The 42938-nt window shown below is 61.5% G+C and carries 38 protein-coding genes, 1 tRNA gene and 1 pseudogene (1 of these 40 only partly in view); 25 read left to right on the plus strand and 15 right to left on the minus strand.

Features of this window, described 5'->3' with window-relative positions:
• Both NKJ40_RS14340 and NKJ40_RS14345 read left to right on the plus strand, forming a co-directional pair.
• Positions 1-1016, plus strand: the 3' portion of a protein-coding gene (locus tag NKJ40_RS14340) for an FAD/NAD(P)-binding protein (RefSeq protein ID WP_352466576.1). The gene continues 331 nt to the left of window position 1, outside the view; the window shows 1016 of its 1347 coding nt (coding positions 332-1347); the start codon falls outside the window, past its left edge; its stop codon occupies positions 1014-1016.
• Positions 1017-1251: 235 nt separating this feature from the next.
• The gene (locus NKJ40_RS14345; RefSeq protein ID WP_352466577.1) at positions 1252-1605 is read left to right on the plus strand and encodes a winged helix-turn-helix transcriptional regulator; all 354 of its coding nucleotides are present in this window, start codon (positions 1252-1254) and stop codon (positions 1603-1605) included.
• 115 nt (positions 1606-1720) lie between these two features.
• Here NKJ40_RS14345 and NKJ40_RS14350 read toward each other — a convergent pair whose 3' ends face one another.
• Complete coding sequence (locus NKJ40_RS14350) at positions 1721-2368, minus strand: cysteine hydrolase family protein (RefSeq protein ID WP_352466578.1); 648 nt, start codon at positions 2366-2368, stop codon at positions 1721-1723.
• Positions 2365-2694, minus strand: a complete 330-nt coding sequence (locus tag NKJ40_RS14355; protein WP_352466579.1) for a hypothetical protein — start codon at positions 2692-2694, stop codon at positions 2365-2367. Before NKJ40_RS14355 ends, NKJ40_RS14350 begins: the two co-directional genes overlap by 4 nt.
• A 124-nt stretch (positions 2695-2818) precedes the next feature.
• Between NKJ40_RS14355 and NKJ40_RS14360 the strand changes: the two genes are divergently transcribed.
• The 3 genes from NKJ40_RS14360 (at position 2819) to NKJ40_RS14370 (ending at position 6012) form a co-directional block, all read left to right on the plus strand.
• Entirely contained in the window at positions 2819-3217 is a 399-nt protein-coding gene (locus NKJ40_RS14360) for a RidA family protein (protein WP_352466580.1), read from the plus strand.
• A 192-nt stretch (positions 3218-3409) separates the two neighbouring features.
• Positions 3410-4834: a pyridoxal-phosphate dependent enzyme gene (locus tag NKJ40_RS14365; RefSeq protein WP_352466581.1), complete on the plus strand. Its 1425-nt coding sequence runs from the start codon at positions 3410-3412 to the stop codon at positions 4832-4834.
• Positions 4831-6012, plus strand: coding sequence for a cystathionine gamma-synthase (locus NKJ40_RS14370; RefSeq protein ID WP_352466582.1), 1182 nt, complete (start codon positions 4831-4833; stop codon positions 6010-6012). The genes NKJ40_RS14365 and NKJ40_RS14370 overlap by 4 nt, the downstream gene beginning before the upstream one ends.
• A gap of 44 nt (positions 6013-6056) precedes the next feature.
• Here NKJ40_RS14370 and NKJ40_RS14375 read toward each other — a convergent pair whose 3' ends face one another.
• Entirely contained in the window at positions 6057-9338 is a 3282-nt protein-coding gene (locus tag NKJ40_RS14375; RefSeq protein WP_352466583.1) for an NACHT domain-containing protein, read from the minus strand.
• Positions 9339-10110: 772 nt separating this feature from the next.
• Between NKJ40_RS14375 and NKJ40_RS14380 the strand changes: the two genes are divergently transcribed.
• The 5 genes from NKJ40_RS14380 (at position 10111) to NKJ40_RS14400 (ending at position 16473) form a co-directional block, all read left to right on the plus strand.
• Positions 10111-11088 (plus strand): GlxA family transcriptional regulator, encoded by a 978-nt coding sequence (locus NKJ40_RS14380; protein ID WP_352466584.1) that lies wholly within the window; start codon positions 10111-10113, stop codon positions 11086-11088.
• Positions 11089-11376: 288 nt separating this feature from the next.
• The gene (locus NKJ40_RS14385) at positions 11377-12681 is read left to right on the plus strand and encodes a M24 family metallopeptidase (protein WP_352466585.1); all 1305 of its coding nucleotides are present in this window, start codon (positions 11377-11379) and stop codon (positions 12679-12681) included.
• A 307-nt stretch (positions 12682-12988) separates the two neighbouring features.
• Positions 12989-13666, plus strand: coding sequence for an isochorismatase family protein (locus tag NKJ40_RS14390; RefSeq protein WP_352466586.1), 678 nt, complete (start codon positions 12989-12991; stop codon positions 13664-13666).
• Positions 13667-13676: 10 nt separating this feature from the next.
• Positions 13677-14684, plus strand: a complete 1008-nt coding sequence (locus NKJ40_RS14395) for an alpha/beta hydrolase (protein WP_352466587.1) — start codon at positions 13677-13679, stop codon at positions 14682-14684.
• A gap of 148 nt (positions 14685-14832) precedes the next feature.
• On the plus strand, positions 14833-16473 hold the full coding sequence (locus NKJ40_RS14400; RefSeq protein ID WP_352466588.1) for an ABC transporter substrate-binding protein: 1641 nt from the start codon (positions 14833-14835) through the stop codon (positions 16471-16473).
• A 173-nt stretch (positions 16474-16646) separates the two neighbouring features.
• On the opposite strand, the gene NKJ40_RS14405 is transcribed toward NKJ40_RS14400, so the two are convergent.
• Positions 16647-18134 carry a pyridoxal phosphate-dependent decarboxylase family protein gene (locus tag NKJ40_RS14405; RefSeq protein ID WP_352466589.1) on the minus strand — a complete coding sequence of 496 codons (1488 nt, stop codon included), beginning with the start codon at positions 18132-18134 and terminating at the stop codon, positions 16647-16649.
• Positions 18135-18159: 25 nt separating this feature from the next.
• On the minus strand, positions 18160-19245 hold the full coding sequence (locus NKJ40_RS14410) for a PLP-dependent cysteine synthase family protein (RefSeq protein WP_352466590.1): 1086 nt from the start codon (positions 19243-19245) through the stop codon (positions 18160-18162).
• Positions 19246-19492: 247 nt separating this feature from the next.
• On the opposite strand from NKJ40_RS14410, the gene NKJ40_RS14415 reads away from it, so the two are divergent.
• The 13 genes and pseudogenes from NKJ40_RS14415 to NKJ40_RS14475 all read left to right on the plus strand — a co-directional run.
• Positions 19493-21493 (plus strand): transcriptional regulator, encoded by a 2001-nt coding sequence (locus tag NKJ40_RS14415; protein WP_352466613.1) that lies wholly within the window; start codon positions 19493-19495, stop codon positions 21491-21493.
• Between the two features lie 934 nt (positions 21494-22427).
• The gene (locus NKJ40_RS14420) at positions 22428-22673 is read left to right on the plus strand and encodes a YMGG-like glycine zipper-containing protein (protein WP_292658193.1); all 246 of its coding nucleotides are present in this window, start codon (positions 22428-22430) and stop codon (positions 22671-22673) included.
• 23 nt (positions 22674-22696) lie between these two features.
• A complete protein-coding gene (locus tag NKJ40_RS14425; protein WP_352466591.1) occupies positions 22697-23044 on the plus strand; it encodes an EF-hand domain-containing protein in 348 nt (115 codons plus the stop codon).
• A gap of 51 nt (positions 23045-23095) precedes the next feature.
• On the plus strand, positions 23096-23506 hold the full coding sequence (locus NKJ40_RS14430) for a hypothetical protein (RefSeq protein ID WP_352466592.1): 411 nt from the start codon (positions 23096-23098) through the stop codon (positions 23504-23506).
• Between the two features lie 37 nt (positions 23507-23543).
• Positions 23544-23978: a hypothetical protein gene (locus NKJ40_RS14435; protein WP_352466593.1), complete on the plus strand. Its 435-nt coding sequence runs from the start codon at positions 23544-23546 to the stop codon at positions 23976-23978.
• Between the two features lie 61 nt (positions 23979-24039).
• Positions 24040-24558, plus strand: coding sequence for a hypothetical protein (locus NKJ40_RS14440; RefSeq protein ID WP_352466594.1), 519 nt, complete (start codon positions 24040-24042; stop codon positions 24556-24558).
• Between the two features lie 212 nt (positions 24559-24770).
• Positions 24771-25748 carry a PDZ domain-containing protein gene (locus tag NKJ40_RS14445; RefSeq protein ID WP_352466595.1) on the plus strand — a complete coding sequence of 326 codons (978 nt, stop codon included), beginning with the start codon at positions 24771-24773 and terminating at the stop codon, positions 25746-25748.
• A 39-nt stretch (positions 25749-25787) separates the two neighbouring features.
• Complete coding sequence (locus tag NKJ40_RS14450) at positions 25788-28097, plus strand: lysozyme inhibitor LprI family protein (RefSeq protein ID WP_352466596.1); 2310 nt, start codon at positions 25788-25790, stop codon at positions 28095-28097.
• 17 nt (positions 28098-28114) lie between these two features.
• Entirely contained in the window at positions 28115-28531 is a 417-nt protein-coding gene (locus NKJ40_RS14455) for a lysozyme inhibitor LprI family protein (protein WP_352466597.1), read from the plus strand.
• Positions 28532-28546: 15 nt separating this feature from the next.
• Complete coding sequence (locus NKJ40_RS14460) at positions 28547-29401, plus strand: RICIN domain-containing protein (RefSeq protein WP_352466598.1); 855 nt, start codon at positions 28547-28549, stop codon at positions 29399-29401.
• Entirely contained in the window at positions 29347-30429 is a 1083-nt protein-coding gene (locus NKJ40_RS14465) for a M60 family metallopeptidase (protein ID WP_352466599.1), read from the plus strand. The genes NKJ40_RS14460 and NKJ40_RS14465 overlap by 55 nt, the downstream gene beginning before the upstream one ends.
• 93 nt (positions 30430-30522) lie before the next feature.
• Positions 30523-31023: a hypothetical protein gene (locus tag NKJ40_RS14470; protein ID WP_352466600.1), complete on the plus strand. Its 501-nt coding sequence runs from the start codon at positions 30523-30525 to the stop codon at positions 31021-31023.
• A 128-nt stretch (positions 31024-31151) separates the two neighbouring features.
• Positions 31152-31454: pseudogene (locus NKJ40_RS14475) on the plus strand (DUF4087 domain-containing protein); the annotation flags it as partial.
• Between the two features lie 160 nt (positions 31455-31614).
• On the opposite strand, the gene NKJ40_RS14480 reads toward NKJ40_RS14475, so the two are convergent.
• From NKJ40_RS14480 to NKJ40_RS14520, 9 genes are all read right to left on the minus strand, one after another.
• A tRNA-Leu gene (locus tag NKJ40_RS14480) sits at positions 31615-31699 on the minus strand.
• Between the two features lie 73 nt (positions 31700-31772).
• Positions 31773-32393 (minus strand): 2,3-bisphosphoglycerate-dependent phosphoglycerate mutase, encoded by a 621-nt coding sequence (locus NKJ40_RS14485; RefSeq protein ID WP_352466601.1) that lies wholly within the window; start codon positions 32391-32393, stop codon positions 31773-31775.
• Positions 32394-32434: 41 nt separating this feature from the next.
• Positions 32435-33268 (minus strand): 4-hydroxy-tetrahydrodipicolinate reductase, encoded by an 834-nt coding sequence (gene dapB, locus NKJ40_RS14490; RefSeq protein ID WP_352466602.1) that lies wholly within the window; start codon positions 33266-33268, stop codon positions 32435-32437.
• Positions 33265-35124: an ABC transporter ATP-binding protein gene (locus tag NKJ40_RS14495; RefSeq protein ID WP_352466603.1), complete on the minus strand. Its 1860-nt coding sequence runs from the start codon at positions 35122-35124 to the stop codon at positions 33265-33267. Before NKJ40_RS14495 ends, dapB begins: the two co-directional genes overlap by 4 nt.
• A gap of 119 nt (positions 35125-35243) precedes the next feature.
• Positions 35244-36269, minus strand: a complete 1026-nt coding sequence (locus NKJ40_RS14500; protein ID WP_352466604.1) for a glucokinase — start codon at positions 36267-36269, stop codon at positions 35244-35246.
• Between the two features lie 120 nt (positions 36270-36389).
• Positions 36390-37484, minus strand: coding sequence for a penicillin-insensitive murein endopeptidase (gene mepA / locus NKJ40_RS14505; protein ID WP_352466605.1), 1095 nt, complete (start codon positions 37482-37484; stop codon positions 36390-36392).
• A gap of 56 nt (positions 37485-37540) precedes the next feature.
• Positions 37541-38446 carry an SDR family oxidoreductase gene (locus NKJ40_RS14510; RefSeq protein WP_352466606.1) on the minus strand — a complete coding sequence of 302 codons (906 nt, stop codon included), beginning with the start codon at positions 38444-38446 and terminating at the stop codon, positions 37541-37543.
• Positions 38443-39603 (minus strand): tRNA epoxyqueuosine(34) reductase QueG, encoded by a 1161-nt coding sequence (gene queG, locus NKJ40_RS14515; protein WP_352466607.1) that lies wholly within the window; start codon positions 39601-39603, stop codon positions 38443-38445. Before queG ends, NKJ40_RS14510 begins: the two co-directional genes overlap by 4 nt.
• Positions 39584-40276: a glutathione S-transferase family protein gene (locus NKJ40_RS14520; RefSeq protein ID WP_023678968.1), complete on the minus strand. Its 693-nt coding sequence runs from the start codon at positions 40274-40276 to the stop codon at positions 39584-39586. The genes queG and NKJ40_RS14520 overlap by 20 nt, the downstream gene beginning before the upstream one ends.
• A gap of 160 nt (positions 40277-40436) precedes the next feature.
• Between NKJ40_RS14520 and NKJ40_RS14525 the strand changes: the two genes are divergently transcribed.
• Both NKJ40_RS14525 and NKJ40_RS14530 read left to right on the plus strand, forming a co-directional pair.
• Positions 40437-41243, plus strand: coding sequence for an undecaprenyl-diphosphate phosphatase (locus tag NKJ40_RS14525; RefSeq protein ID WP_352466608.1), 807 nt, complete (start codon positions 40437-40439; stop codon positions 41241-41243).
• A 93-nt stretch (positions 41244-41336) separates the two neighbouring features.
• On the plus strand, positions 41337-42587 hold the full coding sequence (locus NKJ40_RS14530) for a flavin-containing monooxygenase (RefSeq protein WP_352466609.1): 1251 nt from the start codon (positions 41337-41339) through the stop codon (positions 42585-42587).
• Positions 42588-42645: 58 nt separating this feature from the next.
• Here the strand turns inward: NKJ40_RS14530 and NKJ40_RS14535 are convergent, their stop codons facing one another.
• Positions 42646-42930, minus strand: a complete 285-nt coding sequence (locus NKJ40_RS14535) for a PDDEXK family nuclease (RefSeq protein ID WP_352466614.1) — start codon at positions 42928-42930, stop codon at positions 42646-42648.
• Positions 42931-42938: the final 8 nt, after the last annotated feature.

The following is a 42938-nucleotide window of genomic DNA, read 5'->3' on the forward strand; positions in this document are numbered from 1 at the left end:
AGATCGAGGCGCGCGAACAGCAAACCGGGCGCCTGCGCCTGATCCGCGAGGAGAGCCTGTCGATCTCGCCGACCGCGTCAGGCGTCGAAGTGGCGCTGGCCAACGGCACCAGCGTGGTTGCGCACCTTGCCGTGCTGGCGACAGGCCATGACGAGGAGCCGGGCGCCGGTCAGGGCCGCGCGATCAGGATGGGCTCGGAGGCCGACACCGAGCTCGACCCCGAAGCCCCAGTCCTGGTGCTGGGCACCGGCTTGAGCATGGTCGATGCCTTCCTGTCGCTCGAGCAGCGCGGTCATCGCGGCGCGATCGTCGCGGTGTCGCGGCGCGGCCTGCTGCCTTCGCCGCATCGCAAGGGCAATCCGATCAAGCTTGACGTCGCCGACATTCCGCTCGGCACCCAGCTTTCCTATTTCGTCGGCTGGTTCCGCGACCTGATCCGGGAAAACCAGAAGGCCGGCATCGACTGGCGCGACGTGGTCGACGGTCTGAGACCCTTCAACCAGAAGATCTGGCAGAACTGGCCGTCCTCGGCCAAGCGCCGCTTCGTCGAACACACCAAGGCGTGGTGGGACATCCACCGCCATCGCATGGCGCCTGAAGTCTACGCCCGCGTTGCCGAGGCGGTGCAAGCGGGCCGCATCCGCCTTGTCGCCGGGCGCGTCGTTGACATCGCCGCCGGCGACGGCTTCAGCGTCCAGGTCCAGTCGCGTCACACGCAGCAGCTCGAAAGGTTCGACGTCGTGCGCATCTATGATTGCACAGGCATCGCCAGGGACATCTCGACCACCTCGAACAGCGTGGTACGGTCGCTGGTCGACCGTGGGCTGGCAAGGCCGGATCCGCTGCGCCTCGGCCTCGACGTGACCGCGAATTGCGAGGTCATCGCCGGCGACGGCACTGTATCGGCCAAGATCCTCGCCGTCGGACCGCTGACGCGCGGCACATTCTTCGAGATCGACGCCATTCCGGATATTCGCGTGCAGTGTGCGCGGCTGAGCAAGCGATTGCTCGGATGAGGATCTAGTTGTCTTGACGCAATTCCGGATGCAACACCGCCGCCGTTGGGTGAAAAGACCTCGACCGCATAACCGCGTTTCGGCTGTTTCGCGTTGACCGGATTGGCGTCGCGTACGCTCATCTTCGTTCTCCTCCATGGATTTTGTAGGCGGCCTGGAAGCGAGCCGCGACCCTGGCCAGATGACCGGGCAAATTCTGCTTCCGTCGCCACCGTGCCTTGCCTACGATGGGCGCATGACGCAACGCGGAAGACTCTACGGCTGCCCGGTCGAGTTCGCGCTCGACGCGCTCGGCGGCAAATGGAAGACGGTGATCCTGGCGCGCATCAAGGAACAGCCGATGCGCTATTCCGAATTGCGCCGGCTGATCCCTTCGCTCTCGGACAAGATGCTGACGCAGCGCCTGGCCGAGCTTGTCGAGATCGGCTTCGTCACGCTCGAGACGTCGCCCGACCGCAAGGGGCGCTACGCCTTGACCAGACGCGGCGGTGATCTCGCCGCTGCGCTCCAGGCACTCTATGAATGGGGCAGCGTGCATGGCCGCGCCGAGGGTGTGCGTTTTCGCACCGATAGCGCAGCCACCACCTAGATCAATTCCGGGAAAGCGCGGAGCGGTTTTCTGTCCGCAATTGCGTGACGACAAAACTATGGAGCGGTTCGGCGTTTCCGTGAAAGGGTGGATCGCTCTAGCAAGCCGATTGCCCTCAACTCGCACCGGCAAGCACGCTGCAGAAGCTTGCGACATCGGTGACAACGGCTTCGCCGAGGAAGTGTAGCGTCGCCATGGAGCGATCGCGCGCTTCGCGGTTGCCGAAGCCACAGGCGTCCTCGATTACCATGGCGACAAAGCCATTGTCGGTCGCCTGGCGAACGGTCGGCTCGATGCCGATCTCCATGGCGATGCCAGCGAGCGCTATCGTGCGCACGCCGCAATCGCGCAAGGCAAAGCCGAGCGCGGTGGAATCAAAGGCCGACATCGTGAGCTTGTCGAACACCGCCTCGTCATCGCGGGGTTCCAGCTCGGGCACGATCCTCGTCGCTTCGGCGTCGCGCGGGAACCACGGCTCGACCGTGTCGGGGCTGTCGCGCCGCTGCCAGGCCATGGCGGTGCGCAGCTGCGTCGCGCCCATCCACTTTCGCGGCAGCGCCAGATGGCGCGTGAACGCCACCCGCATTCCGGCCACGCGCGCCGCTTCCAGCACCGTGCCGGTGCGCTCGATGATGGTCGCGGCGCCGGCCACCTGGCGGCAGATGCCGACCTGCATGTCGTAGACCACCAGCGCCGTGCGGCGCGGATCGCACCACTCAGCCATGCTGGCCGGGATTTCGATCCCGTCGCTCGACCGGATCATGCCGCATTCCGGTCCCATGGCTTGGCGATATCGACGGTCGGGTCGAACAGGAATTCCAGCGGCAAGGGCGCGTCGAAGGCGATGAAGTGCCATTCCAGCAGCCCGGCCTTGGACAGCGGGAAGTCCTCGGTGTAGCGCCGCGCTTCCGCGACGCTGTCGAGCTCGAAGACGATGATGACGCCGCCAATATCGGCGCGCGCATAATTCTCGCGCACGATCCCCGCCTTCCAGAGCCGCCAGACATTCGAAACTTCGTCGCGCAGATAAGGCCGCAGGTCGTCGAGCGTGACGCCGGGCCTGAAATTGTCATAGGCAAGAATCTTCATCGGCCGTTTCCTTGCATTGCTGTTCGCCCAACGCCGGGTAGCATGGCGGAATCGGCGGCTGCAACGAACGAGATGGTGCGTTGAAACGGCCGCAGGGTATTTTTTGCTGAGGAGGAAAAGGGCGGTGACCATCGAAAGACTGAACCCCGAGGGCATGCACAGCAATCCGGCCTATTCGCAAGGCGTGTCGTTGCCGGCATCCGCGCGAATCGTGCTGGTCGGCGGCCAGAATGGCGTCGACGCGCAAGGCCGGATCGTCGCCAGGGACGATCTCGCTGCGCAGACCGCTCAGGCGCTCTCCAACCTGGCAAAGGTGCTCGAAGCCGGTGGGGCAAAGCCGGAACACCTCGTCAGCCTCTCGGTCTATGTCGCCGGCGACCAGGACATAGGGCCGGCCTTCGGCGCCTGGATGGCCTTCTGGGCAAACCGTGGCGCGCCGCCGATCATCAAGGTGCTGCGCGTCGCCGGCCTCGGCAATCCGGATTTTCTGATCGAGATCGAAGCCCAGGCGGCGATCGCCTGAACCCTAAGCAGGTTCTGCAAATCTTTTGCCCTGCCTGGACGCTCCGCGCGGCGAAGCTTTCGCGAAATTCCATTCCCCTGCTGGCGGCCGGATTGGCACGATCTATCTTCTTTCCAACTGCAAACGGCTGGAAAAGACGGTAGGTTGCCGTCTTCCAGGGCGGTTGCTCATTCTGGCAACGGAGCATCTGACATGAGCAAGCACAAGATCGTGGCACCGGACGATGCATCGTCCCGCCTGCGCCCGCCCTATGCCTCGGTTCTCGACCTGATCGGGCAGACGCCGGTCGTCGAGCTGACCAAATTCGACATCGGCAAGTGTCGGCTGTTCATCAAACTCGAAAGCCAGAATCCCGGCGGCTCGATCAAGGACCGCATCGCGCTGTCGATGATTGCCGCCGCCGAAAAACAAGGCAAACTGAAACGCGGCGGGACGATCGTCGAGGCGACCGCCGGCAATACCGGTCTTGGTCTCGCCCAGGTCGGCATCCCCAAGGGCTACCGCATCATCCTGGTCGTGCCCGACAAGATGTCGCGCGAAAAAATCCAGCATCTGCGGGCGCTCGGCGCCGAAGTGCGCATGACGCGTTCCGACGTCGGCAAGGGACATGCCGAATATTATCAGGACATGGCCGAAAAGATCGCCGCCGAGCTGCCCGGCGCCTTCTACGCCAACCAGTTTGCCAACCCGGCCAATCCGCTGGCCCACGAAACCACGACCGGGCCGGAAATCTTTCAGCAGCTCGGAGGCGATGTCGATGCGGTGGTCGTCGGCGTCGGCTCCGGCGGGACGCTGACCGGGCTTGGCCGCTACTTTGCGAAAGTCTCGCCGAAGACCGAGATGATTTTGGCCGATCCGGTCGGCTCGGTGCTGGCACCGTTGATCAAGACCGGCAAGATGGTAGAGGCCGGAAGCTGGACCGTTGAAGGCATCGGCGAGGATTTCGTGCCGCCCAATGCCGATCTGTCGCTGGTGAGGAAGGCCTATTCCATCCCCGACAAGCAGAGCATGCTTGCGGTGCGCGACCTGCTTTCGAAGGAAGGCATTCTCGCCGGCTCGTCGTCCGGTACGCTGCTTTCGGCAGCGCTTCGCTATTGCCGCGAGCAGACCGTGCCGAAGCGCGTCGTTACCTTCGTCTGCGACAGCGGCAACAAGTATCTGTCGAAAGTCTTCGACGATTTCTGGCTGGTCGAGCAGGGCCTGGCCGAGCAGGAGCAGCATGGCGATCTGCGCGACCTGGTTATGCGCACGCTCCGCACCGGCGATGTCGTGTCCGTAGGCCCCGGCGAAAGCCTGCTCAACGCCTATGGCCGCATGCGCCGCTCGGATGTCTCGCAACTGCCGGTGCTGGACGAGGGCAAGCTCGTCGGCATCATCGATGAAAGCGATATCCTGGCCAAGGTCGAAGGCCCCTATGACAGCCGCTGGGACCGCTTCAAAGCCCCGGTCAGTACGGCCATGACCTCTACCCTGCACACGCTGCAGGCCAGCCAGACGCTGGACACGCTGCTGCCGGTGTTCGACCGCAACGAGGTCGCCATCATCTTCGATGGCGACGAGTTCATTGGCCTGATAACCCGCATAGACCTGATCAACCATCTGAGGCGCGCCCGATGACCGTCAAAGCCACCGCATCGGGCAGGAACCGCCTCGCCTTCTCGACGCGCACCATCCATGGCGGCCAGAGCCACGACCCGACGACCGGCGCGGTGATGGTGCCGATCTATGCCACCTCGACCTACGGCCAGCAGAGCCCCGGCGTGCACAAGGGTTTTGAATATGCCCGCAGCCAGAACCCGACCCGCTTCGCCTTCGAGCGCGCGGTGGCCGATCTCGAAAGCGGCACCAATGCGTTTGCCTTCGCTTCCGGTCTGGCGGCGATCGCCACCATCTTCGAACTGCTCGATTCAGGCGCGCATATCGTCGCCACCGACGACATCTATGGCGGCACGTTCCGATTGCTGGAGCGGGTGCGCAAGCGCTCGGCCAATTTGCAGGTCGACTTCGTCGACTTCACCGATCTTGCTGCGGTCGAGGCGGCGATCCGCCCGGAGACCAAGCTGCTCTGGGTCGAGACGCCGACCAATCCGCTGCTGCGCGTCGTCGATCTCGAAGGCGTCGCCGCACTGGCCAGACGCAAGGGCGTGATGTCGGTGGCCGACAACACTTTTTGCAGCCCCTATCTGCAGCGGCCGCTGGAGCTCGGCATCGATATCGTTGTTCACTCGACGACGAAATACCTCAACGGCCATTCCGACATGGTCGGCGGCGTCGCCGTGGTCGGCGACAATAAGGATCTCACTGAGCGGCTAAAATTTCTGCAGAACGCCATCGGCGCCATTTCCGGGCCGTTCGACAGTTTCCTGGCGCTGCGCGGCCTGAAGACGCTGGCGCTCAGGATGGAGCGTCATTCGTCGAACGGCCAGAAGATCGCGCACTGGCTGGAAAGCCGCCCCGACATACGTCGTGTCATCTATCCCGGCCTGCCCAGCCACCCGCAGCACGCCATCGCCAGGCGGCAGATGCACGCTTTCGGCGGTATGATCACGGTCGAGCTCGACCGCGACCTCGCCGGCACCAAACGCTTCCTCGAACACACGCAACTGTTCACGCTGGCCGAAAGCCTCGGCGGCGTCGAAAGCCTGATCGAGCACCCGGCACTGATGACGCACGGCTCGATCCCGGCGAAAAAACGCGCCGAGATCGGCATTTCCGATTCGCTGGTGCGCTTGTCGGCCGGGATCGAGGATGGCGACGATCTGATTGCGGATCTGGATCAGGCGCTGGCCAGTTGAGGGGGGCGATGCTCCGACGGACCGTCCTTTAGACGGTCTCGCCGTCAAAACCAATGATCGTGAACTGAAATTTCTCCCACCTTTTGCACCCGCCCCCCTGCGTCGGAGGCGAGCGCATCTTGGGCGGCTCGCACAAGAAATTTCGGGAAATCGGGAGCTTGCTCACAAATTTTCTTAGCGACGTCTAGAGGAATCCTGTTAGGATCGAGCTCCGGCGCAGAAATATTCCGCCCGCATCTGTTGTTTTTAAGAATACATATGTATCTTTCCCAAAGGGACGCGTCGCGAATTAGCATTTGGATGGCGGTCCTTCCAACGAATAAACAAATCGCTTCGTCATCACCAGTATATTCAAAAAAATATCTTTCAAATACCGCACTGGCATATCTGTCGCCACCTCTATGCCCCAGGACCATCTTTAGCCTGTCGCCAGCAGTAGGTGGTGGCATGTCCAACACGTTATCACGACTTTGGTTTGCCCAAGCTGTTTCGACGAAGGCCTCGCATACCGAAGACCACTCCTGCGTTGTAAAAGAATCCATCAACCTTGATGCATCATCAACTAGCGAAAGGATAGTCTTTGGGGACGCCCAAACAGCCAATGTCAGTGCCGCCAGTTGGCGAGAGAGCCGGGTAGTGACGCTCCCCAGTTGCTCGCGCCACCACTTCGTGTTTCGAGATCGCAGCCGGGCAAACCGAAGGTTATCCACGATCTGAAGTGTGTCATCCCAGCCTCGGCTCGACCAAGCGCCTGGTTCTTGCTTGGACTTTACCCCTGCCGAAATGATAGCGATTCTATAAAGTGCCCAGCTTGGGCCGGTAGCGTTGTGGAGCGCCCCGACCAGACTCCTCCAAGGGTCTAAAGACGTTTTCCAGGAGGAGGTTTCTGCCTCGAGTAATTCAAGCGCCGTCGTCACAAAATCTGAGAGCGTTAAAATCTCCGGATCACTAGAAGTCTCGCGAGTCACCGTAAGTGAGCCAAAAATGTATCTATTTATAACGTGGCGCGCTGTTCCAACCGATTCTGTAGATATGAGGGCCCGATAGAATAGTCCGGAAATAACAAGACCGAACAGCTCCAGAGTTGTCACGCTCTCGTTGCCGCGGCCAATATGGATAAAGGCGACACGAGACAAAAGCTCCTTGGTTGCTCCCCGAAATAGTAGTTTGTTCTCGCTAATTACGTCATAGCGTCGAGCGGCGACCAGAACAGGCAATATATCATCGAGATGTCGTGTGGATAGCTCAATTATCTTCGAACTGGGAAGCGTGTCGATGATCCCAAGTCGTCTACCGTCTTCTAACCAACCTGCTCCCTCAGAAGGCCTTGGTTCCTCCGCTAACCACCTAGTCGTACGGCCGATAATCTCCGTATTTGATCGGACGATCCTTAGGAGGGATGCCCGGTCTTCTGTGCCCATATTACCATCAAGGGCGGCATATGCCTTTATGACTAACTCGGATCTCCCGCATCGTTCGGGCAACGCGACTTCGGATGTGGAGGTTCGACCGCTTGCCGACAGCAATATCTTCAAGCCGGGGTAGCGAAAGATGCCGTCTACTACGCGCGCAACCAAAAGTGGTTGCTGGCTAAAAACCCAATCGCCAAGGAGCATCAGAGCGAGAGTGCGGGGATGAGCTAAATATCTGTAAGCCGGCTCACCGCTCAATTGGTCCAAACTGTCGACAAGTGACGACAATTCCCCCCTGCTGAAGCAGCCACAGTAGAACCGGGCCACATTCAGCCAGTAGAAATTTCGTGATAAAGCATCAAACCTTTCTGGCTTTGTTCCACGGCGCTCATCGCCGGGCGGCGAGTATGGGGCAGTTTCGTAGAGATGGCGAGCTGCAAAATATTCTCTTAGCGGTTGGACCTCAAACTCGAAAGTACCTTCAACTCGGGCCACCAACGCGACCACTCGCTCAACCATGCCAGTGAAAAGCTCTTGCACCAAACCAACGTCGTGCCCTTCGGTTGAGAGGTATTCTCCTAAGATTCGTTTTAGTTCCGGCTCAGATATGCTGCCTCCGCTAACCCCCTCCTCTGCAGATGTATGCAACACCCACGCAAGGTAACGGTGAATATCCACGAGCAAGTCGCGATGCTCACGTACGACCCGACTCTTCTCAGACTCCCGATTGAAGAAAAGTTCCATGTAGTTGTCATACAAAGCTGTGCGCTTGTCAGGCAGGGATAGACCTCGTGTATGAATAAGTGCCAACAAGATTGTCAGTTGCATGGGATTCCTCGACAGGTCCCGCATGTGCGGCTGCTCAAGCTTCTCCTTCAGTAGAGCGATGAATTCGCGACGCTCACGAGTAGGTAGATGACGAGCGGCCATCCACTTTCTGGCGTATTCGTCAATCTGTTTGGGCGTCATCGACTGTAACTCAAGATGGAGCCATTCGGTCTCTGGAAAACCGGGTGAGTTAGCAAATGCCGCAGGCCTACTTGTAACGATTATTTGAGTAGATCTTTGATGCGCCAGTATACGTGCTGCAGATCGCATTATTTCTTCGACAACTTTCTGTCGAGTCGGTATATCGGCCACCTCATCAAAACCGTCGAGAACGATAGACACCCTTCCATTGCGAATGATGGCAATAAAATCTGACGATGTGAACTCTTGTCCACCGGACAAGTGGGAAACCTGCGCCGAAATGAAGCTTTCGAGGGTGGTAGACTTCACGCCAGCAAGCTGCGGATCCGCTGAGAAAGGATTCCGGCCGGAGACCCATGTAGCGAAATCCCGCAAATCGACTCGAAATGGTATCCTAACTGACGCGTCCAAATGCGCCTTGGGCGCGCTCGACAATTCGTCGGCTCTACCAAGAAGTTTCAATCGATTAACTTGGCACACATACTGGGTAATAGTCGATTTTCCCTGGCCGGGAGCCCCTTCGATAACCACACAGGAGTGGCCATTATCCGAAGGGTCTCTAAGCAGCGTTGCAGCGGTATTTAACGTATACCGCCTAGCATTGGCAGCAATATTGTCCGACATATAGAATTCGTCATCAACGGCCGTTGTAGAGATATCACCGCGCTCATATCCGATACTTGTAAAGTACGTCTTGCGAAGTAAGGGATCGCCGACCGGCGCCACAGGGATGTCTACAAACAGGGCCAGTATCTTATTCTGAAGTTCAACTTGTTTAAATTTTACTTCATCGTCATCTTTGCATTGGGAGGCAATGTAGGAATAGAGAGCCTGATTGCGCTGGGTAGCGTTGTCTCGCCATGTTCCTTCAATCAATAACTGTAGAACATCGGTGCCCCGGATGATATCCGGGTAGCTCCACTTTAGGTCGGAATTAGCTTCCACGCGCCTATCTAGATCATCTCGCCACCAACAGAAAGAAGGTATTGCGAACGCTTTTGACAGCAGTTCGTTCGCTTTATCTATGGAACCAACGTTGAGATGAGATGTCCCTGAAACATTTGTAATTAGATAATACTCCGTGGCGCCAAGATGTATAAAGCTCAGCTACTTTGGCTTGTTCACTCGTTATTACGCTCTCAACGACCTCTCGAGACGCCTTGGAACTTGGATCACGACTGTATTTTACCTGAAATATTATTAGCCGCCTGTTCCGTCTCCGACCGGGCTGCACAAGAACAAACGCATCTCGCCCGCCGTCAGGCTGACCGACAGGAAGGCACTGGACGTTTGGAAAAACGACAGACAACATGGATTGCGCAAGCTGTTGGAACCGCTCATCGCCTAAATTTTCGTAATGATAGCTCATTGCTTCCCCATCCCCATTTGATCTCATTACCTTCACTTTGCCGAAAGGCGGGTGAAATCCTAGCCGCCCCGCAGAGAATCGACCGCCGATGTACAGTGAATGTTCGAGCATCCACTAGCGCGCCGCTGCCGATCACATCTTGGTAAGTTTATGCCCTCTAGATAATTCTACACTCAGCCGAACAGTTACACAAAGGGCCTAACGCCAACTCCGAATAAATTGTATTGGCGTGCCATAGCTAAATCGACTAGGCGTTGGCGAGCTGAGACGAAAGCCTCTCCGTTAACGCGCATGTTGACCAGAACCACGGTCTGGCAGAATTGCGCTCCATCCAGTGGCCGACGAGCTATGACCAGCCCTTCATGCGATCAACCAAAACCCACCAACGCCCCCCTCACCTTCGCCATCCTGGTCTTCCCCGGCTTTCCGATGATGGCGTTCAGCTCGGTGATCGAGCCGCTGCGCGCCGCCAACGTGCTGGCGAAGCGGGACTGCTATCGCTGGATCATCGTCGGCGCCGCCGAAGGCCCGGTGGAGGCCTCGAACGGCGTCGTCATCCAGCCCGGCTTTGCCGCCCATGACGCGCCGAAGGTCGATCGCGTCGTCGTCTGCTCGGGCGGCGATGCCGATCATCTCGTCGCGCACGATGCCGCGAGCTGGATCCGCAAGAGCCTGCGCGGCGGCGCCCATATCGGTGCGGTGGCGGATGCCGCCTTCTTCCTGGCTCGGGCCGGCCTGCTCGACGGTCATGCCTGCACCTTGCACTGGACCAGCCAGGCAGCCTTCACCGAGGCGTTTCCGGACATCGAGCTGAGGCGCGACCTCTATGTCATCGACCGCAAGCGCTTCACTTCGGCCGGCGGCGTCGGCAGTCTCGACATGATGCTGGAGATCATCACCAGGGACTACGGCGCCGAGCTGGCGGCCGGGGTTGCCGAATGGTTCGTGCACAGCCCGCTGCGCTCCAGCGTCGACCGCAAGCTGATGCCGCTGCGCTTGCGCACCGGCGTGCAGAACGAACTGGTGCTGTCGGCCATCGCCATTATGGAGGATGCGGTGGAGGAGCGGCTCGGCATGGCGGAACTGGCGGGGCGGCTTGGTGTCTCCTCCGATAAGCTCGAACGCAATTTCCGCTCCGAACTCAGCATCTCGCCCAACGGCTATTATCGCCGCCTGCGGCTGAAGCGCGCCGCCGACCTCTTGGCGCACTCCAAGCTGATGGTGCGCGACGTGGCGCTCGCCTGCGGTTTTGCTTCGATGTCGAGTTTCGCCCGGGCGTTTCGGGAAGAGCATGGGCATGCGCCGAAGCTGATGCGGCGGCATTAGGTGTTTTAACTGCGCCGAGTTCCCGCCCACCCCCCTCTGGCCTGCCGGCCATCTCCCCCGCAAGGGGGGAGATCGGCAGCTTTGGTCCCGCCGCATATCCTGCTGCGTTGGTCATTGGCGAAGGCCGACGCGACATCCAATCTCCCCCCTTGCGGGGGAGATGGCCGGCAGGCCAGAGGGGGGTGCTGTCCCTCCAGCGCCTCTGCGGCATTCAGCACGACATCTGCGGGATTCCGCATAAGCTCTTGGCGCCGCGCCGCTATGTTCAGGGCCTTCCAGGAGGCACCCATGAGCATCGTCGTTTTTGACCCCGACAGCACCGAGGATGTCGACTTCAAGGACCGCATGCGCCATCCGGCTGCGGCCGATCCGGCCGGCGGCATGTGGTTGTCGGATACCGAGCCGTCCTTCATCGACGCCGACGCGCTGCGCAAGGGCCGGCTGGCCAGGCTGCGCGCCTGGATGCGCGAGGCCGGCTATGGCGGCGTGGTTTTGTTCGACCCCTACAACCAGCGCTACGCCACCGGCTCCCGCAACATGTTCGGCTATTTCCTGCGCAACTCGACCCGCTACTTCTTCATCCCGACAGAAGGGCCGATCGTGTTGTTCGAATATCCGCAGAGCTACCATGTCTCGATGGTGCTCGACACGATCGACGAGGCGCGGCCGTCCAAGCTGGTCTGGTCTTCAGTGTCGGGCCGTGACGACGAAACCGCCGGCCCGTTCGCCGATGAGATCGCCGAATTGCTCAAGGCGCATGGCGGCGGCTCGATGAAACTCGGGCTCGACCGCTGCAGCCATCTGCAGGCACTGGCGCTGGAAAAGCGCGGCTGCGACGTCCGCGATTGCCAGGGCGAGGTTTTGGCGGTGCGCGCGGTCAAGACGCCCGAGGAAGTAAAATGCCTGCAGGTGTCGATGGCTGGCGCCGAGGCTGCGGTCTATGCGGTGCGCGAGGCGATCAAGCCCGGCGTTTCCGAAAACGAGCTGTTCGCCATCATGTATGGTGAGGTGATCCGGCAAGGCGGCGAGTTCATCGAAACCCGGCTGCTGACCTCGGGCCAGCGCACCAATCCGTGGTTCAACGAGGCGAGCGGCCGCAAGATCAGGCCGGGCGAACTCTTGGCGCTCGATACCGACACGATCGGCTGCTACGGCTACTATTCGGACTTTTCGCGCACCTTCCGTTGCGGCCCGGGCAAGCCGACGGATTACCAGAAATCGCTCTACCGCATGGCGCACGACCAGGTTCAGCACAATATCTCGATCGTCAGACCCGGCATGGCGTTTCGCGAGATTGCCGAAAAGGCCTGGAAGATCCCGGACCGCTTCGTCGACCAGCGCTATACCTCGGTCATGCACGGCGTCGGCATGCATGGCGAGACGCCGTTCATCGCACATGCCATGGATTATGAAACCTATGGCCGCGACGGTGTCATCGTGCCCGGCATGGTGGTCAGCGTCGAAAGCTATATAGGCGAGAAGGGCGGCCGCGAGGGCGTCAAGCTGGAGGACGAGATCCTGATCACCGAGACCGGCACCGAGCTCCTGTCGCGCTTTCCCTATGAGGACGATTTCCTGGAGAAGCAGGTTTGACGCTCGTACTTTGGCGACTGTCGGAAACACCGTTCGCTTCGTCATCCTGGGGCGGAGCAAGGAGCGCAGCGACGCGGCGCAGACCCCAGGATCCATGCCGTGACTTCAGAGCGCTGCTGCCGTGCAGAATTCTGCTCCGCTGCACTCTTCGGCTAAGGTCACGGCATGGATCCCAGGGTCTCCGCGACGGAGCTTCGCTCCTGCTTCGCCCTGGGATGACGAAGCTGGCTAGGAGTCAGCCAATCTCCACGGCTTGCGGTAGCCCACGGAAAGGAACAGCGTTGGCCGGGAAGGCAGGCGTATCCGCATGAAAAGCCCGATCTCGATCAAGCGCGGCAAGGCGGCGGCGGTGTTCATCGATCTCCAGGAGGAGCATCGGCGGGACAAGCGCTATCTGGTCGAAGGCTATGGCGACATCCTCGCCAACGTCCGGCGGCTGCAGGCAGCGGCACGAGCCAATCATGTGCCTTTGTATCACTGGGCCTATATCGTCGATCTCGCCACGGCGCGGCCGTTCCACCCGGTCGAGGCCAACGGCAAGTCGGCGTTTTCCGACAAGGACGATCCGCTGACTGCGATCTGCGCGGAAGTGGGCCCGGCGACAGGCGAGACGATGCTGGTCAAGACCGATGCCAGCGCCTTCCGCGCGGGGCCCGCCGCCGAGCGGCTGAAGGCCGACGGCATCGAGTGGCTGGTCGTTGCCGGCGTCTGGACCGAGGCCTGCATCGATGCCACCGTCAAGGATGCGGTGGCGCTCGGGTTTCGAGTGCTGCTGGTCAAGGATGCCTGCGGCAGCGGCAGCACGGCGATGCACCAGACGGCCATCCTCAACCTTGCCAACCGGCTCTATGGCGGTGCCGTCACCACCACCGGCGGCGCCTGCCGGCTGCTGGCCGGCGAGACGGTCGAAGCATGGCAGGTCGAGGGCTCGGTGCCGCTGCGTTTCAGCTACGAAAACGCCGCCCGCCTCTACGCGGAGCTCTGAGCGCCCCGCAATGATCACAGAGGCCGATCGACCAGAAACAACAGAGCGCGGAAAATACCAAACGCTGCTCGATCCCGAGCTGTGGGCCTATATCGACCGAGTCAATGAGTGGTATCCGCCCGAGATCGTCTACATGCCGATCGATAGGCAGCGAGCGGTCTATGATGCCATGTGCCGGGCGTTTCGCGAGCCCTATCCGCCCGGCGTCAAGGCCAGCGACAGCGCGGTTCCTGCCGGCGACCGTGCGATCCCGGTGCGGCGCTATCAGTTGGCGGGAACGGCGCCGCAGGCAGCGGTCGTCTATTATCACGGCGGCGGCTTCGTCCTTGGCGGGCTCGACAGCCATGACGACATCTGCGCCGAGATCTGCGCCGGCACCGGCTTTGCCGTGCTGTCCGCCGATTACCGGCTGGCGCCTGAACATCTGCATCCGGCCGCCTTCGACGATGCGCTGGCCGTATTCGAATGGGCAACGGCGACGACCGGCCTGCCGATCGTGCTCTGCGGCGAAAGCGCCGGCGGCAACCTGGCCGCTGCGGTGGCACAGGCGACACGCCGCCATCCTCGCCATGCGATCGGCAAGGTGCTGATCTATCCCGAGCTCGGCGGTGACGAGCTAGACGGCCCAGACCTGGACGGCAAAGCGCGCACCGGCTCCTATATCGAGCACGCCGAGGCGCCACTGCTGACATTGCGCGACGTCGAATTCTATCGCCATGTCCGCGGAGGCCCGGCGCAGTCGCCGGACGACCCGACATTTTCGCCGCTCGGCGATAGCGACTTCTCCGGCCTGCCGCCGACGGCCATCATCACTGCCGAATGCGACCCGCTGTCGTCGGACGGCCAGGCCTATCGCGACCGCATCCTTGCCGCCGGCGGCATGGCATGGTGGCGCGAAGAACCGCGGCTGGTGCACAGCTTCCTGCGCGCCCGCAAGATCGTGCCGCGCGCAGGCGAGGCCTTCGAGCGCATAATCGCGGCAATAGCCGCACTGGGCGGGGGTGACTGGCCGGAGTGACGGGGACCATCCTCCAAGCTCCACTGTCGCGGAACAGCGCACAACAACTGCGGAAACCCGAACACTGATGCGGTCAGGCCAGCCCTATCATCACGCCACGTAAGGGACCCGCATCCGCGATGCGCCGGCCCGACAGGGAGGATTTACGATGAAGTTCATGCTGACCGACCGGAAATTGCATCCGCAGGCCGAGCCCGTCGCCGACGGCTTCAAGAAAGGGCAGATGAACCGGCGCGAATATCTCGCCACCATGGCTGCGTTCGGCGTCAGCGCTGCCGGCGCGCTGGTGCTTGGCGGGCTTGCGCCGTCACCGGCCAGGGCCGAGGAACCGAAGCGCGGCGGCATCTTGCGTGTCGCCATGAACGTCAAGGGCTGGAAGGATCCGCGCACTTTCGACGGCGTGGAGATGTCCAACGTCGCCCGCCAGTGCAACGAATATCTGGTGCGCTGGAAGCGCGACTTCACCTTCGAGCCATGGCTGCTCGAGAGCTGGGAGACCAGCGACGACGCCCGCGTGCTGACGCTGCATGTCCGCAAGGGCATCACCTGGTCGAACGGCGACACCTTCAACGCCGACGATGTCATCCACAATCTGACGCGCTGGTGCGATGCGTCCGTCGCCGGCAATTCGGTCGCCGCGCGCATGGGCGCGCTGGTCAACGCCGATACCAAGAAGCCCGTCGCCGGCGGCATCGAGCGTGTCGACGACTTCACCGTCCGGCTTAACTTGCCGAAGCCCGACATTTCGCTGATTGCCGGCATGGCCGACTATCCGGCGCTGATTATGCACCGCAGCTATGAAGGCGACGGCGACCCGCTGAAGGCATTGGCGATCACCACTGGGCCGTGCGAACTCGTGGCATGGGACGCCGAGGTCGGCGCCGAAGTCCGCCGCAAAGACAAGCCATGGTGGAAGGGCGAGTTCTATCTCGATGGCATCAAATGGGTCGACTACGGCTCCGACCCCAATGCGATGCTGTCGGCCTTCGAATCAGGCGAGATCGACACCGACCATGAAACCGCCTCCGACACGGTTGTGCAGACCGAGTCCATGGGCCTGAGCAATTCCGAGATCGCCACCGGCTCGACGATTGTCGCGCGTTTCAACATCGGCAACCCGCCCTACGACGACATCAAGGTGCGCCGCGCCGCCCAGCTCGCCGTCGACAACGCCGCCGTGCTGAAGATCGGCATGGACAACCGCGGCAAGCCTGCCGAGAACCATCATGTCGGGCCGATGCATCCCGAATATGCCGATATCGGCCCGGCCGTCCGCAACACCGATCAAGCCAAGGCCCTGCTCGCCGAGGCCGGCAAGGCCGACCACGAATACGAACTCATCTCGGTCGATGTCGACTGGCAGAAGAGCACCGGCGACGCCATCGCGGCGCAGATGCGCGAGGCAGGGCTGAAGATCAAGCGCACCGTGCTGCCGGCCGCCACCTTCTGGAACGACTGGAGCAAATATCCTTTCTCCTGCACGGAATGGCTCGGCCGGCCGCTCGGCGTCCAGGTGCTGGCGCTCGCTTATAAGTCTGGCGCCGCCTGGAACGAGAGCGCCTATGCCAATCCGGAATTCGATACTCTGCTCGACAAGGCGCTGGCGATGCCCGATCCCGGCGCCCGCAAGGAGCTCATGGCCAAGATCGAAAAGAATTTGCGCGATTCCGGCGTCATCATCCAGCCCTACTGGCGCTCGGTCTATCGCACCTATCGCAAGGGCGTGCATGGCTGCGAGCAACACCAGTCGCTCGAGCAGCATTTCGAGAAGGTCTGGCTCGAGACGTAGCCTCATTGCGGGGCACAGGGGCAAACGTTGCAGGTTTGCGCCGCCCCTCCTCTCCCGTCACTATACGGGATGCCGGAAGGCAGGTGAGGGGCGGCGCCGTCCCTCGACGATTGGTCGTCTCCACACGCTTGGGCGCTTTAATTTGTCTGAAGCAACGCGTTGGCTGAGGATCCCTAGCCGGCAACGCCAGGCCTTGAAATCTCCCGTCCAAGCCGAACCGTCTCCCGCACCAGCAGGTCCAGATCCTCGCGCCGGGTGCGGTGGTTGTTGATCGCCACCCTGAGGCAATGCTGGCCATGCACCGTCGTGTCGGAGATGGCGGCGATGCCTTCTTCCTGCAGCCTCAGCATGATCTCGGTATTGAGCGCTTTCAGGCGCTCAGCGTCCAACCCATCGGCGCGGTAGCGAAAGCAGACGATGTTGATGTTCACCGGCGCCACTAGTTCGAGCGCCGGTTCGGCCTCGATCAGCGCACCGAGATAATGCCCTTGCGCGATGTTCTGGTCGATCAGCCGGCCGAACTTTTCGATGCCGTGCTCTCGCAGCGCCATCCACACCTTCAGCGCCCGAAAGCCGCGCGTCGTCTGCAGGCCGTAATCGTGCAGCCATTGGCCGGAGGCCAGGCCGCGCGGCGTCGATTCCAGATATTCCGGCGTCACCGCGAACGTGCCGCGATGCGCGGAGGCATCCCGGATCAGCGCGCAGCCGACCTCGAAGGGCGCGTGCAGCCATTTATGCGGATCGAGCGCGATCGAGTGGGCGTGCTCGATGCCGGCAACGCGATGCGAATTGTCCGGCGCAATCGCAAGCAGAGCGCCGATGCAGCCGTCGACGTGAAACCACAGATCTTCTTTTGCCGCCAGGTCAGCCAGCGCCAGGAGATCGTCGATTGCGCCGGTGTTCACCGTGCCGGCCGTACCGATTACGCAGGCCGGCTTGAAGCCGGCGTCGCGGTCCTCGGCGATCGCCGCCCGCAACGCAGCGATGTCGATCCGCAGCCCGGCATCGCTCGGGATGCGACGCAGCGCCCGGTTGCCGAGGCCGAGCGCCTCCATCGCCTTGCGGTGACAGGAGTGAAGCTGGTCGGAGCCGTAGAAGCGCAGCGGCTCGTCGATGCCGGCAACGCCGTGCTCGCGTATGTCGATGCCGGCCTTGGCGTTGCGCGCCACGGTCAGCCCTATGATGTTAGCCATCGAGCCGCCGCTGACCAGCGTGCCGCTGGCCGATTGCGGAAAGCCCATCATTTCCTTGCACCAGTCGACGACCTGGTTGTCCATCAACGCGGCGGCATGGTTGCCGCCGCCGAGATTGGAGCCCTGGATCGCCGCCAGGAAATCGCCGAGCGCGCCGGTGAAATTGCTCGAGCCCATATACCAGGACCAGAAACGCGGATGGACGTTGCCCATCGGATAGGGCATCAAGCTCCTGGTTACTTCGCCATACACCTCGGCCAGCGGAGCCGGCGAACGCGGCAGCGGCGCCGTGAAGAAGGCCCTCACATCAACCGGCATCTCCTGCCACACCGGACGCTCCCTGACATCGCGCAGGTAAGCGACGGCATCGTCGACGATCCGATGCGACAGGACCTGCACGTCGGCCCAGTCCGAGGGGTCAAGCGTTTCCTCGCTGGCCGTGACGGCCAATCCAGGCTTCGTGTCCATGCAGGCCGCTCCCGATGTGCCGCCGTCACGCCGGAAACTGGCAGCCGGGCGTCGACTGCGAAAGCGCAGTCTCCTCGGCGTCCATCTCCGCCTCGATGCCGTCGAACAGCGGCGTCGTCATGTAGCGTTCGCCGGTGTCGGGAAGCATGCACAGGATCACCGAGCCGGGCGCCGCCTTTTCCGCGATCTGCCGCGCCACCGCGAAGGTCGCTCCGCCGGAGATGCCGGTGAAAATGCCTTCCTTCTGCGCCAGCGCCTTGGCCCATTTCATGCCCTCGGGCCCGGCAATCGGCACCACGTCGTCATAGAGGCTTGCGTCGATCGCCTCCTGCAGCACGTCCGGAATGAAGTCGGGCGTCCAGCCCTGGATCGGATGCGGCTCGAAGGCCGGATGGCTGGCGGCAGGCGCGCCGCCGGTGCCGCGCTGCTGCGGCTTGCCGCTGCCGATAAGCTGCGCATTGGCCGGTTCGGCGAGCACGATCCGGGTCTCCGGCCGCTCGCGGCGCAGCACGCGTCCGACGCCGGCGACGGTGCCGCCCGTGCCGTAGCCGGTGACGAAGCAGTCGAGCCGCGAGCCGGCGAAATCGTTGATGATCTCGCGCGCCGTCGTCGCTTCGTGAATGGCGGCGTTGGCCTTGGTCTCGAACTGGCGGGCCAGGAACCAGCCATTGGCTTCGGCGAGCTCCACCGCCTTCTTGTACATGCCAAAACCCTTCTGGGCGCGCGGCGTCAGCACCACCTTGGCGCCCAGCATGCGCATCAGCTTGCGGCGTTCGATGGAAAAACTGTCGGCCATCGTCACCACCAGCGGATAGCCCTTCTGGGCGCAGACCATGGCAAGGCCGATGCCGGTGTTGCCGCTGGTCGCCTCGACCACGGTCTGGCCCGGCTTCAAGGCGCCGCTGCGCTCGCCCTCCTCGATGATGTTGAGCGCCAGCCTGTCCTTTACCGAGGCGGCGGGATTGAAGAACTCGGCCTTCACGTAGATCGTGGCGTGGTCCGGTCCGAGATTGTTGATGCGGATCACCGGCGTATCGCCGACCGTGTCGAGAATGCTGTCGAACAGGCGACCGCGCCCGGCGGTGGTTCTGATTTTCTGTTGATTCAACATGTCGATCTCCTCGATTTCTCGTTGTCTCTTGTCGTCACGGGCCGGTTACAGACCGGTGGCTTGGGCGGCGAGGTTTCGAGACCTTGCCGCGCTACATTTGCCTCCCGGCAATGCCAGCATCCGGCGCGGGAATTCGCTGCCGGATGCACCGTGTCGCGTTTGGTGATAAAACAAAGGCCGACTAGCCAGCGTGGGAGCAGGCGTGGAAACTTACGTGGAATCCGCCCGATCGAGCCTCGGCGGCGAGATGGCCGGTCTTTCCGTGCGTCTGCTCGGACCGCTGACGATCGCATGCAACGGCATCATCATCCAGCTCCCAAAATCGCGCAAGCTGTGTGCGCTGCTCGCCTATCTGGCGCTGGCGCCGCATCCGGTCGGCCGCAGCCGCCTCTGCGAGCTTTTGTGGGATGTGCCGAACGACCCGCGCGGCGAGCTTCGCTGGTGCCTGAGCAAGCTTAGAGGCATCCTCGATGAACCGCATCATCGCAGGGTCGAGACACCAGGCGACACGATCGCGCTTGATCTGAGAGGTGCTTCCGTCGACGCTGTCGACATAGCCTCGGCCGCCGCCAAGGGCGTTGAGACGCTCGGTCTAGAGCGGCTGCAGGCTCTTTCCGGAATGTTCGCCGGCGACTTTCTCGATGGGCTGGAGATCGACCGCAGCCCGCATTTCTACAGCTGGCTGATCGCTCAGCGCCGCCGCTTCAGCTCTTGGCACGCCGCAATCCTGGAACATCTCGTCAACAAGCTTCCGGCGGATGCCGACGAAATGTCTTCGCATCTGGACAAATGGCTGGAACTCGCTCCGTTCGACGGGCGCGCACATGTGGCTCTTCTGAAAGGGCTGGCGCAGCGCGGCCAGTTTGACGCGTGCGAGGAACATCTCGCTTCCGCGGCGCAGCTGTTTGCTTCGGAGGATCTGGATTTCGGACCCGTTCGTGAGGCATGGCGGACCATCCGCGGCGAACGACCCGCAGCGACGCTCTGGGCGCGACCTCCACTCGTACCCGCGGCCCCCCACGCGTCAATTGTGCTTCCCCATTCCGATGTTGCTGCACCGCGGAAAGCTTCGCTTGCGGTGATGCCGTTCGTCGAGGGAGCCGATTGTCCTGGCGGCCCGCGCGGTGGATTGGCCGACGGCCTGACCCACGACATCATCACCCGCCTGGCCAAGCTCAGGGACTTTTTCGTCATCGCGCGCGGCTCGGTGTTTGCGCTCGCGGAAAAAAACATTGCGCCGGAAGATGCCGGCCGGCGGCTCAACGTCGACTATGTCGCCACCGGCACGGTACGCAGCCAGGCCGGTCGCGTCGCCGTCGCGGTCGAACTGGTCGAAGTGGGCACGGCCAGGATCGTCTGGGCCGAGACGTTCGAGCGCAAGCCGGACGACATCTTTGCCGTGCTCGACGATATCGGCAACAGCATCGTCTCGTCGATCTCGACCGAGATCGAGACGGTCGAGCGCAACCGCGCCATGCTGAAGGCGCCCAATTCGCTGAACGCCTGGGAAGCCTACCACCGGGGTCTCTGGCACATGTATCGCTTCACCCGCACGGAAAACGAGCAGGCCCGGCATTTTTTCGACATAGCCTTGAAGCTCGATCCGACCTTCGCCCGCGCCTATGCCGGGCTCTCCTTCACCCATTGGCAAAATGCCTTCCAGCGTTGGGGCGACCGCGACCAGGAAAGCGCCCTGGCCTTCGAGGCAGCCGGCCAGAGCCTTCTCGTCGACGATCACAATCCGGCCGCGCACTGGGCCATGGGGCGGGCACTGTGGCTGCGCGGCGAGCAGGACGGCTCCCTCATCGAGCTGGAACGCGCCGTAGACCTCAGCCCGAATTTCGCGCTCGGCCACTATGCGCTGTCGTTCGTCCATTCGCAGTCCGGCGACCCGCAAGCTGCGATCGGCTCGTCCGATCATTCCAGGCATCTGAGTCCCTTCGATCCGCTGCTGTTCGGCATGTTGGGCGCCAGGGCGATGTCGCATGTCCGGCTCGGCCAGTTCGACGAAGCCGCCGAATGGGCGCTGAAAGCAGCCGCGCGTCCTAACGCCCATGCCATCATCCTGGCGATTGCCGCGCATTGCCTTGCGCTGGCGGGGCGGCTGGACGAGGCACGAAGTTTCGCCGCTGCGCTGCGCAAGATGCTGCCGAACTACTGCGCCGACGATTTCATCGGCACCTTCCGCTTCGAGCCGGACGCCGAGGCGCTGTTCCGGCAAGGCGCCAAGCGGATCGGGCTGGGGTGAGGCAGGCGCGCGGTTAACCAGGCCTCCAAACCGCTCATCGCGGCTGGCCGCCCAAACATCGTCATGTCCGCAGCGAAGGCGCATCGTCAGATTGGTTGCGAATTCGTCGACCAGAGCGGATCAGACGGCCTCAACCGATTTGACGTTGCCGGCGGTGTCCACGAGGCAGCACCAGCCCTATCTTCTGACGGGCAACGGCTGAAGGTGCAGCAGTGCGTTCGCCAAAGAGCGCGCCTTCACGTGCCGCCCCTGGACGCTACCCGATGACAATCCGGCTGGGAAGATGCTCACAACGCGGCCGCGGCACCCCCACTGCGCCTCTATGTGGCACGCCGCAGCGTTGAAAAAACTCGAATAAGTGAGCAGCGTTTCTTTCGACCTGCGCAACCGGGTGGGCTCGGTCAAAAAAAAATACCGACAATAGATCAGGATACAGGCAATCGTATAAGAAGCGATTTCGCCATTGGCTTTTTTCGATCTGCGTAAATGCATAACAACGTGGTATATTACTTGTAACAACATACAGCCAATGGAATAATGTCGATTTTCTGTGCTGGTTCATTGCTGTGAATCGAATTTCAGTATCTGCTAAGATAGCCGGCATTGGTTCTGAATTATTAAGCATTTGCAAAATTCAACCCGCGATACTGCAATTTTTCCTTGCCATACGCCGACTTCGGATGCAACTTTCTGGCAACAGCAGCCGCGTTAGTTGGTTGCTGGCATGCTTGGGCGGACGGGCGCGAAGCATGGAGAGGGAAATCGATATTCGCTAATGCGGCCCCCCGTGGGGAGCGTTTCCCCTCGACGTAAGAGATCACGACAGCCAGCGACTAAGTCTTCGAATGCATGGGCCACGGTCTGGCTCTTTCGAGGCCGGCGAAGCTCTGTCCTCCGCGGATGGCACCAATCAGCAATCAGATCAGGAAAAGCGATGAGGAAATCAACCTTGGCAATCGTGCTCGCGGGCACTTTCGCGCTTACGGCGTGCCAGTCGTCATCCAACCCGGAAGTTCAGGCGCGCAACAGCGAGTTCGGCTGCATCGCCGGTACTGTCGGTGGCGCGATCGTGGGCGGCCTGATCGGCAGCACCATTGGTGGTGGAACCGGACGTGTGATCGGTTCCGCGATTGGCATCGGCGGTGGTGGCTACCTCGGCAATCGTCTTGCCTGCGGCTGAGACGAGAAGAAAGGGACAAGACAATGAAATCCATAATCGCGACCACGGCTTCCTTGCTCCTGCTTTGCGCCGGCGCGGCCACGGCACAGCAGTCCATGTACGAGGGTCACCAAGACCAACTTGATACCGATGACAACGGCGCGGTGAACCGACAGGAGTATCAGGCCTTCATGACCAGGGCCTTCGAAAAGCTGGACGCCGATAATAACGGCGCTCTCAGCCAAGCCGAAACCGCCGACGTCCTGAACGCCGATCAGTTCGCAGCGACCGATGCGAACGGGAACGGCCGTGTCAGTCGGGACGAATTCATAAACCGGGTGATGAAGGACTTCGCGGCGGCCGATACGAGCGGGGACCGCCGCCTGCAATAGTCTTCGGATACGAACGATCCCCCAGCCGCCAGGCAGTCGGAGGAATGAACCATGAAATTCGTAATCTATGCGACCCTGGCCACTGCTTTGATGGCGATCGCCGGATGTACCACCGACGACGGCTACGATGGCTGCCGCGGGTCGGGCTGCATGGTTGATCGGTCTCATAAACGGGACCGAAAGATTGATGACCGGCCGCAGTTCGACAGGAATGGCAATCCCAACTTCGATACGCGGGGCCGTTACATCGGCTGCCGTGGGCTGGGGTGTAAAGTCGACGATCCTGATGACGGGGATCAAAGCATCGACGACAGACCGCAGTACGACAAGGAAGGCAATCCCAACTTCGATACCCAAGGCAACTACCAGGGCTGCCGCGGCATCGGCTGCGAGGTCGATGCGCCAGACGATGACAGGTCATCGGACGACGATAGTTCATCGGGCGATGACGATTCCGATTGATGGCCCCTGCAACGAACAAGGAAGAGGATAGCCACTCATGTCTGAATTGAACGGTCTCATCCGTCGGCCTGCCAAAATCGTCATGGTCGGCCTTGCGGGGCTGGGAATGACGCTGACGTCCGCTTTCGCCGCGAATAGCGCCTGTGACGGTGTAAAGGTCGAAGTGACGAAGGCGCGCAAGCAGGAGTATGCCCCTCTCGTCGTCTCCGCGTTGGACAAAAAGTTCAAGCTCGCTCAGGCGAAGTTCATCACGATCATGGAGAGCGGCAGTTGGAGTGCCGCCTACGTCTCCACGCCGGTGAGCGATGACGGCGTGATGTTCTTCCAGACAGTCAACGGAAAGAAGCAGTTTCGCGACGTATGGGGCGGCTATGCCGACCCATCGGAAAAGCCTGAACTCGTATCCTGGGCAAAGAAACTCGGAGCGCCGCAAGACCTGGCAAAGTGTTTTGCCGACGAAGTTACGGAATGACGGTGATGATCGCTGGCGATCGCCGCGGTGGCGCCGGCATAGCAAATGGCATCGAAAAGGCATGGATCAGCAGAAACTGATCAAGGACTGCATGACCGTCAAGGGTTCACACATCGAGGAGATTCGAACAATGGCCAGAAGACACGCTTTTCTCTTTGCGTTGGGGATGATCTCAGCAATCAGCACCGGATCAGCGTCCGCGCAATCGGCTGCGGAGGTGAACGGCAACCTGGACACGCTGTTCGGAAGTCATGCTCCGTACCAGACCTTCTTCGACAAGTTGAAAAAAGCGGTCGGTTCCGATGACAAGGCGACCGTTGCCGCATTGGTCGCCTATCCGTTCCAGGCCCGCATCAAGGGAAAGGCCCTGAAGATCAAGGATCAGAAGCAGTTCTTGACCGATTGCGACCAGATTATCACCCCGAAGGTGAAGGGTGCTGTGACCAAGCAAACCTACGCGACGCTTTTTGCGAACTGGCAGGGCGTTTCCATCGGCGATGGAGAAATCTGGTTCAGCGGCATTTGCAGCAACCAAGCCTGCGAACAGCAGACGATCAGGATCACCGCCATTAACGACTGATGTCGATAGAGGAAGGAAGGCCGGTGTTCATTTCCCGCAACAGGGTTCAGCCCTTCACGACGATCAGAAAGGCGGGGCCTCGATCTCGACATGACTGAGACCGCAGCCTTGGGCGTCTCCTATCGGGGCCAGTTGGGCGTCCACGAGAACGGCTTCAACCCAAGCTCGACGTCTTGTTCTAGCCACCGGCGCCTGCGGAAGGATGTAGAAAAATGCTCGCTCTTCGAAAATCCAGACTGATCGTGCAGTTCGCCCGTGCGTTGGCAACTTCAGTGAAAATGGTGGCTGTCGTCAGCGTTGCCGTCCCGCAGACGATCAATATTGCCTATGCCAGCAAGTATGATCTGCCGAAACCCTATGTCTCCAGGGCTCTTGATGCGGTTCTGATACCGATCGATCATGCCTCTCGCCACCGCTACCAGATCCCGCCCAAACTTCGCGGGGTGTATGTCTTGGCCGTTTCACCGCACGGCGTCGCCGCACGGCAAGGCATCCGGCCGGGTGACGTGCTTGCCACAGTGCGGCATCAACCGATTTCGACGCCGACCGATGTCGACAGACTCGTTTGGGCCGCTCTTGCCGTGAGCGCCACCAGTTTCCTGTTTGGCGTGAACCGCGGGACAGAAGTCGCAGATGTCGTCGAGGTCAACACCAACATCACCGTCAACAACTTCAACACCAACGTCTCGATCAACAATATCTCGCAATGGACGAGCGTCGACAATCGAGAGGAGTGGACGCAGATCGTCGATCAGTATGACGACGAGATGGAGACAAGTCTCAATGACACGAGCTATCGCGAAGACGACTCGCAGCCCGGCGACAGCAGTCCAGACGCCAACGCGACTTCCGATGCGGATGACGATTCCAACGATAACGACGCGGACACCGATGGCGATAGCTCGGACGACAGCACCGACGACGACAGTTCCAATGATCAGAACGATTCGAGCGATCAGAACGATGGCGATGACGACAACAACACCGACGATGATAGCTCGGATGACAATACCGACGACAATAATTCCGGTGATCAGGACGGTTCGACCGATCAGAACGACGATGAAGACTCAACGGCCGGTGATGATGACCAAGATAGCACCGACACCGACGACGATAGCACGAATGACGATGCGTCGGATGACAGTACCGACGACGCTGACGGATCGGATGATGACGATGCCAACTAGCAGCCGACCGGGCCGGCGGTTCTAAACAGAGGGCAACCGATGAAGACCGCGATGCTGACCGCTGCCATGGTTCTGGCCATGCCGGGTTTCGCATTTGCCCAGGACAAGTGCGCCGCCAAGGATCAGGCCGCCCCGAACGCGTGCGCCGATGCCGCGTCCAGGAAATCCGACAACAAGCTCAACGAGCTTTACCAGCAGATCGAAGCCCGCATGGAGGACGATGCGGATACCAAGGCGCTTCTCGTTCAAGCACAGCGCGATTGGGTCAAATTTCGCGACGCGGAGTGCAGTTTCCAGACCGCGGGAGCGGCTGGAGGAAGCGTAGCTCCAACGCTCATTGCGAGTTGCTTGGACAGCCTGACGCAATCCCGGGTCAAGGACTTCGAGGCTTACCTGAAATGCCAGGAAGGCGATCCGAGCTGCCCCGGTCCGGCAGCGAACACATCACCTGCCGTACCTGCCGTGGCCGATGAGAACGGCCAGACCGGCCTTGCCCAGGCTGCCGACCCGATGCCCATTCCATTGCAACATGTCAGGGACTACGGAACCGACAGTGATGAAGTCATCTATCACAAACTCGGGATCGTGGTGGGCATCAATGGTGCCAAGCCTCGTCTGTACGAATTCGACACCGGGTCGGATGAGTTCAACGCGGAGATCGATTCGAGTGTCCCCGGCATAAAGCCGGTGCCCGGCAGCAAGCCTGAAATGTACCCCTATGGAGACGGCACCTATGGCGATTGGGTACAACAGGTCCGTTTCGACAGCCTGTCCTATTACGATCCGGATGATCCCTCAAAGCCTGTCGTAACCCTCGACGGCGGCTTTGGCGCTGCTCGGGTGGTGGATTACGTCTACACCAAGGGTTTCGGCGACCTCGAGGATTTGAAATTGACGCAAAAGCCCGTGGGCTACCATGGCGATACGCCGGTCTATGCGGATCTTAATGCTCGCGAGAGCATGCAGAACGGCGAACCCGGTGGTTCGACGACGTTTTGCGGCATCTTTGGAGCTGGCGATTTTATCTTTGCAGGAGACCAGACCACTGCCCCCGGCAGTCAAACCCAAAGCGGCTATGTGGTCTCCGCCAATGCAAATCTTGGAAAAAAGAAGACCACACCGGGCTGCGTTCCCTGCCTAACGCTGAATTTGTCCCCCAGTCTGAGGTCTCAGTTCACGGCCCTGACCCCGTGGGGCAAGCTGGACTACAAAGACGCTCAGAGGAAATTTCCACGATCAGGCGCGAACGCATCCAATGAGTTAGAAGGGTCTTACCGTTATACAATTTCTTTTGATCATAAGGGAAAGAAGCAATCGGTTGATTTCAGTGGGCCTGTTTTATTGGATACAGGAACGTCGACCTTTGTCTCCATTACCTCAGAAGAAGTTTTAAATAAGCTTCGATCGAGAGGATTCGAGCTTAATGAATATAATTCAACTATAAGCAATTTTAAGTTTTTGGGATTTGAAGATAGTTTCAACAACAATGAATACAGCGACATCGTTATCGATCGCCAAAGCAATGAGGGTGACGGCAATGGAGTTACTGTCGGCATACCCTTCTTTCAGTCCAACTCCGTAATGTATGATCTGGAAAACAGGACGACCGCATATTCACCCTATTTTGTCAGCGCTGCTAACTTCACGACAGACGCGGCTGCCGAGGATCAAGTGCAGCTGAATCGCGCGACCAGCGCTGCTGGAAGCAAAGGATGGCTCGGACTAGCCGGCATCATCTCCGGCGCCGGCGACTTCACGATCGAGAAGGACGCCGACGTGCGCATGACCGGGGCCAATACCTACACCGGCACAACCCATATCGCGGCCGATGGGTATCTTACTCTGGCCGGGCCGGGCAGCATTGAGCATTCCTCGCGCGTCATGGTCGACGGTGTGCTCAACATCGATCAGAAAGGAAACCACCTGAAGCCCTGGGGAGTGGCGCACTCCATGAACGATACGGCCATTCGCAACCTTAGCGGTAAAGGCAATGTCTATCTGGGTGCGGGCAGACTGATCCTGACAGAAGCCAACGGGCAATTTGATGGCACCATAGCGGACTTTGATGACGCCGGCGGCATGAGCGGCGGCCTCGTTGTCGCCGGCGGCAAGCTGACGCTGAGCGGCAGGAACAACTATTCCGGCGTGACGGAAGTCGCGTCAGGGGCGCAGTTGCGCGTGACCGGCTCTTTGACCGGTGACATTTCCGTCTCGGGATTGCTTGTCGTTGACGGGGAGGTCTCCGGCAAAGTCACGGTCAAGGAAGGCGGCAGGCTGACCGGCTTAGGAAAGCTCGGCAGCGTCATGGTCGCCGAAGGTGGCAAAGCTGATCCAATGAAAACCAGATAATCGGGAAAGGGAAATCGATGAAAACCGCAATTCTGACTGCTGCCGTGGTTCTGGCCATGCCGACTTTTGCCTTTGCCCAGGACAAGTGCTACGCCGCTGCCAAGGATCAGGCCTCCCTGAACGCGTGCGCCGATGCCGCGCTCAAGAAATCCGACAAGAAGCTGAATGAGCTTTACCAACAGATCGAAGCCCGCCTGAAGGGTGACGCGGATACCAAGAAGCTTCTCGTCCAGGCACAACGGGATTGGGACAAATTTCGCGACGCCGAGTGCAGTTTCCAGACCGCGGGAGCTGCCGGAGGAAGCGTAATGCCGATGCTCACCGCGCAGTGCATGGACAGCCTGGCGCAATCCCGGGTCAAAGCCTTCGAGGGTTACCTGAAATGCGGCAAGCAGGGGGATCCGATGAGTTGTCCCGTCCCGGCCGCGAATTGACACGTCGGTGTCGGGATGAAGACCTTCATCGTATCTGGAGCGCACTTGATAGCCGGGCTCTTGCTGGCGGCAATTGTTACGGCCACAGGTGCCGCTGAGATCCCCAACGGGGACTATTACATCGTCGCGAAGCATTCCTACAAAGCGCTCACCGCCTTTGAAGACAGGCATGGCGAGATCGTGCTTGGTCAGTCCGCTCGCAAACCCAAGGATGGTCCCGCGCAGCTGTGGACCATCACCAGGGCGACCGGAGAAACGAACGGCGCAACCTATCAAATCCGGTCTCGACGATACGGAACGTATCTTGCCGGGGGCGACGAAGACGAAAACGGGAATACGAGTGTCGTCCTCAAGGACGAGCAGTCCGCTGAGGGGCAGGCATGGCGCTTCAAGCCGCATCTGAACAGCTACGGCATCGAGCTGGATGACAGCGGCACGACGCTCAACGTCAGGGCCAATGAACGTGCGGACGACGCTCGGATCATCGTCTATGACGCCAGCCTGGACGACAATGCCCAGTGGTTGCTTTATCCGGCCGGCAATGGCGACCGACCGGCAACGGCGTCGGCAGCGGTGTCGGAATTCGACAACCTGAACAAACGCTATCGCCTCGCTCCGATGCCTGCAGCCACACCCGAGGCCAATAGGCTGAGACGCACGAAGCTGATGGACGATCAGCCAAGCGGTGTGTTCGTGAAAAAGGGAGAGGCAGTATCGGTTACGGCCGAAGGCCTGCCGCCTTCCCCCGACGGCTTGATGATCATGATCGGCCCGATTAACAGCTTCTATGACGAAAGACCCAGGATGACCCGCAATTGGTCATTGCCAAGGAAGGGCGCACCGACTTCACGGCGAAGCGCGACGGGCTGATCTATTTCCGCTACGCCTACAGCGGCTTCAGTGCGGCTCTGCCTCCGATCGACGTGGCAATCGTGCGCGGCGGCAGTTCGATCCCCCTCTACGTCAAGGGAAAAACAAGCTTCGAAGACTGGCGTAAAATGCTCACCGACATGCCCGGTGCGCCATTCGTCGAGATGATAAGCGAGCGTGTTGCCATCACCGCGACCCGCAAAGTCTATATGAGGGCGCCTCAGGACGACCCTGCGGAAATTCTCGACACCCTCGAGCAAATTCTAGGCTGGTACGATGCGCTATCCGGCCTCGACGGTTCCTCCAAACTTCATCGGGCATCCCGTTTGCGCATGCACTATCAGCAGGACACGGTGACACCGGCGAAGGTCTTCGATGACGGCATATACATGTACGCAGGCAACTATTTTATAGGTGTCCCCGGCAGCAACATGGGTGATTTGCTGGACGTGAATAAGCTGCGGCAAGCGTGGTCGATCTGGCATGAAACCGGCCATATGTACCAGCAGCAAGATTGGACCTGGGGCGAGATTGTAGAAACTACGGTCAATATCTACTCGCTCAACGCCCAGGCACATTTTGGCCATCCGTCCCGCTTGAAAGAGCGCGATGACTCTACTGGCAAGACGCCGCTGGATCTGGCGGCGCGATATCTGGCGCGGAAGACGCGCGATTTCGACAATGAAAAACAGATGCGTGTCAGCGCGGATGACGACGATGAGCTTTGGGCGCGGCTGGTCATGTTCGATCAATTGCGCCGGGGTCTCGGCGAGGATTTCTATCCGAAGCTTCACCGATATTATCGCGAGCATCCACTGGATGATGCCAATGAGCAGGATGCGGTCAAGGTACAAACCTTCATCCTGCGTGCCAGTACGGTCGCAAATCAGGACCTGACCCGGTTCTTTTCCGATTGGGGGCTGCACATCGAGCAGGAAACCGCCGACCGATTAAAGCGTTTGAACCTGCCTCCAGCAGATTCTCAACTGTCGCGCGTTGCTCTGAATGTTGCATCGCGAGGAAATTGAATGATTCAGCCGGCGGCGAGCGCGATGTCGGCATCTGACATGAAGCGTGCGCGGGGCATCATCATTGAATGAGGGACCCGAAGGAGGTGGATTGTGAAACGCTACAGATCACTGCCCGCAGTAACGATTGCAGCATCTGCGCTGTTGGCATGTGCTGTGCCGGCGACAGCCCAGGGCGACCTTGGCTTCGACGTCAACGTCACGCTGTCCAAAAAAGCAGCCGCCAAGCTCGCGGCTGAAAAGGAAGGGATCGTTGTCCTCGCCTCCTATTACGGCGACCCGAAGCGAAGCGCCGAGAAGCATGCCAACGAAGTCGGCCAGATCGATCTCACGCCGCAGGACGAAGAGGTCGAGATAGCGGGCACAGCGGGCCACGCCCGCATCAGCGGCACAAAGGTAGACACGAAGCGTCTCGACTGGCTTGCCGGCCCTCCCGAGGTCAACGTCAACGTTGCGTCGGCGCGCAAGAGCAGTCCGGACAATCTGCTCAGCTGCGATTTCATCGACGGTCCACTTAGCGACGTCCAAAAGCAGCCTGTGACGCTTCATTGCGGATTGATCGAAGAAAATGTGGACACGAAGTTGAGGCCATAAGGCTTGCAAAATCATGCCGCCTCGTTACCGGCGTCAACGCGGATTATCTGCAGCATGAACTGCTTTACTCAAGGGAGGTGAAGATTCTCATGCGCCCATTGTTCGCAATCTGTTTCTGCCTGGCCACCATGTCCTTGCCTGCTGCCGCCCATGCCGAGCGCCGTTGTGGCTGGTACTCCAGCCCGACACCCGGCAACCTCGTCCTGACCGACAGTGACGGGGATTGGTGGATCCAGATGCAGGGACGGCCGGATCCCAAAGGCATCGACAATGTGCCGGCCTTTGACGAGCGGCAATTCGTCGAGACCAATGTGCCTGGTTCGGGCCACGGCTACGGATGCGCGTGCATGACCGTCGTAACCAACGCCAAGCAACAGAAGATCACCAGAGTGATCTCGGGCCAAATCCTTCCGCTGCTGCGCTGTCGCAATGACAGATCGCTGCCTAACCCGGACGGGTATTCGTTAGATATCTTGTGGATGCCATGGGCGACGGTGGGCAGCCTAGGGCATTGGATCAAGAAAAAGCCCGGCAAAACCGGGGCTTTTTCTTGGGTCTCCGAACCCTGTCAAAAAGTTCGAAACGGGAATTTGGTGCCCAGAAGAGGACTCGAACCTCCACTCCTTGCGGAACACGGACCTGAACCGTGCGCGTCTACCAATTCCGCCATCTGGGCTGGTGCGCGCTCATTAAGCGGGCGAGGGATGAGTGTCAACGCGCTTTTTTGAAAGCCGCGTTGCTTCTCCGGCTCAATGCTCCAGCACTTCCTTCGACGCCACCGTGGAATCGGCGTTGAGCGTGTAGATGACCGGCACGCCGGTGCCGAGTTCGAGCTTGACGATCTCCTCGCCCGATTTGCCGTCCAGCGCCATGATCAGCGCGCGCAGCGAATTGCCGTGTGCCGCCACCAGCACCGTGCCGCCGCGCAGCACATGCGGCTGCAGATCGTGCAGGTAATAGGGCCAGACGCGCGCGCCGGTGTCCTTCAGGCTTTCCCCGCCGGGCGGCGGCACGTCGTAGGAGCGGCGCCAGACATGCACCTGCTCCTCACCCCATTTCTTGCGCGCATCATCCTTGTTGAGGCCGGACAGATCGCCATAGTCGCGCTCGTTCAGCGCCTGGTCGCGAATGGTCTCGAGGTCGCTCTGGCCGACGGCGTCAAGAATATGCTGGCAGGTCTTCTGCGCCCGGATCAGCGACGACGTGAAGGCGATGTCGAATTTCATGCCGCGCGCCCTGAGCTTGGCGCCGGCTTGCTTGGCCTCGGCATGGCCCAGTTCGGTCAGATCGACGTCGCGCCAGCCGGTAAAAAGATTCTTCAGGTTCCATTCGCTCTGGCCGTGGCGCACGAGCACGAGAGTTCTCGACATATTTGCTCCTTCAAATTTTGTGGATCAGCCAAATCTGTGGATCAGCTTGTCAGGCCGAGCACGTCCCGCATCGAATACAGGCCCGGCTTGCGGCCGCGCGCCCACAGGGCTGCCTTGACCGCGCCGCGGGCAAAGATCGCCCGGTCTTCGGCGTAGTGGGCGAGCGTGATGCGCTCGCCGGTACCGGCCAGCACCACACTATGATCGCCGACCACCGAGCCGCCACGCAAGCTGGCGAAACCGATCGAGCCTGCCTTGCGCACGCCGGTATGGCCGTCGCGCACGCGAACATCGTTGCCGGCAAGTGCTACGCCGCGCCCGGCGGCGGCGGCCTCGCCGAGCAGCAGCGCCGTGCCCGACGGCGCATCGACCTTGTGCCGGTGATGCATTTCCAGGATCTCGATGTCGAAATCGTCAGCATCGAGCGCGCGCGCGGCCTGCTCAACCAGCACCGCCAGCAGATTGACGCCGAGGCTCATATTGCCTGACTTGACCACCGTCGCGTGGCGCGCCGCCGCCGCGATCCTGGCATTGTCTTCGGCCGAGCAGCCGGTGGTGCCGATGACATGGACGATGCGCGCCTGCGCCGCGTAGCCGGCGAATTCGACAGTTGCTGCCGGCGTGGTGAAATCGAGCACGCCGCCGGCCTTGGCGAAGGCCGGCAGCGGATCGTCGCCGATCGCCACCTCGAGCCTGCCGACGCCGGCGAGCTCGCCGGCATCCTTGCCGATATGGGGCGAACCGGCCCGCTCGATCGCGCCGGCGACGCGGGCGCCCGGTATCGTGTGGATAGCGCGGATCAGCGCCTGGCCCATGCGGCCGGCCGCGCCCACCACCACCAGGCCCATTTCACTAACGGTCGAAGTGTCACTCATGAATGTCTCCCGGCCGCCTTTTTCGCGTGACCATTTTGGGTCGCAGTCTGGATTGGCTTGCCGTCATCGACAAGCCCCAGCCCTTTCCTGCCCTGCACCCGGTGGAACCGGGCATAGACGCTATGCGGGTCGGCCATCAGCAAGGCATGCGTGCCCTGTTCGACCAGCCGGCCCTGCTCCAGCACGATGATATGGTCGGCATTGACCACCGTCGACAGCCGGTGCGCGATGACAATGGTAGTGCGCCCTTCCATGACATGGGTCAGCGCCTGCTGGACGCGGGCCTCGGCCTCGTTGTCGAGCGCCGAGGTGGCTTCGTCGAGCAGCAGGATCGGCGCCTGCCGCACGATAGCGCGGGCAATCGATACGCGCTGGCGCTGGCCGCCCGACAGCGTGACGCCGTTCTCGCCGACGGGCGTGTCATAGCCTTGCGGCTGCTGGCGAATGAAATCGTCGGCCGCAGCCTGTTGGGCGGCGCGTTCAATCTCGGCGTCCGTGGCGCTCAGTCGCCCGTAGCGGATGTTGTCGCGGATGGTGCCTTCGAACAGATAAGGCTGCTGCGATACATAGGCAATCGAGCCGCGCAGCGAATGCTTGGTGACCTTTGAAATGTCCTGGCCGTCGATTTCGATGCTGCCCGACTCGACGTCGTAGAAGCGCTGCAGCAGCGCAACCAGTGTCGTCTTGCCGGCGCCCGAGGCGCCGACGATGGCGGTCACCTTGCCGGCGGCGGCGACAAAGCTCAGATCCTGCAGGACCGGTGCCTCCTCGACATAGCGGAAGGACACGTTGTTGAAGCGCACTTCGCCAGAGGTGAATTTCGCCTCGGCGGCTGCCGGCACGTCACCCTGCTGCGGCTCAAGGTCGAGAAGCTCGTAGATCATGCGCGCATTGACCAGCGATTTTTCCATGCCAACCTGCATACGCGCCAACCGCCTCGCCGGATCATAGGCAAGAAGCAGGGCGGTGATGAAGGCAAACACCGCGCCCGGCGGCTGGCCGCCGGCGGTCGCCCGGTAGCCAGAATAGGCGATGACGCCGGCGACGGCGAAGCCGGCCAGCATTTCGGAGATCGGCGTCAGCCGTTCCGAGACGCGGGCGATCTTGTTTGCCCGCTGCTCGGCGCCCGCGACGAGGCCGCCGATGCGGCGCGACAGCTCGTCTTCCAGGGTGAAGGCCTTGACGATAGCGATGCCTTGCGTCGCTTCCTGCATCGCGCCGATCAGCCGCGAGTTGATCTGCACCGATTCACGGGTGATGCGACGCACCCGGCGCATCAGATAGGTGACACTGTAGATCAAAGGCGGGCCGATCAGCAGCGACATCGCCGAGAGCATCGGGTCCTGCCAGATCATGACGCCGACCAGCGCGACAAGCGATACGGCATCGCGCGCCAGCGATGTCAGCGTCATCGACAGGAGATCGCGGATGCCGTTGACGTTCTCATTGATCTGCGCGGCGAGCCGGCCCGAGCGGGTGTCGTTGAAGAAGCTGACGCCGAGCTTCATCAGATGGTCGAAGATGCGGCGTTGATAGCGCGCCACCAGATTGTTGCCGATTTTGGCCAGCGTCACTGCCTGGCCGTAGCTGGCCAGCCCGCGCAGCATGAAGGCGGCCAGGATCGACACGCTGATCAGCGCGATAAGATCGCCGCGCTGTTGGTAGAAGATCTGATCGATGACATCCTTCATGATCCAGGCTGTGAAGGCGGTCGTCGCCGCGATCGTCACCAGGCACAGCACGGCAAGAGCATAGTACCAGCGATAATCGCGGCTGTTCTCGGCGATGATGCGGCGGATCACCGCCACGATCTCGCTGGGACGGACTTTCCCTTTGGTTGGTGCTGGAAGTGTCAAGTTGGAGCGCTTTGTGGTTTCGGTTCGGCCGGGCTGCAATTCGGCAACCTCTTAACGCTGCAATGGCGGCTTGCCTATGGCCGGGGACGGCGAAACTTCGTCGCGGCGCAGCTTATGTCCTAGACCCGCCAGCGCCGCCCCGCCGTCTGCACGCCGAACAGCGACGGATTTCTGGCATAGGCGGCCAGTCCTAAAAGCGCCGCCAGCGGATGGGTGATGACATAGACCGGCATGCTGCGCATCAGGGCGCTGTGCGGCGCCTTGTCCTCGAAGGCGGCGCGGAAATTACCGGTGCGCAGTGCCGGCAGGATTTTTTGCGCGATGCCGCCGGTGAGAAACACGCCGCCGCGGCTCATGAACACCAGAGCGAGGTCGCCGGCGGTGCGCCCCAGGCAAGTGACGAAGATCGACAGCGCTTCTTCGGCCACCGGATCGTTCTTTGCCAGCGCCGCGGCGGTGACCTCGGCAGGCGTGGTGAAGGGCGACGGCTTGCCGTCCGCCTTGGCCACCGCCCGGTAGGCATTGACCAGGCCGCGCCCGGACAGGATCTGTTCGCCGGAGATGCGGCCCTCGAGCTTCTCGATATGCGGAAACACCTGGAAATCGCGCGGCGAGCGCGGGCCGATATCCATATGGCCGCCCTCGCCGGGTACCGGTATCCAGTGATGCAGCGCATAGACCAGCCCGGCGACGCCGAGCCCCGTTCCCGGGCCGAGCACCACCCGCCCGGAATTCGGTTCCGGCGCGTCACCGCCGATCTTCTCCATATGCTCTTCGCCGAGCGCGACGACAGCCAGCGCCTGTGCCTCGAAGTCGTTGAGCACCACGACGTCGCTGAGACCGAGACTGGCAAACATCTGTCTCGGCTTGACGATCCATGGGCAATTGGTAAGCGGGATCTCGTCGCTTTCGACAGGACCGGCTACCGCCAGCACAGCTGAATTCGGCCGGACCGACGAGCGGTCGAGCACGGCCGACTGTATCGCCTCGTCTATCGTATTGAAGTTGGCGGTCTGGACGATCGTCGGCTCGCCGGCTTCGGAATTCGCGTCAAGCACGATCGAGAAGCGCGCATTGGTGCCGCCTATGTCGCCGATCAGGATCGGAAATCGCAACAGAGTGTCGTCGTCGCTTACGCCTGGCATGCTCTCGTCCGTTCCCGACGCGTATCGCCGTTCTCTCGTTGACTAGCGCATGACCGCAAAAAGGGAAATCGGTTTTCGAAGTGGAGATGCACGGATGCAGACAGCGAACACGCTGCCCCATCAGTGCCCCGGTCGTGGACGCGGCAGTGGAATGCGGATCTCGGGGGTCGCCACAAAGGCGTTCGCCGAGGCCGGAAGCGCTGCCCCGCCGGCTGCGACCGTCGGCGGCGGCGAAGGCTCTGCCGCGGGAGCAGGTACGGCCGCGATCGGCACGCCGTCGCCATAGTAGGTGACTGCTTCCGCCGAGGCCGGAGCCGGCGCGTCGAGCACGAACTGGCATTGCCTGGGCAGGTTCGCCATCGTCATCACGTCGCGTGCCTTCGGCTTGTCCGGATTCTTGTTGGGGCGCCACGGCTCCTCGGTGAACCACCAGGCCAGCGCCTGGTCGCAGCCATCGCCCGACGCCGTCGCTTCCTGCGCCTTGCAGTCGGGTGACCCAGGCTGGCAGCCGATGCGAATGTGGAAGTGGTAATCGTGGCCCCAGAACGGCCTGACCTTGCGCAACCAGCTGCGGTCGCCTTTGACCGTGTCGCAGAGCTTCTTCTTGATCCCAGGATTGACCAGGATGCGCTCTACTTCGGGATAGCTCGCGGCGCGCTTCAACAGCCGCGTATGCATCGGCGTCCACAGGCCATCCTTCACCAGATGGGTCTTTTCATCGACCATCAAGGTAGCGCTGATGTTTTCGCGCTCGTCGGTCGAAAGCGTGCGGTCGGGCATCGGCGTCAGCCAGATGTCGGCGTCGAGGCCGATCTGGTGCGAGGCATGGCCGCTCAGCATCGGCCCGCCGCGCGGTTGCGAGATGTCGCCGATCAACAGGCCCGGCCAGCCGTCGGCCGCGGCATCGCGCGATAGTTTCTCGATCATCGCGATCATCGCCGGATGGCCCCAGCGGCGGTTGCGCGACGGCCGCATCACCTCCCAATGCCGGCCGTCCAGGGGCAGGGCGACGCCGCCGGAAAAACAGCCTTTGGAATAAAAGCCAATCGATTGCGCTGCTGCGAGTGCCGGCAGCTTTTTGGCGCCGAACAGGTCTTTTGCTCGTTCCTCGGCGCTCGTCGTCTGCGCTGCAAGCGCCGTCAAGCCGGCGACCGCCAGTGCTGCCGAAAGCAGCAGCGTTTTGCCGGGCAACGCTCGCTTTAACGTCTTCCCCAAGCTGGACCCCTCCGCGATTTGAACCGCATCATACCACGCCCCGCGCAACGTATCGATCACGACCGTTTCATCGGACTGCGCGCCTCGCCCTCGCGCCAGTCGCCGCTTGCCCACATGGCATCGAGAGCCGAGCGGTAGTCAGGGAAGCGAAAGCCATAGCCGGCCGCCTTGATCGCTGCGTTGGTGACACGTTTGTTCTCGCCATAGAAAGATCGCGCCATGGGCGAAAGTTGGGCGGTCTCGAACGGAATTTCGGGCGGCGGCTCGATGCCCATCAACCTGGCGGCATAGGCGACCACGTCCTGCGGCGGCGCCGGCAGGTCGTCGGTGACGTTGAAGATGCCGCCGCGCTTGCCTTCGGCGAGATGCCAGAGCGCGCCGGCAATATCGTCGCAATGGATGCGGTTGAACACCTGGCCCGGCTTGACCAACCGCCGGGCGGTGCCGTTTTCCAGATTGACCAGGGCGTTGCGGCCTGGCCCATAAATGCCGGAAAGCCGCAGGATCGCCACCGGCCGGCCGACGTCGTGGCCCAGTTTCAGCCAATCCTGCTCGGCGGCAACCCTCATCACTGATCGCTTCGATACTGGCCGGCATTCGGCGGCCTCGTCCACCCAATTGCCGCTATGGTCGCCATAGACGCCGACGGTGGAGAGATAGGCGATCCATTCGAGCTCCGGCATGTTGGCCACGATCACCTCGCGTGCCGCGCCCAGCACCGGGTCGCCGGCCTCGTCCGGCGCGACCGAGACGACGAGATGGGTTGTCTTCCCAAGCGCATCGCCGATTTCGGAAGTCAGCGTGCCATCGAAACGCAGCGGCACGATACCGGCTTGCCGCAGCGCCGCGAATTTTTCCAGCGACCGTGTTGTACCGAAGATCGTTGTGTCGGCATCCCTGTTGCGGGCGAAGGCCTTGCCCGAATAACCGGCGCCGAAGATGAAAATCTGCTTTTTCGTCATGTATGGGCCTCGATCGGCTTTGGCAGGGCCAGAAGCCATTCGCCTCTTACCGCCTCGTCATCTTCTGCTTGCAAAGCGGCTGCGGCACGTTCGGCAAACTCCCGACCCGGCACCAGCCGCGACAGCGCCCATATCGCGGCTCCGCGAACCAGGGGCGAGGCGTCGTCGAGCAGCGCGCGGACGGCGCCGGCAAGCGACAAATCCTGGGAATTGCCGGCGGCGATCAGCACGTTGCGGATGAAACGATCGCGACCGATGCGCTTGATCGGCGAGCCCGAAAAAAGCGCGCGGAAGGCAGCGTCGTCGAGGCGCAGCAACCCGGCGAGCGAAGGTTCGCGCAAGTCCGCGCGGGCGGCAAGCTTAGCCTCGGAGGCAGCTTGGGCGAACTTGTTCCACGGACAGGCGGCCAGGCAGTCGTCGCAGCCATAGATGCGATTGCCGATCTTTTCCCGGAACTCATGTGGGATCGGCCCTTTGTTCTCGATGGTGAGGTAGGAAATGCAGCGCCGCGCATCGAGCCGATAGGGCGCCGGAAAGGCATCGGTCGGGCAGGCGTCGAGGCAGGCCCGGCAGGAGCCGCAATGATCGTCCTCCGCCGCGTCCGGCACCAGTTCGGCCGTCGTGAAGATGGTGCCGAGGAACAGCCAGGAGCCATGCGCGCGGCTGACCAGGTTGGTGTGCTTGCCTTGCCAGCCGAGGCCGGCCGACTCGGCCAGCGGCTTTTCCATCACCGGCGCGGTGTCGACAAACACTTTCACGTCACCGCCGGCGCGCGCCACGATCTTGCCGGCGATCTCCTTCAGTCGGCCTTTCATCACGTCATGGTAGTCGCGGTTCTGCGCATAGGCCGAGATCGCGCCGCGGTCGCGCTTCGCCAGCACCTCGCGTGGGTCGTGGTCGGGGCCGTAATTCATCGCCAGCACGATGATCGAGCGGACCTCCGGCCAAAGCATCGTCGGTTTGCCTCGCCGCTCGAGCGTTTCGGCAATCCAGCCCATCGAACCGTGAAAGCCGTCGGCAACGAATTCGGCCAGCCGCTCCGGCGCCTGCGGGATCGCATCGGGTGTGGTGACGGCAACGGCGTCGAAGCCGGCGTTCCGCGCCTCGCGGTCGATGAGCGCGCGCAGCTTTGCCGCGTCAGAAATCGAGGTCCGCATAATGTGACACCGGCGACAGGCCGCGCACCCGGTCGGACAGAAGCGGCCGGAACGAAGGCCGTGATTTCACCCTTGTATACCATTCGCGCGCAGCGCTGTGTTCGCGCCAGTCGATCTCGCCGAGATAGTCGAGCACCGACAGTGCCGCCGCCGCCGCGAGATCGGCATAGGTGACCTTGTTGCCGGCCAGCCAATGACGGGTGCCGGCCAGCCAGTTGGTGTATTTCATGTGCTGGCGGATATTGGCGCGGGCGGCGCGGATCGCCGCCGAATCGGGCGAGCCGCCGCCCGCCGTTTCCGGCATGACCGGCTTCAGGACGCGCTCGCGCACCAGATGCCGGGTAACCTCGCTTTCCGCCTTGTTGAGGTACCAGTCGGTCAGCCGGCGGATTTCGGCGCGCTCCATCGGATCCTCGGCGAACAGCCGCTTGTCGCGCTTGAGTACGCCGCGCGTCTCGTCGAGATATTCGGCAATGACCACTGCGCCGACGATCGGCACGTCGCCTTCGGCGAGCAGGATCGGCAGCGTGCCGGCCGGATTCAGCGCCAGGAACTCCTTGCGCCGCGTCCACGGCTTCTCTTCGATCAGCGCCAGTTCCTCGCCATACTCGCCAAAGGCGAGGCGGACGAAGCGGCAGCTGGCGAACATCGGATGGTGGAAAAGCGTCAGCATGGTCCCGCGATAATAAAGCGCACTGGCAAATCGCCGGCTGCGCCGGTAAGTCTTGGCCGCCCGATTCAGGGGCTGTCAGGGTGCTGGGACCTATAGGGGGAGTTCCGTGCCGTGACAAGCAAGCCGTTTCTCAAGCCCTCACTCCAACGCCGAGGTTGCCATGGAAAGCCAGACCGTCGTCGAAGCGCTGCTGCTCGGCATGCTCGAGGGCCTGACCGAGTTCATTCCGGTGTCTTCGACCGGTCATATCCTGCTCGCCGGCCATTTCCTCGGCTTTCATTCGACCGGAAAGGCCTTCGAAATCCTGATCCAGCTCGGCGCCATATTGGCGATCCTCAGCGTCTACTTCCGCCGTCTCTGGAAGATGCTGCTCGAACTGCCCTACGACCGGCTGACGCGGCATTTCGTCCTTGGCATCCTCATCGCATTCCTGCCTGCGGCAATCATAGGCGCGCTGGCGCATGATTTCATCAAGACGGTGCTATTCGAATCGCCGCGGCTGATCTGCATCATGCTGATCATCGGCGGTGTCATCCTGCTGTTGGTCGATCGCATGAAGCCGAAGCCGTATTACCACGATGTCGAGCGGTTTCCGACCAGGCTTTATCTGCAGATCGGGCTGTTTCAGTGCTTGTCGCTAATCCCCGGCACGTCGCGCTCGGGCTCGACGATCGTCGGCGCGCTGCTGCTCGGTGTCGACAAGCGGGCGGCGGCGGAATTCTCGTTCTTCCTTGCCATCCCGACGATGGTCGGCGCCTTCGCCTTCGACCTGTTCAAGAACCGCAATGTGCTGAGCAGTGCCGACCTGCCCATAATCACCATCGGCTTCGTCGCCGCCTTCGTCACCGCGCTAATCGTCGTGCGCTTCCTGCTCGACTACGTCTCGCGCCATGGCTATGCGCTGTTCGGCTGGTGGCGGCTGGTCGTCGGCATCGTCGGCCTGACGGGGCTGGCCATCTGGGGGTGAGCGGCGCGGATAGCGCAATCCCAGCCCGAACTCTATTCTTGCCCCAAGCCGAGCCATACGATCTTGTGGACGTATGGTTGGCAGGGGGAATGCATGAGCGAAGTTCTTGACGCCCTCGTTATTGGCGCCGGTCCGGCGGGGCTCGGCGTCAGCTATTTCTTGAAACGGCAGGGCCGCGACCACCGCGTGCTCGATCGAGGCCGGATCGGCGAGACGTGGCGAACGCAGCGGTGGAACTCGTTTCGACTGAATTCGCCCACCATTCGCTCCATCTTGCCCGGTGATTCCTACGAGGGACCCGAGCCCTGGGGCGCGATAACCCACCACGAGTTTGTCGCGTATCTCGAAGGCTATGCCGAGCGGCACCGCCTGCCGGTAAGCACCCAAACTCCGGTGCAAGAGCTGACGAGAGACGATGGGATCTTTCGCATCACCACGACGGACGGGGCGTTTCTGGCGCGCAATGTGGTGATCGCCACTGGCGACCAAAACCGGCAGGTTCGGCCACCAGGGTCGACTGACTTGCCAACCGCAATTCGCCAAGTCGATTCCTCGGCTTATCGCAACCCGGCCGAGTTCGAGAATGGCGCGGTGCTGGTGGTCGGCAGCGGCCAGTCGGGCGGGCAGATCGCCGAGGATCTGGCGCTGGCCGGACGTGTGGTCTTTTTGGCGACCAGCCGCAACGGCCGTTGGGTGCGGCGCTACCGCGGGGGCAACATACTTAAATGGCTGACGCTGTCCGGTTTTCTCGACGTTCCGCGCAAGGAACTCGTCCTCCCCTCCGGCAAGCTGCAGGCCCGCGCGCTGATCGGCGCGACCCATACGATCAGCCTGCAGTCGCTGAGTGCAAAGGGCGTGGTGCTGCTCGGCCGCTTCAGGGGTGTGGAGAATGGCAACCTCGTCTTCGGCGGCGAACTCGACGACCATATGCGATTTGCCGACGAGGTTTCGGCGAATGCTAAGCGCCTGGTTGACGAGTACATCGAGCGCACCGGCCTCGATGCGCCACTGGCCGAGGACGATCCGGATGAGACGATCGAACCGCGCTTGCCTGATCCGCCGATCCGCTCCCTCGCCTGGACGGCGAGCGGCATCAGATCAGTGATCTGGTGCACGGGCTTCACCGGCGATTTCTCATGGGTTCGGCTTCCCGGCGCGCTCGATGCAGCCGGCCAGCCCGTCCACGAGGATGGCGTCGGCGCTGTTCCAGGTCTCTTTTTCGCCGGCCTCGATTTCGGATCGACGCGGAAGTCGGGCACCATACCGGCCATTCCAGAGGAGGCGGCCGCCGTCGTGGAGCGACTTGTCCAAGCGGGAGCCGACTTGCCACGGAACGACGTCTAAAAACGAGCCGTCGAACGCGGGTTCTTGAACGTGCAAGAACATGACAGCTCTGGCGCGATCAAGACGACGCACGCTGCCTTTTGTCGAAGCGCACCGACAATTTTCCGTAGTCCGATTGGTGCGACAGCCAGAAATCGGCGGCACCTTCGATACGGCGCTCCGATTCGGCGGCCTTGACCTCGGCTGGTCGTCGTCGAGCTGACAGCACTGGCCATATGGGATGAGCCGGTGCAGTCGTTCGGAATAGTCGACCTAAAGCGGTTCCCCCTTTGACGGAATCAAAGGGGATTCCAGATTTATCTGTTTTGTGATTCAAGATGCTGGCTGGAGTGGAGGCCAGCATCGGATGAC

This window comes from Mesorhizobium sp. M0119 (assembly GCF_040322615.1).
GTDB lineage: Bacteria > Pseudomonadota > Alphaproteobacteria > Rhizobiales > Rhizobiaceae > Mesorhizobium.

Coding starts and splice junctions, on each gene's coding strand:
- NKJ40_RS14390 (WP_352466586.1), top strand. CDS start 12,989: ATGAAAAGCCCGATCTCGATCAAGCGCGGCAAGGCGGCGGCGGTGTTC.
- NKJ40_RS14535 (WP_352466614.1), bottom strand. CDS start 42,930: ATGCTGGCCTCCACTCCAGCCAGCATCTTGAATCACAAAACAGATAAA.
- NKJ40_RS14445 (WP_352466595.1), top strand. CDS start 24,771: ATGCTCGCTCTTCGAAAATCCAGACTGATCGTGCAGTTCGCCCGTGCG.
- NKJ40_RS14485 (WP_352466601.1), bottom strand. CDS start 32,393: ATGTCGAGAACTCTCGTGCTCGTGCGCCACGGCCAGAGCGAATGGAAC.
- NKJ40_RS14350 (WP_352466578.1), bottom strand. CDS start 2,368: ATGATCCGGTCGAGCGACGGGATCGAAATCCCGGCCAGCATGGCTGAG.
- NKJ40_RS14530 (WP_352466609.1), top strand. CDS start 41,337: ATGAGCGAAGTTCTTGACGCCCTCGTTATTGGCGCCGGTCCGGCGGGG.
- dapB (WP_352466602.1), bottom strand. CDS start 33,268: ATGAGTGACACTTCGACCGTTAGTGAAATGGGCCTGGTGGTGGTGGGC.
- NKJ40_RS14365 (WP_352466581.1), top strand. CDS start 3,410: ATGAGCAAGCACAAGATCGTGGCACCGGACGATGCATCGTCCCGCCTG.
- NKJ40_RS14450 (WP_352466596.1), top strand. CDS start 25,788: ATGAAGACCGCGATGCTGACCGCTGCCATGGTTCTGGCCATGCCGGGT.
- NKJ40_RS14420 (WP_292658193.1), top strand. CDS start 22,428: ATGAGGAAATCAACCTTGGCAATCGTGCTCGCGGGCACTTTCGCGCTT.
- NKJ40_RS14345 (WP_352466577.1), top strand. CDS start 1,252: ATGACGCAACGCGGAAGACTCTACGGCTGCCCGGTCGAGTTCGCGCTC.
- NKJ40_RS14385 (WP_352466585.1), top strand. CDS start 11,377: ATGAGCATCGTCGTTTTTGACCCCGACAGCACCGAGGATGTCGACTTC.
- NKJ40_RS14425 (WP_352466591.1), top strand. CDS start 22,697: ATGAAATCCATAATCGCGACCACGGCTTCCTTGCTCCTGCTTTGCGCC.
- NKJ40_RS14460 (WP_352466598.1), top strand. CDS start 28,547: ATGAAGACCTTCATCGTATCTGGAGCGCACTTGATAGCCGGGCTCTTG.
- NKJ40_RS14510 (WP_352466606.1), bottom strand. CDS start 38,446: ATGACGAAAAAGCAGATTTTCATCTTCGGCGCCGGTTATTCGGGCAAG.
- queG (WP_352466607.1), bottom strand. CDS start 39,603: ATGCGGACCTCGATTTCTGACGCGGCAAAGCTGCGCGCGCTCATCGAC.
- NKJ40_RS14430 (WP_352466592.1), top strand. CDS start 23,096: ATGAAATTCGTAATCTATGCGACCCTGGCCACTGCTTTGATGGCGATC.
- NKJ40_RS14405 (WP_352466589.1), bottom strand. CDS start 18,134: ATGGACACGAAGCCTGGATTGGCCGTCACGGCCAGCGAGGAAACGCTT.
- NKJ40_RS14415 (WP_352466613.1), top strand. CDS start 19,493: ATGGCCGGTCTTTCCGTGCGTCTGCTCGGACCGCTGACGATCGCATGC.
- NKJ40_RS14400 (WP_352466588.1), top strand. CDS start 14,833: ATGAAGTTCATGCTGACCGACCGGAAATTGCATCCGCAGGCCGAGCCC.
- NKJ40_RS14440 (WP_352466594.1), top strand. CDS start 24,040: ATGGATCAGCAGAAACTGATCAAGGACTGCATGACCGTCAAGGGTTCA.
- NKJ40_RS14370 (WP_352466582.1), top strand. CDS start 4,831: ATGACCGTCAAAGCCACCGCATCGGGCAGGAACCGCCTCGCCTTCTCG.
- NKJ40_RS14500 (WP_352466604.1), bottom strand. CDS start 36,269: ATGCCAGGCGTAAGCGACGACGACACTCTGTTGCGATTTCCGATCCTG.
- NKJ40_RS14525 (WP_352466608.1), top strand. CDS start 40,437: ATGGAAAGCCAGACCGTCGTCGAAGCGCTGCTGCTCGGCATGCTCGAG.
- NKJ40_RS14410 (WP_352466590.1), bottom strand. CDS start 19,245: ATGTTGAATCAACAGAAAATCAGAACCACCGCCGGGCGCGGTCGCCTG.
- NKJ40_RS14395 (WP_352466587.1), top strand. CDS start 13,677: ATGATCACAGAGGCCGATCGACCAGAAACAACAGAGCGCGGAAAATAC.
- NKJ40_RS14380 (WP_352466584.1), top strand. CDS start 10,111: ATGACCAGCCCTTCATGCGATCAACCAAAACCCACCAACGCCCCCCTC.
- NKJ40_RS14355 (WP_352466579.1), bottom strand. CDS start 2,694: ATGAAGATTCTTGCCTATGACAATTTCAGGCCCGGCGTCACGCTCGAC.
- NKJ40_RS14520 (WP_023678968.1), bottom strand. CDS start 40,276: ATGCTGACGCTTTTCCACCATCCGATGTTCGCCAGCTGCCGCTTCGTC.
- NKJ40_RS14435 (WP_352466593.1), top strand. CDS start 23,544: ATGTCTGAATTGAACGGTCTCATCCGTCGGCCTGCCAAAATCGTCATG.
- NKJ40_RS14455 (WP_352466597.1), top strand. CDS start 28,115: ATGAAAACCGCAATTCTGACTGCTGCCGTGGTTCTGGCCATGCCGACT.